General features: G+C 71.5%; 53 protein-coding genes, 4 tRNA genes and 3 pseudogenes (2 of these 60 running past the window's edge). 31 read left to right on the top strand and 29 right to left on the bottom strand.

The annotated features are described in order from the left end of the window. Positions 1-100, top strand: the end of a protein-coding gene (locus tag ACXJMZ_RS07605) for a GlxA family transcriptional regulator (protein WP_457029181.1). It extends 893 nt beyond the left edge of the window; 100 of the gene's 993 nt are visible here — the last part of the coding sequence; the start codon falls outside the window, past its left edge; it ends in the stop codon at positions 98-100. A gap of 82 nt (positions 101-182) precedes the next feature. Beyond that, positions 183-806 (top strand): isochorismatase family protein, encoded by a 624-nt coding sequence (locus ACXJMZ_RS07600; RefSeq protein WP_457029180.1) that lies wholly within the window; start codon positions 183-185, stop codon positions 804-806. A 61-nt stretch (positions 807-867) separates the two neighbouring features. On the opposite strand, the gene dacB is transcribed toward ACXJMZ_RS07600, so the two are convergent. The 6 genes from dacB to ACXJMZ_RS07570 form a co-directional block, all read right to left on the bottom strand. Further along, the gene (gene dacB, locus ACXJMZ_RS07595; protein WP_457029179.1) at positions 868-2,454 is read right to left on the bottom strand and encodes a D-alanyl-D-alanine carboxypeptidase/D-alanyl-D-alanine endopeptidase; all 1,587 of its coding nucleotides are present in this window, start codon (positions 2,452-2,454) and stop codon (positions 868-870) included. A gap of 160 nt (positions 2,455-2,614) precedes the next feature. Continuing rightward, positions 2,615-3,970 carry a carotenoid oxygenase family protein gene (locus ACXJMZ_RS07590; RefSeq protein WP_457029178.1) on the bottom strand — a complete coding sequence of 452 codons (1,356 nt, stop codon included), beginning with the start codon at positions 3,968-3,970 and terminating at the stop codon, positions 2,615-2,617. 48 nt (positions 3,971-4,018) lie between these two features. After that, positions 4,019-5,473 carry an MFS transporter gene (locus tag ACXJMZ_RS07585; protein ID WP_457029177.1) on the bottom strand — a complete coding sequence of 485 codons (1,455 nt, stop codon included), beginning with the start codon at positions 5,471-5,473 and terminating at the stop codon, positions 4,019-4,021. 57 nt (positions 5,474-5,530) lie between these two features. Beyond that, the gene (locus ACXJMZ_RS07580; protein ID WP_457029176.1) at positions 5,531-6,001 is read right to left on the bottom strand and encodes an SRPBCC family protein; all 471 of its coding nucleotides are present in this window, start codon (positions 5,999-6,001) and stop codon (positions 5,531-5,533) included. Positions 6,002-6,075: 74 nt separating this feature from the next. Then, positions 6,076-6,639, bottom strand: coding sequence for a TetR/AcrR family transcriptional regulator (locus tag ACXJMZ_RS07575; protein ID WP_457029175.1), 564 nt, complete (start codon positions 6,637-6,639; stop codon positions 6,076-6,078). 59 nt (positions 6,640-6,698) lie between these two features. Next, a complete protein-coding gene (locus tag ACXJMZ_RS07570) occupies positions 6,699-7,184 on the bottom strand; it encodes a MarR family winged helix-turn-helix transcriptional regulator (protein ID WP_457029174.1) in 486 nt (161 codons plus the stop codon). Between the two features lie 108 nt (positions 7,185-7,292). Between ACXJMZ_RS07570 and ACXJMZ_RS07565 the strand changes: the two genes are divergently transcribed. Together ACXJMZ_RS07565 and ACXJMZ_RS07560 are read left to right on the top strand one after the other, a co-directional pair. Then, positions 7,293-8,138: an NAD(P)H-binding protein gene (locus ACXJMZ_RS07565; protein WP_457029173.1), complete on the top strand. Its 846-nt coding sequence runs from the start codon at positions 7,293-7,295 to the stop codon at positions 8,136-8,138. 73 nt (positions 8,139-8,211) lie between these two features. Continuing rightward, positions 8,212-8,973 (top strand): globin domain-containing protein, encoded by a 762-nt coding sequence (locus tag ACXJMZ_RS07560; protein WP_457029172.1) that lies wholly within the window; start codon positions 8,212-8,214, stop codon positions 8,971-8,973. A 60-nt stretch (positions 8,974-9,033) separates the two neighbouring features. On the opposite strand, the gene ACXJMZ_RS07555 is transcribed toward ACXJMZ_RS07560, so the two are convergent. After that, positions 9,034-9,582, bottom strand: a complete 549-nt coding sequence (locus ACXJMZ_RS07555; RefSeq protein WP_457029171.1) for a GNAT family N-acetyltransferase — start codon at positions 9,580-9,582, stop codon at positions 9,034-9,036. 30 nt (positions 9,583-9,612) lie between these two features. After that, positions 9,613-10,260, bottom strand: coding sequence for a DUF998 domain-containing protein (locus tag ACXJMZ_RS07550; RefSeq protein ID WP_457029170.1), 648 nt, complete (start codon positions 10,258-10,260; stop codon positions 9,613-9,615). Between the two features lie 141 nt (positions 10,261-10,401). On the opposite strand from ACXJMZ_RS07550, the gene ACXJMZ_RS07545 reads away from it, so the two are divergent. The 4 genes and pseudogenes from ACXJMZ_RS07545 to ACXJMZ_RS07530 all read left to right on the top strand — a co-directional run bounded on the left by ACXJMZ_RS07545 (position 10,402) and on the right by ACXJMZ_RS07530 (position 13,809). Then, positions 10,402-10,725, top strand: coding sequence for a YciI family protein (locus ACXJMZ_RS07545; protein WP_457029169.1), 324 nt, complete (start codon positions 10,402-10,404; stop codon positions 10,723-10,725). A gap of 57 nt (positions 10,726-10,782) precedes the next feature. Then, a pseudogene (locus ACXJMZ_RS07540) lies at positions 10,783-12,000 on the top strand (RNA polymerase sigma factor); the annotation flags it as partial. Beyond that, the gene (locus ACXJMZ_RS07535; RefSeq protein ID WP_457029286.1) at positions 11,980-12,711 is read left to right on the top strand and encodes a site-specific integrase; all 732 of its coding nucleotides are present in this window, start codon (positions 11,980-11,982) and stop codon (positions 12,709-12,711) included. The pseudogene ACXJMZ_RS07540 and the gene ACXJMZ_RS07535, both read left to right, overlap by 21 nt. Before the next feature lie 96 nt (positions 12,712-12,807). After that, positions 12,808-13,809, top strand: a complete 1,002-nt coding sequence (locus ACXJMZ_RS07530) for a DUF4190 domain-containing protein (RefSeq protein WP_457029168.1) — start codon at positions 12,808-12,810, stop codon at positions 13,807-13,809. Positions 13,810-13,833: 24 nt separating this feature from the next. Here the strand turns inward: ACXJMZ_RS07530 and ACXJMZ_RS07525 are convergent, their stop codons facing one another. Further along, complete coding sequence (locus tag ACXJMZ_RS07525; protein WP_457029167.1) at positions 13,834-14,184, bottom strand: DoxX family protein; 351 nt, start codon at positions 14,182-14,184, stop codon at positions 13,834-13,836. 113 nt (positions 14,185-14,297) lie between these two features. Here ACXJMZ_RS07525 and ACXJMZ_RS07520 point away from each other — a divergent pair, with 113 nt between their 5' ends. Next, positions 14,298-14,741 (top strand): MarR family winged helix-turn-helix transcriptional regulator, encoded by a 444-nt coding sequence (locus ACXJMZ_RS07520; RefSeq protein ID WP_457029285.1) that lies wholly within the window; start codon positions 14,298-14,300, stop codon positions 14,739-14,741. Between the two features lie 7 nt (positions 14,742-14,748). On the opposite strand, the gene ACXJMZ_RS07515 is transcribed toward ACXJMZ_RS07520, so the two are convergent. Beyond that, entirely contained in the window at positions 14,749-15,528 is a 780-nt protein-coding gene (locus ACXJMZ_RS07515) for a TetR/AcrR family transcriptional regulator (protein ID WP_457029166.1), read from the bottom strand. A 103-nt stretch (positions 15,529-15,631) separates the two neighbouring features. Here ACXJMZ_RS07515 and ACXJMZ_RS07510 point away from each other — a divergent pair, with 103 nt between their 5' ends. Both ACXJMZ_RS07510 and ACXJMZ_RS07505 read left to right on the top strand, forming a co-directional pair. Beyond that, positions 15,632-16,012, top strand: a complete 381-nt coding sequence (locus ACXJMZ_RS07510; RefSeq protein WP_457029165.1) for a VOC family protein — start codon at positions 15,632-15,634, stop codon at positions 16,010-16,012. Between the two features lie 55 nt (positions 16,013-16,067). Continuing rightward, a complete protein-coding gene (locus tag ACXJMZ_RS07505) occupies positions 16,068-16,673 on the top strand; it encodes an HhH-GPD-type base excision DNA repair protein (RefSeq protein ID WP_457029164.1) in 606 nt (201 codons plus the stop codon). On the opposite strand, the gene ACXJMZ_RS07500 is transcribed toward ACXJMZ_RS07505, so the two are convergent. Next, complete coding sequence (locus tag ACXJMZ_RS07500) at positions 16,666-16,872, bottom strand: KTSC domain-containing protein (protein ID WP_457029163.1); 207 nt, start codon at positions 16,870-16,872, stop codon at positions 16,666-16,668. The genes ACXJMZ_RS07505 and ACXJMZ_RS07500 overlap by 8 nt on opposite strands. Before the next feature lie 42 nt (positions 16,873-16,914). On the opposite strand from ACXJMZ_RS07500, the gene ACXJMZ_RS07495 reads away from it, so the two are divergent. Then, complete coding sequence (locus ACXJMZ_RS07495) at positions 16,915-17,619, top strand: hypothetical protein (RefSeq protein ID WP_457029162.1); 705 nt, start codon at positions 16,915-16,917, stop codon at positions 17,617-17,619. Between the two features lie 18 nt (positions 17,620-17,637). Here the strand turns inward: ACXJMZ_RS07495 and pyrB are convergent, their stop codons facing one another. Continuing rightward, entirely contained in the window at positions 17,638-18,672 is a 1,035-nt protein-coding gene (pyrB, locus tag ACXJMZ_RS07490; protein ID WP_457029161.1) for an aspartate carbamoyltransferase, read from the bottom strand. Between the two features lie 196 nt (positions 18,673-18,868). Further along, positions 18,869-19,387 (bottom strand): YbhB/YbcL family Raf kinase inhibitor-like protein, encoded by a 519-nt coding sequence (locus ACXJMZ_RS07485; RefSeq protein ID WP_457029160.1) that lies wholly within the window; start codon positions 19,385-19,387, stop codon positions 18,869-18,871. 71 nt (positions 19,388-19,458) lie between these two features. On the opposite strand from ACXJMZ_RS07485, the gene ACXJMZ_RS07480 reads away from it, so the two are divergent. After that, positions 19,459-20,160 (top strand): rhomboid family intramembrane serine protease, encoded by a 702-nt coding sequence (locus ACXJMZ_RS07480; RefSeq protein ID WP_457029159.1) that lies wholly within the window; start codon positions 19,459-19,461, stop codon positions 20,158-20,160. Positions 20,161-20,263: 103 nt separating this feature from the next. Continuing rightward, positions 20,264-21,418 (top strand): hypothetical protein, encoded by a 1,155-nt coding sequence (locus tag ACXJMZ_RS07475; protein ID WP_457029158.1) that lies wholly within the window; start codon positions 20,264-20,266, stop codon positions 21,416-21,418. 3 nt (positions 21,419-21,421) lie between these two features. Here the strand turns inward: ACXJMZ_RS07475 and ACXJMZ_RS07470 are convergent, their stop codons facing one another. Then, on the bottom strand, positions 21,422-22,954 hold the full coding sequence (locus ACXJMZ_RS07470; protein ID WP_457029157.1) for a helicase HerA-like domain-containing protein: 1,533 nt from the start codon (positions 22,952-22,954) through the stop codon (positions 21,422-21,424). A 148-nt stretch (positions 22,955-23,102) separates the two neighbouring features. Between ACXJMZ_RS07470 and ACXJMZ_RS07465 the strand changes: the two genes are divergently transcribed. Beyond that, on the top strand, positions 23,103-23,423 hold the full coding sequence (locus tag ACXJMZ_RS07465; protein WP_057234178.1) for a type II toxin-antitoxin system VapB family antitoxin: 321 nt from the start codon (positions 23,103-23,105) through the stop codon (positions 23,421-23,423). 208 nt (positions 23,424-23,631) lie between these two features. After that, positions 23,632-24,150, top strand: a pseudogene (locus tag ACXJMZ_RS07460) (LytR C-terminal domain-containing protein); the annotation flags it as partial. A gap of 132 nt (positions 24,151-24,282) precedes the next feature. Here ACXJMZ_RS07460 and upp read toward each other — a convergent pair. Then, positions 24,283-24,918, bottom strand: coding sequence for a uracil phosphoribosyltransferase (upp, locus tag ACXJMZ_RS07455; protein ID WP_457029156.1), 636 nt, complete (start codon positions 24,916-24,918; stop codon positions 24,283-24,285). Positions 24,919-25,091: 173 nt separating this feature from the next. Here upp and ACXJMZ_RS07450 point away from each other — a divergent pair, with 173 nt between their 5' ends. The 4 genes from ACXJMZ_RS07450 (at position 25,092) to ACXJMZ_RS07435 (ending at position 26,717) form a co-directional block, all read left to right on the top strand. After that, entirely contained in the window at positions 25,092-25,295 is a 204-nt protein-coding gene (locus ACXJMZ_RS07450) for a hypothetical protein (RefSeq protein ID WP_057234184.1), read from the top strand. A gap of 245 nt (positions 25,296-25,540) precedes the next feature. Beyond that, a complete protein-coding gene (locus ACXJMZ_RS07445) occupies positions 25,541-26,056 on the top strand; it encodes a tRNA adenosine deaminase-associated protein (RefSeq protein WP_457029155.1) in 516 nt (171 codons plus the stop codon). A gap of 29 nt (positions 26,057-26,085) precedes the next feature. Continuing rightward, a complete protein-coding gene (gene tadA / locus ACXJMZ_RS07440) occupies positions 26,086-26,583 on the top strand; it encodes a tRNA adenosine(34) deaminase TadA (protein ID WP_457029154.1) in 498 nt (165 codons plus the stop codon). Positions 26,584-26,627: 44 nt separating this feature from the next. Continuing rightward, positions 26,628-26,717 (top strand) — tRNA-Ser (locus ACXJMZ_RS07435). Positions 26,718-26,770: 53 nt separating this feature from the next. Here the strand turns inward: ACXJMZ_RS07435 and ACXJMZ_RS07430 are convergent. Further along, on the bottom strand, positions 26,771-27,679 hold the full coding sequence (locus ACXJMZ_RS07430) for an NgoMIV family type II restriction endonuclease (RefSeq protein WP_457029153.1): 909 nt from the start codon (positions 27,677-27,679) through the stop codon (positions 26,771-26,773). Positions 27,680-27,809: 130 nt separating this feature from the next. On the opposite strand from ACXJMZ_RS07430, the gene ACXJMZ_RS07425 reads away from it, so the two are divergent. From ACXJMZ_RS07425 to ACXJMZ_RS07415, 3 genes are all read left to right on the top strand, one after another. Continuing rightward, complete coding sequence (locus tag ACXJMZ_RS07425; protein WP_457029152.1) at positions 27,810-28,289, top strand: very short patch repair endonuclease; 480 nt, start codon at positions 27,810-27,812, stop codon at positions 28,287-28,289. A gap of 110 nt (positions 28,290-28,399) precedes the next feature. After that, on the top strand, positions 28,400-29,362 hold the full coding sequence (locus ACXJMZ_RS07420) for an HNH endonuclease (RefSeq protein ID WP_457029151.1): 963 nt from the start codon (positions 28,400-28,402) through the stop codon (positions 29,360-29,362). Between the two features lie 195 nt (positions 29,363-29,557). Continuing rightward, the gene (locus ACXJMZ_RS07415) at positions 29,558-30,661 is read left to right on the top strand and encodes a DNA cytosine methyltransferase (RefSeq protein WP_457029150.1); all 1,104 of its coding nucleotides are present in this window, start codon (positions 29,558-29,560) and stop codon (positions 30,659-30,661) included. 8 nt (positions 30,662-30,669) lie between these two features. Here the strand turns inward: ACXJMZ_RS07415 and ACXJMZ_RS07410 are convergent, their stop codons facing one another. Continuing rightward, entirely contained in the window at positions 30,670-31,641 is a 972-nt protein-coding gene (locus tag ACXJMZ_RS07410; protein ID WP_457029149.1) for a NaeI family type II restriction endonuclease, read from the bottom strand. 456 nt (positions 31,642-32,097) lie between these two features. Between ACXJMZ_RS07410 and ACXJMZ_RS07405 the strand changes: the two genes are divergently transcribed. The 4 genes from ACXJMZ_RS07405 to ACXJMZ_RS07390 all read left to right on the top strand — a co-directional run bounded on the left by ACXJMZ_RS07405 (position 32,098) and on the right by ACXJMZ_RS07390 (position 34,788). Then, on the top strand, positions 32,098-32,238 hold the full coding sequence (locus ACXJMZ_RS07405) for a hypothetical protein (protein ID WP_162257901.1): 141 nt from the start codon (positions 32,098-32,100) through the stop codon (positions 32,236-32,238). Between the two features lie 69 nt (positions 32,239-32,307). Continuing rightward, a complete protein-coding gene (locus tag ACXJMZ_RS07400) occupies positions 32,308-32,601 on the top strand; it encodes a Dabb family protein (RefSeq protein ID WP_457029148.1) in 294 nt (97 codons plus the stop codon). A gap of 132 nt (positions 32,602-32,733) precedes the next feature. Further along, on the top strand, positions 32,734-33,732 hold the full coding sequence (locus ACXJMZ_RS07395) for an RNA polymerase sigma factor SigF (protein WP_457029284.1): 999 nt from the start codon (positions 32,734-32,736) through the stop codon (positions 33,730-33,732). A gap of 189 nt (positions 33,733-33,921) precedes the next feature. After that, a complete protein-coding gene (locus tag ACXJMZ_RS07390) occupies positions 33,922-34,788 on the top strand; it encodes an RNA polymerase sigma factor SigF (protein ID WP_457029283.1) in 867 nt (288 codons plus the stop codon). A gap of 6 nt (positions 34,789-34,794) precedes the next feature. Here the strand turns inward: ACXJMZ_RS07390 and ACXJMZ_RS07385 are convergent, their stop codons facing one another. Next, on the bottom strand, positions 34,795-35,685 hold the full coding sequence (locus ACXJMZ_RS07385) for a tyrosine-protein phosphatase (protein ID WP_457029147.1): 891 nt from the start codon (positions 35,683-35,685) through the stop codon (positions 34,795-34,797). Positions 35,686-35,828: 143 nt separating this feature from the next. Beyond that, complete coding sequence (locus tag ACXJMZ_RS07380; protein WP_457029146.1) at positions 35,829-36,032, bottom strand: hypothetical protein; 204 nt, start codon at positions 36,030-36,032, stop codon at positions 35,829-35,831. A gap of 164 nt (positions 36,033-36,196) precedes the next feature. Here ACXJMZ_RS07380 and ACXJMZ_RS07375 point away from each other — a divergent pair. After that, positions 36,197-37,144, top strand: a pseudogene (locus ACXJMZ_RS07375) (aldo/keto reductase); the annotation flags it as partial. A 61-nt stretch (positions 37,145-37,205) separates the two neighbouring features. Here ACXJMZ_RS07375 and ACXJMZ_RS07370 read toward each other — a convergent pair. From ACXJMZ_RS07370 to ACXJMZ_RS07360, 3 genes are all read right to left on the bottom strand, one after another. Continuing rightward, positions 37,206-38,138 carry a C40 family peptidase gene (locus tag ACXJMZ_RS07370; protein WP_457029145.1) on the bottom strand — a complete coding sequence of 311 codons (933 nt, stop codon included), beginning with the start codon at positions 38,136-38,138 and terminating at the stop codon, positions 37,206-37,208. Then, positions 38,135-39,334, bottom strand: a complete 1,200-nt coding sequence (locus ACXJMZ_RS07365; RefSeq protein ID WP_457029144.1) for an SPFH domain-containing protein — start codon at positions 39,332-39,334, stop codon at positions 38,135-38,137. Before ACXJMZ_RS07365 ends, ACXJMZ_RS07370 begins: the two co-directional genes overlap by 4 nt. Before the next feature lie 165 nt (positions 39,335-39,499). Beyond that, positions 39,500-42,523, bottom strand: a complete 3,024-nt coding sequence (locus ACXJMZ_RS07360; protein WP_457029143.1) for an Ig-like domain-containing protein — start codon at positions 42,521-42,523, stop codon at positions 39,500-39,502. A 371-nt stretch (positions 42,524-42,894) separates the two neighbouring features. Between ACXJMZ_RS07360 and ACXJMZ_RS07355 the strand changes: the two genes are divergently transcribed. Beyond that, on the top strand, positions 42,895-44,076 hold the full coding sequence (locus ACXJMZ_RS07355; RefSeq protein ID WP_457029142.1) for a globin domain-containing protein: 1,182 nt from the start codon (positions 42,895-42,897) through the stop codon (positions 44,074-44,076). Between the two features lie 81 nt (positions 44,077-44,157). On the opposite strand, the gene ACXJMZ_RS07350 is transcribed toward ACXJMZ_RS07355, so the two are convergent. From ACXJMZ_RS07350 to ACXJMZ_RS07340, 3 genes are all read right to left on the bottom strand, one after another. Then, a tRNA-Arg gene (locus ACXJMZ_RS07350) sits at positions 44,158-44,230 on the bottom strand. 39 nt (positions 44,231-44,269) lie between these two features. Next, a tRNA-Arg gene (locus ACXJMZ_RS07345) sits at positions 44,270-44,345 on the bottom strand. 28 nt (positions 44,346-44,373) lie between these two features. After that, positions 44,374-44,467, bottom strand: a tRNA-Ser gene (locus ACXJMZ_RS07340). A 202-nt stretch (positions 44,468-44,669) separates the two neighbouring features. Here ACXJMZ_RS07340 and ACXJMZ_RS07335 point away from each other — a divergent pair. Then, on the top strand, positions 44,670-47,843 hold the full coding sequence (locus ACXJMZ_RS07335; protein WP_457029141.1) for a PAS domain-containing protein: 3,174 nt from the start codon (positions 44,670-44,672) through the stop codon (positions 47,841-47,843). 144 nt (positions 47,844-47,987) lie between these two features. On the opposite strand, the gene ACXJMZ_RS07330 is transcribed toward ACXJMZ_RS07335, so the two are convergent. Both ACXJMZ_RS07330 and ACXJMZ_RS07325 read right to left on the bottom strand, forming a co-directional pair. Then, the gene (locus ACXJMZ_RS07330; RefSeq protein WP_457029140.1) at positions 47,988-49,649 is read right to left on the bottom strand and encodes a long-chain fatty acid--CoA ligase; all 1,662 of its coding nucleotides are present in this window, start codon (positions 49,647-49,649) and stop codon (positions 47,988-47,990) included. 156 nt (positions 49,650-49,805) lie between these two features. Continuing rightward, positions 49,806-50,723, bottom strand: a complete 918-nt coding sequence (locus tag ACXJMZ_RS07325; protein ID WP_457029282.1) for a DUF1906 domain-containing protein — start codon at positions 50,721-50,723, stop codon at positions 49,806-49,808. A 120-nt stretch (positions 50,724-50,843) separates the two neighbouring features. On the opposite strand from ACXJMZ_RS07325, the gene ACXJMZ_RS07320 reads away from it, so the two are divergent. Then, the gene (locus ACXJMZ_RS07320; RefSeq protein ID WP_457029139.1) at positions 50,844-52,376 is read left to right on the top strand and encodes an EamA family transporter; all 1,533 of its coding nucleotides are present in this window, start codon (positions 50,844-50,846) and stop codon (positions 52,374-52,376) included. Between the two features lie 320 nt (positions 52,377-52,696). On the opposite strand, the gene ACXJMZ_RS07315 is transcribed toward ACXJMZ_RS07320, so the two are convergent. Both ACXJMZ_RS07315 and ACXJMZ_RS07310 read right to left on the bottom strand, forming a co-directional pair. Beyond that, positions 52,697-53,923 carry a 3-hydroxybenzoate 6-monooxygenase gene (locus tag ACXJMZ_RS07315; RefSeq protein WP_457029138.1) on the bottom strand — a complete coding sequence of 409 codons (1,227 nt, stop codon included), beginning with the start codon at positions 53,921-53,923 and terminating at the stop codon, positions 52,697-52,699. Positions 53,924-53,996: 73 nt separating this feature from the next. After that, positions 53,997-54,773, bottom strand: the 3' portion of a protein-coding gene (locus tag ACXJMZ_RS07310) for a transaldolase family protein (protein WP_457029137.1). 321 nt of this gene lie beyond the right edge of the window; 777 of the gene's 1,098 nt are visible here — the last part of the coding sequence; its start codon lies beyond the right edge, outside the window; its stop codon occupies positions 53,997-53,999.

Here is a 54,773-nt window from a genome sequence, read left to right as displayed (position 1 = left end):
GGGTTTCGGCTCGGCCGAGACGCTGCACCGCGCGTTCCGGCGGCAGCTCGCCACCACTCCGGCCGCCTACCGCCGCCGCTTCCGCACCCAGTCCGCCTGACCCCTCCCCGAGACCCCCAACCCCCTCACCCGCGAGCCGTGCGGCTTCGCCATGCCCGAACGACTACCGAGAGGCCCAGAAGATGAGCACCGTCAGCCCGTCCACCACCCTGCGCGACCTGAGCGGCCTGGACAACCGGCCGGCCCGCCTGAGCGACTCCGTCCTGATCATGATCGACTTTCAGAACACCTACCGCACCGGCGTCATGGCCCTCGACGGCGCCGAGGAGGCCCTCGCGGCGGGGGCCCGCCTGCTGGCCCGCGCCCGGGCCGCCGGTACGCCGGTCGTCCACGTCCTGAACGACGGCGGCGCGGGCACCCCGTACGACATCCGCGCCCACATCGGCGCGATCAGCGACGAGGTCGCCCCGGTCGAGGGTGAAGCGGTCGTGGTCAAGCAGGTCCCCAACGCCTTCCACGCCACCGAGCTGGAGAAGACCCTGACCGACCTGGGTGCAGCCCCGGGCATCGGGAAGGATCTGGTGCTGGCCGGGTTCATGACCCACATGTGCATCAGCTACACCGCCCAGGGTGCCTTCAACCTCGGCTACCGGTCGACCGTCGTCGCCGAGACCACCGCCACCCGGGCCCTCCCCGGCCCCGACGGCACCGTCCTGCCGGCCGCTGCGCTCCAGTCCGCTGCCCTGACCACCATCGCCGACCTGTTCGGGGTCGTCGTCGCCACCGTGGACGACATCCCCGCCTGAACGGGAACAGCGTGAAGGCCCCGACCGCGCGGCGATCGGGGCCTTCGACATGTGCAACCGGTCAGGAAGCCCGCTCCGCCTGCTCCTGGAGCAGACCGGCGATCCGGGACTGGTCGTTGATGATGTCGAAGAAGCTGTTGATGTCCGGCGTGGAGGCACCGTTCACGGCCAGGTAGAAGGTGTGCAGCCGCCCGTGCCCCGCGTCGAGGTAGCCCCCGAGGGTCTCGCCGCCGACGGCGAGCCGCTCGTTGACCGCGTCGTACCCGATGACGGAGCCGGGCTTGGCCCACACCTTGCCCTTGCCGGGGCAGGTCGGGCAGCCCTCGCACGCGGTGGCCAACGAGCCGTCCACGCCGAGGATCGGCAGCGCCTCGCGGAAGCGGTCCGCCTCCGGGGTGCCCTGCCAGTAGTGCAGGATCTCGTTCTCCACCCGCGGGGTGACCCGGTCGACGGGGTTGCCGCCGCGGCCGTCGAGCAGCTGCACCTGGGTCGGGTCGATGCCCGCCTGGCGCAGGAAGCCGTTCAGCACCGGGAAGCCGCCGGCGCACTCGTGGCTGCCCGCCGTGACGGCCATCAGGCAGATCGTGAGGTTCGCCCCGAGGTTGTGACTGACCTTCAGAATCAGCTTGCCGTACTCGGCGAAGACCGGGGAGACGTACGCGGCGACGCGCTGCGTGCCGTCGTACGTGGCGGGCAGCACACCGACCGGGTTCGGTCCGGTCGGCGGTGCGGTGACGGTGACGCCCGCCCTGGCCAGGGCCTCGATCAGGGCCGTCCGCCCGAACGCGTTCGGGTCCTTGACGTGGGAGATCCGCAGGGTCGGCGGGGCGTCGGCGGCGATCGTGCCCGACAGGGTGATGTGGGTGCCGTCCGGCGAGGCCGCGACCTGGATGTCGGTGGCTCCCCCTGCGGCGACCGTCCGGACGGCCGACTCCACCTGGTACGGCGCGACCTGGGGCCGCCAGCTGAGCTGCGCGGGCGCGCCGGGGGCGGCCGGGGTGGTCAGCAGGTCGATGACGTTGTCGTTGACGATGAGCGGGTCCGGGCCCGGGTCGAGCCCCTCGGAGGTGGTGAAGAGCCGCGGGTCGACGGCGACGTCGCCGCGGATCTCGGTGAGGCCGGAGGCGCGTACCTGACCGGCGATCTCGTCCAGTCCGGCGAGCGGGTTCTCGGGGGTGAGGGTGGCGCCCGGGACGTCGTTCGCGTAGGTGTGGTCGATCGTGGTGAAGTCGACGCTGCCGTCCGGCTCGGTCCGGCCGCCCATCGTGAGGTCGCCCTGCGCGACCAGGACCAGCGAACCGTTCAGGGCCGTACCGTCGCGGTCGCCGACGGCCTGCACCGGCGTGGTGAACCGGTGCTCGCCGCCGAGGGTGTGCCAGGCCCCCGAGACGCTGACCAGCTTGGTCGTCGAGCCGGGGATGAAGAACTGGTCGGCGTACCGCGAGTGGATCACCCGCCCGGTGGCCTCGTCGATCTCCAACAGGCCCCACTGGGCGTGTTGGTAGGCCGGTTTGCTCATGATCGCCGCGATCTCCGGGCCGAATTCGTCGTACTGGTCGGGCGCCGGGCCCGCCGCACCGACGGTCATGGCCGTGGCCACCGCCGTGGTGAGGGCGGTGGCCATCGTGCGCCAGCTTCGAGGGATCATGAACCCACCTGTTCCGGGCCGCGCGCCCGGGCCCTGACGGTTACTCAGTCCTGGCAGGCATACCGTGGCGAGGCCGGTGACCGAACGTCCTGGCGAGCCGTTCACCCGCTTGCGCCGGATACTGCGGCCGACCGAGCGGGGCCGGCAGGGCCGGACGGGTTCAGCCGTTCAGGGCGGAGTCCGGGATCCAGGAGCCGTGGATCATCGCGGGCACCCGGCGCGGCAGGTGGACGGTGGCGACCGGCGGGAGGGACAGGTCGGAGGCGTCCAGGACCAGCAGCCGGGAGGCGTCGGCGTTCAGGTCACTGACCACGGTGAGCAGGTAGCCGGCGTCCTCCTCGGTGGCTCCGGCGGCCGGGACGAACAGCGCCTCGCTGGGCAGTTGGCCCACTCCGACCGGACGCAGCTGTCGGGCCCCGGTCGAGCGGTCGTACTTGACCAGCGCGTGGTTGCCAATGCCCTGGTCGTCCGGGAAGGAGAGCGCGTACTGGTAGCGGTGCTCCCGGCCGAGGTACTCCTCGTTGATGGTCGGGAACTCCACCGTCAGGTCGTCGGTGTACTCCTCCCGGACCGTACCGGCCACCAGGTCGACGGTCCACCGCACGCTGCGGGAACCGGAGTTGGGCTCGACCCCGCGATCCGGCGCACCCACCCACCAGTTCCAGGAGCGCTGCCAGCCGGTCCGCCCCACGGACGGGCCTTCGACCACGATCCGGCCCTGCCGGTCCTCGTAGGCGTTGGCGAGGTGCATCGCGTAACCCTGACCGATATCGAACCAACGGACCTTGCCCGCACCGCCGTTGCCCTGCGGCATGATGCCGATCCGGGACGGCTGGGTGTCGCTCCAGCCGTACGGGATGCCCGAGTGCTCGGTGTGGTCGAAGGTGACCGAGCCCTCCAGGAACACCACATGGTGCTCGGTGATGGCGAAGTCGTGCTTCAACGCGGCGGTGGCGCCCGGGACTTCCTGGCTGTGCAGCAGTTCGCCGGTCGGTGCGGCCACGTGGTGGATCAGGTAGGGCGGGAACGGCGAGGAGGCGAAGAAGTGCAGTTCGCCGGTGACCGGGTCCTCCTTGGGGTGTGCGGTCATCGCCGAGGTGAGCTTCCCACCGAAGTCGTACGCACCGACCGTCTCCAGATCGGCCGTCAGCTCGAACGGGAGGTTCGCCTCGCAGAGCGCCAGCAGGCGTCCGCCGTGCTCGATGACGTGCGTACCGGCGGTGCTGGCGGTCAGGTCCGGGCCCTGCTCGGTCAGGTACGGCGCACCGTCCAGCGCGGGGGTGTGCACCCAGCGGTTGCGGTACCACTCGGCGCGGCCGTCGCGGAGCCGGATGCCGTGCACCATACCGCTGCCCTTGAACCAGTGGGTCGGGGTGATGCCGGGCTTGGGGTTGTGGCTGTTGCGGATCAGCCGGCCGGTCAGCTCGGGCGGCAGGCTGCCCTCGACGGTGAGGCCGGTGGCGGAGATCTCGTCGGTGACGGGGGTGTAGTGGCCGGTCAGGTAGGGCTTGTTCATGGGTGAATCCAGTTCTCTGAGAAGGGAGTTGGGTGATGCAGCGGGGGTCTATCGGCCTGCTTCGGCGCGGGCCTCGATGCGGAGCAGCGAGTGGTCGAGCGCACCCCGGGCCAGCAGCGGACTCAGCGCGGCGGCGACGGCGGCCACCCCGGCCGAGAGCAGGAAGACGGTCCGGTAGCCCTCGGTGAGTGCCACGGTGTACGGGTGGCCGAGGCCGTACCCGGCCGTGCGGGAGGCGGCGAGGGTGGCGAGCACGGCCAGTCCGACCGCGCCGCCGATCTGCCGGGTGGTGTTGACCAGGCCGCCGGCGAGCCCGGCGTCCGCTCCCGGTACGCCGGCCACCGCGGCTGCGGTGAGCTGCACGAAGGCGATGCCGAGGCCCAGCCCGATCACGAGGGTGGGGCCGAGCACGTCGGCGGCGAAGCTGCCGTGCGCGGAGATACCGGACAGCCAGGCGAACCCGCCGGCCAGCAGCGCCAGACCCCCGGCCAGCGTCGGGGTGGGACCGAGCCGGCGAGCGATCCTCGGAGCCAGCGAGGATCCGATGATGTTCGCTGCCGCGAGCGGGAGTTGGGACAGTCCGGCCTGCAACGGGCCGTCGCCGAGAACCTGTTGCTGATAGAGCGGCAGGAAGAAGAAGAGTCCGATCCAGACCGCGCCCAGCATGGCCATCAGCAGGTTGGCGGACCCGACCGAGCCGGTGCGCAGCAGGCGTGGCGGGAGCAGCGGCGCGGGGTGCCGGCGCTCGGTGCGGGCGAAGACCACCAGCAGGGCTGCCGCCACCGCACCGCTGGCCGTCACCCACGGATCGGTCCAGCCGGAGCGGCCGGCCCGGGTCAGCCCGTAGACCAGCGCGACCAGGGCCGCCGTGATCGTGACCGCGCCGACCAGGTCGATCCTCCGCAGGCCGTCCCCGGACGGGGCCAGGGCGGGCACCAGGCGCACACCTGCCACCAGCACCAGCGCAGCGCTCAGAGCACTCGCGTAGAACACCGACTGCCAGCCCAGGCTCGCGGTCAGGATCCCGCTCAGCAGCACCCCGGCGGCGCCACCGCCGCCGGAGACCGCGCCCCACACACCGAGTGCCCTGCCACGCCCCGGCCCCGGCGGGAACACCTGCATCACCAGGGACAGCGCAGCGGGAGCGATGGCCGCGGCGCCCACGCCCTGGACCGCACGGGCCGCCACCAGGTGCCCCGAGCTGCCGGCCAAGGCGGCGGCCAGCGAGGCGGCGGCGAAGACCGCCAGCCCGACGAGCAGGACGCGCCGCCGTCCCAGCAGGTCGGCGGTCCGCCCGCCGAGCAGCAGCAGCGCGCCGAAGGCCAGGCCGTACGCGTTGATCACCCAGGTCATCCCGCCGGACGAGAGCCCGACCCCGTCGCGGATGGCCGGCAGGGCGACGTTGACGACGGAGGTACTGAGCACCACGACGAACTGCGCGGCGGCCAGGACGGCGAGGACGGTGGCGGGTCGGGCGGTTCTTCCGCCCAGCGGCTCGGACACGACAGCACTCCTTGTGTGGTCACTCACTCATTCACTGGCCAAAAAGAAGGACGCAGGTCACGCGCCCCGCTCGGCCCGTTCCTTGAGGTTGCGCAGCCAGTGGTCCAGCGAGCTGTCCAGCGCCTGCTGGAGCATCTCGACGTTGGCGCTGACCGGCTCACCGGCCCAGGACTCCTCGGTGTGCACGCGGACTCCGTCCCGGGTCGGCGTGAAGGTCCACACGTGCACGGCGGTGATGCCCTGGGCCGGGCCGCCCCAGACGATGCGCCGGTTGGGCTCTACCTGCTCGACCGTCGAAGTGATCCCCTCCAGACCCTCGACGGACCACACCCACGACGAGCCCGGGCGGAGCCGACCCGGAGTCTGCTTGGCCACCGAGGTGACATCGGGCTGCCAGGACGGCCAGTTCTCCACATCGGTCTGGATGCGCCAGACGCGGTCCAGCGGCGCATGGATGACGATGTCGTCGCGGGTGATCACCGGAGCGTTCAGGTCGATCCCGACCGGTGCGGTGGTGACGGCGTACATGGCGACTCTCCTAGGTGTGGTTGATTACTCACTCGGCGATCAAAAGAAATAGCCGGGCCGAGACCCCGACCGCTCTAGAAGTGCCGGATGCCCGCGCCGAGCGTGCGCGCCCACGGGGCGTCCACCGTTTCGACGTCCATCGACACCAGCAGGTGGCACAGCGCACCGACCGCGAAGAACTCCTGCACCTGCCGGTCGTCGCCGCCCGAGGCCCCGCGGACGTACTCCACCATCCGGGCGTACCCGGCCCGGACCGCATCGCGGATGGCCGGCTCGGAGACCGCCGCCGCCTGGGCGTGCAGCTGGACCAGCATCAGGTCGTTGTCGCTGATCAGACGGGCGTACGCCTCCCCCATCGCGTCGAGCACCGCCTCGGGTGAGGCACTCGTGGCATTGGCGGCACCGACCTCGAGACTCCCCCGGACCCGGACGAAGCAGTGCCCGACGACGGCGACGAACAGGTCCTCCTTGCTGGGGAAGAGCCGGTAGACGTACGCCTGCGAGATCCCGGCCGCCTTGGCCACCTCCATCGTGCTGGTACCGAAGTACCCCCGCGTGGCGAAGGCCCCGATCGCGGTGCGCAGCACCGTCTCGCGGCGCTCCTCGGCGGTGGAGAGTTGGCGTGGTTGCGTTGGCATGTGAGTACTCAACCACTCACATGCACTTGCGTCAACACCTGACGGCGGATCAGCCGCCCTCAGCGGTTCCGCAGGGCGTCCTGGCTGGCGACGTACTTCAGCATCAGGCGGGCGAACTCCAACCGCTCCTCCGTCGGCCAGTCGGCGGTGATCGACTCGAAGGCGGCGCGCTGGTGGCGGCGGAAACGGGCCATCAGTTCCCGGCCCTCGGGGCTGAGCTGAAGGACCGTACGGCGGCCGTCCTGCTGGGAGGCGGCGCGGATCAGGTACCCGGCGGCGATGCTGTCGGACACCATCCGGCTGGCCACCGACGGATCCACCCCCAGGTAGGCACCGACGGCCCCGACGGTGACCTCGCGGGCCTCGCCGCCCTGCTCCGCGGCCTGCTCGGCCTCCAGAACGATGTTGAGGACCAAGGTCCGGCTCAGGTCCTTCTGGGAGACCGGGTTCTCGACCTCCAGCAGGGCGGACCGCCGGAGCTTCCCGAAGGCCGGGCCCACGGTGTCCAGCAGCCGCTCGGAGGTGCTCGGCTCGCGCTTCGTCATGGCCCCATCGTATCTGGATGACCCCATGAATACATGTGTTGACATGAAAACGTGTGCATGCAAGCATGCATATGTCTTCACCAACGAACCAGCGAACGGGGACACTCCATGACCATCCTCATCACCGGTGCCCGCGGCAAGGTCGGCCAGTCCGTCCTCGGCACCCTGCACGCCGCCGGTCACTCCGTCCGGGCCGCCAGCGCCAAGCCCGCCGAACTGGCCGTCCCGGCGGGTGTCGAGGTCGCCGAGCTGGACCTCGGCCGGCCCGAGACCTTCGCCGCCGCGCTCCGTGGCGTCCGCCAGGTCTTCCTCTACCCCGAGCCCGCCGGCATCCACGAGCTGATCGCCACCGCCGAGGCCGCCGGTGTCGAGCACGTCGTGCTGCTCTCCTCCTCCTCGGTGCTCGGCCCCGACGCGGAGCAGGACGCCCTCGCGAGCCAGAGCCTCCAGGTCGAGCGCGCCCTGACCGCCTCGACGCTCACCAGCACCTTCCTGCGCCCGGACGCCTTCGCCAGCAACGCGCTGGGCTGGGCCTACTTCGTCGGCCGGGCGATGCCGGTCCAACTCGCCTACCCGGACGCCGACATCGCGCCGATCCACCCCGAGGACATCGCCGACGTGGCGGTCGCCGCGCTCACCGGCACTGCGCTCACCGGCCGCCAGGTCACGCTGACCGGCGCCGAGACCCTCACCTTCCGCGCGCAGCTCGCCGTCCTGGCGGACGCCGTCGGCCGGGAGATCCCGGTCGAGCGGATCACCCGCGCCGAGGCCGAGCAGCAGCTCGGCGGCTTCATGCCCGCGGTGATGGCCGGCGCGCTGCTCGACCTCTGGCAGGCCGCCGAACAGCACCCCGCAGTCGTCGCCGACACCACCGAGACCCTGCTCGGCCGCCCCGCCCGCACCTTCCGCCAGTGGGCCGCCGAGAACGCCCACGCCTTCACCCCGCGGCACTGACCGCGGGCCTCGGCCCACCGGCTCTCCGCATCAAATCCTTGTCCGCGCAAGGAAAGTGATGTTGAGTCAGAACATGATTGTCGAGTACATCCGGTACCGGATCGCCGAACCGCAGCGCGCCGCCTTCGAGGCCGCGTACCTCCGAGCCGCCGGCCCGCTCGCCGCGGCCGAGCAGTGTGTCGACTACGAGCTGGCCCGCTGTACGGAGGAGCCGGCCGCCTACGTCCTGCGGATCCGCTGGACCTCGGCCGAGGACCACCTCGGCGGCTTCCGCAAGGGCGAGCACTTCGCCGCCTTCTTCGCCGAGATCAAGCCGTACGTCGAGTCGATCGAGGAGATGCGCCACTACGAGGTGACCGCCGTCGAGGGCAAGGGCGGATCGACTCCGACCCTGTACGAGTGGGCCGGTGGCGCCGACGCCTTCGACCGGCTGTTCACCCGCTTCTACGAGCGTGTCCCCGAGGACGAGATCCTCGCCCCGGTGTTCGCCGGGATGGACCCGCAGCACGCCCAGCACGTGGCGGCCTGGCTCGGCGAGGTCTTCGGCGGCCCGGCTCGCTACAGCACCGAGCTCGGCGGCCACCGGCACATGGCCTCCCGGCACCTCGGCCGGGGCGTCACCGAGCAGCAGCGCAGCCGCTGGGTCGCCCTGCTGCTGGACACCGCCGACCAGGTCGGCCTGCCCGCCGACCCGGAGTTCCGGGGCGTCCTCGCGTACTACCTGGAATGGGGCACCCGAATGGCGCTGATCTACTCGGGCCCCAACCCGCCGCCGCTCCCCGAGACCCCGATGCCGCGCTGGGACTGGGGCATCACGCCGCCGTACCGGGGCTGACCGACCGGGCCTGGCTGGACGCGGGCACCGTCGGGGCCCCCGACCCCGGCTCGGAACAGCTCAGGCGCGCCCCGCCCACTCCTCGCGGAGCAGTCCGAACAGCACCCGGTCGTACCGCTCCCCCGCCACCAGCACGGCGGACCTGCGGCGCCCCTCCTTCTGGAAGCCGAGCCGGGTGAAGGCACGGACGGCGCGCTCGTTGCCGCTCCAGGTGTCCAGCTCCAGGCGGTGCAGCCCGTACGCGCCGAACAGGTGGTCGACCACCAGGCCGAGCGCCTCGGACCCGTGGCCTCGGCCCCAGTACTCCCGCTCGCCGATGGTCACGCCCAGGGTGGCGACCCCGCCGTACGGGTCCAGGTCGCGGTAGTCGGCCATGCCGATCACCCGACCGTTCGTCAGGTCCTCGACGGTGAACACCGCCGACTCACGCGGCGTCAGCCGCAGCATGGTCTCGAAGCCGAGCCCGATCGCCTCCGCCGTGACCGGCCCGAAGCACGGGTCCCCGGCGGCGGCCAGCCGTAGTACCTCGGGGTCGTTGCGCCAGCGGAGGTGGTGCTCCGCGTCCTCGGCGCGCAGCGCCCGCAGCCTGACCAGCTTGCCTTCGAACATGTCCGCTCCCCGAGTCCCGCTGTCGGTGCTTCAGCGGGCCTGACGGTACCGGGCGGCGATCACCGAGATCCACAGCATTGCGGCCATCACGCCGACCGCCAGGGTCAGCGAGCCGGCCGGGCCGCCGCCCATCGCCCAGCCGTTGCCCAGCAGCAGCGCCGTCCCGGCGATCCGGGAGCCGACCGCCAGGCCCCGGTTGCCGGCCCGACGGAAGTGCCCACCGAGCAGGTAGCAGGCCGCGATCATGGCGATGAAGGTGATCGAACCGACCGCCATGTGGGCATAGCTGTGCCAGCTCATGGTGGCCGGAACTCCGGCCGGTGTCCCCACCGGGAAGCCGTCGGCCGGGTCCATCACGAACACTCCGGCGGCGATCATGCCGAAACCGGCCACCCGGACCAGCCGGGCCACCCACCTGCTGTCGACGACCCGGCGCAGACCGGCCGCGCCGGCCACGAGGAGTGCTCCGACCAGCAGGAAGTTGGTGATCTGCACCCACCCGAGCGAGCCGGTGCTCAGCACGCTCAGCGGGTGCCTGGTGATGTCGAAGCCCTCCCGGGTGGCCGCCTGGGTCAGGGCGACGACCGCCCAGACGGGGGTGGTCAGGACGGCGCAGGTGAGCAGCGAGCGGGTGCCGACGGCGGTGCTGCGGGCGGCGGGGAGCTGGACGGTGGTCATCAGGTGGTCCTTCCGGGGTTCGGTCTCTCGCTGTCACGTCGTCCGGGCGATGTGACAGGGAACGCTTGCTGTTCCCTGTCACATCGCCCCGTTCGACGTACCGGCAGAAGCACCGATACGACACCCCACCGGAGGCACCCCATGCGCTACCTGATGACCAGCAACGCCGGCAGTTCCACCCCCGACGAGAAGCTGTTCGCCGAGATGGGCCGGTTCATCGAGGAGCTGACCGCCTCCGGTGTCCTGCTGGCCACCGGCGGTCTCGGCCCGGACACCATCCGGGTGAGCTCCGCGGGCGACGAGATCACGGTGACCGACGGGCCGTTCGCCGAGGCCAAGGAGGCGGTGGCCGGCTTCGCGCTGGTCGAGGTCCGCTCGCAGGAGGAGGCGGTCGAGCTGGCCCGCCGGTTCCGCCGGATCGTCGGCGACGGCGAGAGCCGGATCCAGGAGGTCTTCGCCCCCTGATCCTCCGTCAGCACAGCTGCCCCGGCTCGGAGACCGAGCCGGGGCGGGTGTGTTGTCATGGTGCCCGTGCTGGATACCCGCCGCACCGTCGATGCGGTCTGGAAACTGGAGTCGGCGAAGATCGTCGCCGGCCTCGCCCGGATGGTCCGCGACGTCGGCCTGGCCGAGGAGCTGGCCCAGGACGCCCTGGTCGCGGCGCTCGAACAGTGGCCCCGTACGGGCGTCCCGGACAACCCGGGCGCCTGGCTGACCGCGATCGCCAGACGCCGTGCCGTCGACCACATCCGGCGCTCCCAGCTGCTGACGCGCAAGCAGGAGCAGCTCGCCCACGAGCTGGACCGACAGTCGGACCCCGAGCCCGACGACATGCTGCGGCTGATGCTGATCTCCTGTCACCCCGTGCTGCCGACCGAGGCCAGGGCCGCCCTGACGCTCCGACTGCTCGGCGGCCTGACGGCGGAGGAGATCGCCCGCGCCTTCCTGGTCACCGGACCGACCGTCACCCAGCGGATCGCCGCCGCCAAGCGGACGCTGGCCGAGCAACAGGTCCCGTTCGAGCTGCCGGGCGAGGAGGAGCTCGGCGAACGCCTCGCCTCCGTCCTCGAAGTCATCTACCTGATCTTCAACGAGGGCTACTCGGCGACCTCGGGCGACGACCTGATGCGGCCCGGCCTGTGCCAGGAGGCACTCCGGCTCGGCCGCCTGCTGGCCGTGCTCGCCCCGCGCGAGCCCGAGGTGCACGGCCTGGTCGCGCTGATGGAGGTCCAGGCCTCCCGCTCCGCCGCCCGCACCGGCCCGTCCGGCGAACCGGTCCTGCTGCACGAACAGAACCGGGGCCGCTGGGACCAGTTGCTGATCCGGCGCGGCTTCACCGCGATGCTCCGGGCCCGCGAGCTCGGCGGGCCGCCGGGCCCGTACGTGCTGCAGGCCGCGATCGCGGTCTGTCACGCCCAGGCCCGCACCGCCGAGGACACCGACTGGGCGCAGATCGCCGCCCTGTACGGGGCGCTGGCCCGGCTGCTGCCGACGCCGGTGGTGCAACTGAACCGCGCCGTGGCGGTCGGCATGGCCAGCGGTCCGCAGGCCGGGCTCGACCTGACCGGCCCGCTGACCGGCGACCCCGCACTGCGGGACTACCACCTGCTGCCGAGCGTCCGGGGCGACCTGCTGGCCCGGCTGGGCCGGCCCGCCGAGGCCCGGCTGGAGTTCCAGCGGGCCGCCGCGCTCACCAGGAACGCCGCCGAACGCACCTTCCTGCTCGGCCGCGCCGAGGCCCTCGCCGCGGACGTCCCGGCCGGGCCCACCCTCGGTTCGGCCACCCGCTCGTTCCTGGCCGACGCCGGGCTGGACACCGCGACGGTCCGTTCGTACGGGCAGACCCTGCGGCGGCTCGGCCTGGCGCTCGGGGAAGGACTGCCACTGCCGGAGCTGACGGCCGGTCAGGTGGCCGAGGTGTTCGCGACGGCCTGGGGCGGGGCGGCGGCCCGGACCTGGAACCGGCACCGGGCGGCCGTCCGCTCGTTCGCGGCCTGGGCCGAACTGGCCGGTCCCGCCGACCTGCTGGAGCGCCGGGCCGAACCCCGCAGCTCCGTTCCGCCGCTCTCCCCGGGCGGGCTGGACGCGCTCTGCGACCGACCCGGCCTGGCGCTGCGCGAGCAGACCCTGTGGCGCCTGCTGCACGAGTCGGGCGCCGGGGTGAAGGCCGTGCTGGCCCTGAACGTCGAGGATCTCGACCTGGACGACCGCACCGCCGGGCCCGGCATCGGCTGGCGGTCCGGTACCGCCCGGCTGCTCCCCCGGCTGCTGGACGGCCGCACCCGGGGCCCGCTCTTCCTCACCGACCGCCGCCCGGGACCGGCCCGCGCCCCGGCCGCCGACCTCTGCCCGGAGACCGGCCGGGCCAGGCTCTCGTACGAGCGCGCCGAGTACCTCTTCAAGCAGGCCAGCGACGGCCTCACCCTGCGGCGGCTCAAGCCCCGGCGCTGAGCGGACGCACCGTCAGGGCGCCCATCCGGGCCCCTGTATGTTCGGCGTCGAGGTCGAACAGCCGCTCATCGTCTCAACGTGTTCGAAGGATTTCGGATGACCACTCCCGCCCCGCCCGAGAGCCCGCAGTCCGCCGACGAACCGGGCGACGGCAACCCCTGGGCCTCACCGAACCCGGGCCAGGTTCCGGGTCCGGCTCCGGACGCTGCCGCACCCGCCTTCCCCCCTGCTCCGCCTGAGGGCCCGGGCGTGCCGTACTGGCAGCCGTACCCGGCACCGGTGCAGCAGCCCCGCAACGGTCTGGGGATCGCCGCGATGGTGCTCGGGATCGTCGGCGCGCTCTTCGGTCTGGCCCTCATCCTGTTCTGGCTGTCCTGGCTGCCGTCCCTGCTCGCCGTGATCTTCGGTGGCATCGGGCTGAGCCTCGCGCGCAAGGGCCTGGCGACCAACCGGGCGATGGCACTCGCGGGCGTGATCCTGGGCGTCACCGGTCTGCTGATATCGGCCGGCACCGGGGCGTTCTTCGCGGTCCGGGTGCACCAGGTCAACGAGGACCGGCGGACGTACGAGAACGAGGCGCGTGCTCGCGCCGAGGTCGCCGCCAAAGCCGCCGAGGAGCGGGCGGCGAAGGAGCGGGAGCGGGTCGAGGCGGAGCTCGCGCGGATCGAGGCCGAGAAGGCGAAGAAGGCGGCGGACGAGAAGGCCCGGCACCTTTCGTTCGGTGAGTCCTACACGTACGCGGACGGGCTGAAGGTCACGATGGCCAAGCCGGAGCCGTACGTCCCGGACGGCTTCTTTGGCGACATCCCCAAGAACTCCAAGATCATCGAGGTCCGGATCACCGTCGTCAACACCGGGTCCGAGGAGCTCTCGCTCTACGGGTCGGGGTCACCGTTCGTCAAGAACACCAAGGGCAACCTGATGTACCACGTGATCGACGGAAGCGGACGGATGCAGTTCCTCGCCAACGCCGTCGCTCCCGGCCAGGATTCCACCGCCCTGTCCGCGTACGCCCTTCCGAACGGCGGGGCCGACCCGTTCTACGTCGAGTTCCACTACGGCAGCAAGACCGTCACCTGGACCGGCTCGGCCGGCTGACCGCGAAGGGCCCGCCGGACGTCCTCAGGACGCCGCGACCGCCAGCGTCAGCACGGCCGCCGAGACCACCAGCAGCACCGCGGCCGGGGGCGTGCCCTTGTAGTCCGCGGTGCGCAGGTGCGCGCTGGCCGCCCCGGCGAAGTAGAGGACGAGACCGATGGCGGCCGCCACTCCGAGCGGCCCGATCCATATCCCGGCCAGCAGGCCGAGCGCACCCGCCGCCTCGCAGGCGGCCAGCGGCTGCAGCCAGCCGAGCGGCACTCCGATCCCGGTGAAGCTCGCCACCACCCTCTCGTCACGCTTCAGCTTGGCCGAGGCGGAGGCCAGAAGGACCAGGGCGAACAGGGCTGCGGTGACTGCATAGGCGACGAACACGACGGACCTCCGGGCGGATCGCGGGCGAATACCGTGGAGGCTAGCAGATAGTTGATGACTATCAACTATCTGCAGACGCCGACAATCTACCCCCAGGTAGGGTTGTCGGCGTGATGGACGAGCTTCCCGTACTGAGCCTGGCCTTCCAGGGCCACTTCGCCGGCGCCCGGGTCAGGAAGGCGATGGCGGAGCACGGGCTGAAGCCCGGGCACGGGCACGTCCTGATGGTGCTGCAGGACCAGGGCTCGGTCGGCCAGCACTGCCTGACCGAGACCCTCGGCGTCGACAAGAGCGTGACCGTCGCCCTGCTCAACGACCTCGAACGCGACGGCCTCGCCGGACGCCGCCGCGACCCGGCCGACCGCCGCCGCCACATCGTGGAGATCTCCCCCCGCGGCACCGCCCTGGTCGCCGAGGTCCACACCACCCTCGCCGCCGTCCAGGCCGACCTCTTCCGCGACCTCACCCCCACCGAGATCGCCACCCTCAAGTCCGTCCTCGCCCGCCTCCACACCGCCCCGGACGACGCCACCACCCCCTGCGACGGCCAGGACTGACCCGGGGTCACTTCCCGGCGGCCCGCTCCGCGATCAGGGCGGCGAAGCCGTCGAGGACGCGGCGGAGGCCGAACTCGTAGGCGTGGTCGGCGCTGTAGGCACCCTGGTGGGCCTCGCCCGCGGCGGAGCCGATCCGGGTGGCCAGCGGGAAGCGCTCGGGGTCGAAGACCTTGACCAGGAGCGGGGCATTCGCCTCCCACCAGTCGGCGTCGGACATCGCACTGTCGGCGGCGGCGGCCTGCGTCTCCAGGGCGGTGCGGGCGGTGGAGCGGACGAAGCCGAGCAGGTGGGTGAGCGCGGCGTCGATGTCCAGGTCGGGGAGGCCGAGGCCGTCGAAGGCGCTCAGCTCGTGTTCGTACTTGGCGATCAGGCCGGGGCCGAGTGGCGGCCGGGTCGCGGGCAGGGCGGCCACCCAGGGGTGGGCGAGGTAGAGCGCCCGATTGGCCTCGGCGACGGCGGTCACCCGCTCGCGCCAGGGCGCGTCGGTGTGCACCGGCCGGGGCATCCGCTGGAACAACGCGTCCAGCATCAGGTCGAGCAGCTCGGCCTTGCCGGGCACGTACGTGTAGAGCGTCATCGGGGTCACGCCGAGCTGCTGCGCGACCCGCCGCATCGAGACCGCCTCCAGGCCGTCGGTGTCGGCGAGTTCGAGGGCGGCCTGCACCACCGCGTCCACGCTGAGCCCCTGGCGGGGACCGCGCCCGCCGGCCGGCGCCCGGCCCGGCTCGCGCCAGAGCAGCGCGAGGGTGCGGGAGGGGTCGCCTGCGCTGCTTCGGTCCTTGGCCATGAGTCCATCCTCTCCTGCTCGGGCAGCCGGGAATAAACCGCGGGCGCTATCGTTGTACGCCGTATAACGTACGCCGTACAGAGTTAACCGACCGAGGAGTACCGTGCAGATCACCGCTACCGCCATCTCGCTCACCGTCGACCGGGTCGAGCCCTCCGCCACCTTCCTGACCAGCCATTTCGGCTTCCAGGAGGCGATGGCCGCCGACGGCTTCGCCTCGCTCGCCCGGGAGGGCGCACCCAATGTGATCTTCCTGCGGCGCGGCCTCGAGGTGCTGCCGGAGGGCTTCCGGGACCAGCACGCCGCCGGGGTGATCCTGGCCTTCGTGGTGACCGACCTCGCCGCCGAGTACGCCCGCCTCCGGGCCGCGGGGGTGCCGATCACCATGGAGCTGCGCGAGGAGCCGTGGGGCGAGCGCCTGTTCCAGGTCACCGACCCGAACGGCGTGATCGTCCAGCTCGTCGAGTGGGCCACCGCCGAGTAACACCGACCGCGTGCCGTCCGGCCCCCGGCCCGGCAGCGCCCCTAGGCTGCATCGCATGGCTACCGAAATCCACCTGGCACAGCAGGACGAGGCCGACGAGCTGCTCGGGCGCAGCCCGTTGGCGGCGCTGGTCGGGATGCTGCTCGACCAGCAGATCCCGATGGAGTGGGCGTTCACCGGGCCGAGGACGATCCTGGACCGGATCGGCGGCGACGACCTCGACGCCCACCGGATCGCCGCGTACGACCCCGAGGAGTTCGCCGCGCTGGTGTCCGAGAAGCCGGCCGTGCACCGCTACCCCGGTTCGATGGCGAAGCGGGTGCAGCAGCTGTGCCAGTTCCTGGTGGCGGGGTACGACGGGGACGCGGCGAAGGTCTGGGAGGGTGCGGCGACCGGGGCGGAGCTGTTGAAGCGGCTGGAGGCACTGCCGGGGTTCGGGAAGCAGAAGTCGCAGATCTTCCTGGCGCTGCTGGGCAAGCAGTACGGGGTGCAGCCGAAGGGCTGGCGGGAGGCCGCCGGGGCGTACGGGGAGCAGGGCGGCTTCCGGTCGGTGGCGGACATCACCGGGCCCGAGTCACTGGTGAAGGTGCGGGCGCACAAGCAGGAGATGAAGCAGGCGGCCAAGGTGGAGAAGGCCGAAAAGGCCGCGAAGCTCAAGTGAGCCGCTCGTACGGGTAGTGGTCGCGGATGTGCTGGTGGAAGTAGCGGCCGAGACTCGGGGCGGTCAGCAAGGAGCGGTGGACCTCCGGCGGCACGCCCGGATAGCGGTAGACCGAGCCGCTGTGGAACTCGAGCTCGAGCGTCGTGCCCTGATGGCCGACGGAGCGTAGGCAGCTGGATTCCACCTGTTGACGGTTCATGGCGACTCCGTACCTTCATGGTACGTACGTAATACTGACGATATGTCACCTCTGACCGACACCGGCCACCGTCTGCTCGCCGATCTGCTCGTGGTGGGCCGGCCGTACCCGCTGGTGCTCGGCGGGGACTGTGCCGCTCGGGCGCACGGCCTGGTGGAGCGGCCGGTGCGCACGGTGGAGCTGGCCACCGAGAGCCCGGTGCCGTTGGCGGAGCTGACCCGGACGGTGGCCGACGGGCTGGCGCGGCGCGGCTGGTCGGTCCAGGTGCTGGTGGGTGACCCGCTGGTGTCGGCGCTGGCGGCGACCGATCCGGGGACGGCCGAGGTGTACGGGGTGGAGCTCCGGAAGGAGACCTTCTGGCAGCGGCCGGTGCAGGGGCCGGACGGTCCGGTGCTGGCGCTGGAGGACCTGGCCGGGACGGAGGTCCGGGCGCTGGCGGACCGGGGGCTGCCCCGGGACCTGGTGGATCTGCACGCCCTCTCGGACCGCTGGTCCTACCCGGAGCTGGAGACTCTCGGCCGGCACCACACCGGCCCGGACGGGCTGGACCTGACGGAGCTGCAGTCCCGGCTGAGCGGCGCGGACTGGATCGACGACGCGAGTTTCACCGCGCTGGGCCTGGCCCCTGAGCAGGTGTCAGCCCTGCGCGGCTGGGCGCAGGGCTGGGTCGACGACCTCGCCGAGCGGCTGATGGAGGCGACGGAGCCGACCGATCCCGAGGACCGGCCGGCGCTCGACGGCGGCTGACGGCTGGCCGGCTGACGACTACTTGTAGAACGGCGCGTCGTCCGGCCCGACGTACTCGGGCCGGTACCAGCGGGCCGGGCGGAGCGAGTCGCGGATCTCGTCGGCCACCCCGAGCACCGAGGCGAACAGCGCCATCCGGGTCGGGATGCCCGCGTCGGTCTGCCGGAAGATGGCCAGCCGGGGGTCGCGGTTGAGGTCGGGGCTGAGGTCGTTGGAGCCGGGGCGGCCGTCGCGGGGCAGCGGGTGCATGATCACCGCGTCCGCCCGGAACACCCGGTCGGCCAGCGCGGCGTCCACCCGGAAGTCGTCGCTGTAGGGCAGCGGCCGGTCCTTGAAGCGCTCGGTCTGCAGGCGGGTGGTGTAGACGACGTCCGCGTCCTTGAGCCCCAGGCTCGGCTGGTCGCTCTCCTCCACCGTGTGGCCCCGCTCGGCGGCCAGCTCCAGCAGGTGGGCGGGCATGTTCAGCTCGTCCGGAGCGACGCAGACGATGGTCAGGTTGTCGTACCGAGAGAGCAGCTTGACCAGCGAGTGCACGGTACGGCCGTGCCGCAGGTCGCCGACCAGGGCGATCCGGCTGCCGTCCACGGTCTTGCCGAGGCGGCCGAACTCGCGGTGGATGGCGAACATGTCGAGCAGCGCCTGGGTGGGGTGCTCACCCGCGCCGTTGCCCGCGTTGATCACCGGCACGTTGGTGGCGGCGGCGAACTCGTGGATCGAGCTGACCTCGGGGTGCCGCATCACCACCAGGTCGCAGTAGCCGCTGACCACCCGGCTGGTGTCGGCCAGCGACTCGCCCTTGGCGATCGAGGTGACCTCCGTGCCGGTGGTGGAGGTGACGCCGCCGCCGAGGCGGAGGAAGGCGGTCTCGCAGCTGAGCCTGGTCCGGGTGCTGGCCTCGAAGAACAGGCTGGCCATCACGGCGCCTTCGAGCACCCGGGTGACCTGCTGCCCCCGGGCCACCGGCACCAGCAGGTCGGCCAGCTCGAAGAGCCGTTCCAACTCGTCACGGTCGAAGAGATCGCTGGAGAGAATGTGCTTCCCGGTCAGTGACATGGCGGCTCGGTTCTCCCTGTGGCTGCGCGGTGGATGCCGCCAGTTTACTGGCCCGGCGGCACCCGTCCGGCCTCCCCCACCCGCCCCCGTGGCACCTGCGGACCGGCCGTCACCAGGACTTTCGTCCCCGTACGGACGGCCGGGGAGGGGCGCCGAGGATCGCCCCGGATCCATCAGGTCCGCCGCAGAACGCGGGTCAGGGCCTGGCGTGCTCCACCGTGAGCAGCGCCCGGCCGAGCGTGTGGAAGGTCAGGTTGAACCCGACCACGGCGGCCGGGGTGTCCGGGCCGAGGTCCAGCGCCGGGACGTCGAGGGCGTGCACCGCGAAGACGTACCGGTGGGCCGGCCCCGGCGGCGGGGCGGCGCCGTCGTAGCGGTGGCCGGAGGTGTCGTTGCGGACGTGGAAGGCCGCGCCCGGCAGACTCGCGTCGGACGCGCCCGCGCCGCGCGGCAGTTCGGTGGTGTCGGCGGGGAGGTTGACCGCGAGCCAGTGCCACCAGCCGCTGGCGGTGGGCGCGTCGGGGTCGAAGCAGGTGACCGCGAAGCCCCTGGTCCCGGCCGGGAATCCGGACCAGGACAGCTGCGGGGACTCGTTGCCGCCGCTGTGCACGTGGGCGTCCGGTGTCCGCCCGCCTTCGGTCAGGTCGGCACTGGTGAGCTCGAACGACGGTACGGGCGGCAGGAATTCGTACGGGAGCGGCGCGCGCTGGCTCATCGCGGAGGCATCCTCACTCGTGGTTGGCAGGAGTCTCCCGCAGTCTAGGAGCGCCCCGTAGAGTCGCGGTCATGGCAGCCGACAACACGCCCAGCAGCATTCCCGACCCCGCCCGGATGGTGGCCGACGCCCGGCGCGCCTTCTTCGTGATGTTCGGCGTGCTCTGTCTGGTCTGGGCGGTGCAGCTGGCCAACTGGCTGACCGACTACCGGCTCACCGTCGAGGGCGGCATCCTGGCCCGCCGCCCCGACCAGCTCGCCGACCTGGTGACCGCGCCGTTCCTTCATGTCAACTGGCAGCACCTGGAAGGCAATTCGGGGCCGCTCTTCGTGTTCGGCTTCCTGGCGGCGTACCGGGGCATCAAGCGCTTCCTCGGTCTGACCGCACTGCTGGTGCTGACCAGCGGGGCGGCGGTCTGGCTGTTCTCGGACGACCGGTCGGTGACGGTCGGGGCCAGCGGCGTGATCTACGGGTACTTCGGCTACGTGGTGCTGCGCGGCCTGATCGACCGGAATCTGATCGACAGTCTGATCGGCGTGGTGATGGGCGCGTCCTTCGCCTACATCCTCACCACGGCGGTGCCCGGCACACCCGGTGTGAGCTGGCAGGGCCACCTCGGCGGGCTGGTCGGCGGGCTGGCGGGCGCCTGGATCTTCCGCACCCGGCAGGGCTCCGGCCCGGCCACCGCCCCCGCCCCCGTGCCCGGTCAGGCCGAGGCCCCGCCGAGCGAGCGGGCGCAGCTGCTCAAGGAGCTGGACGACCTCGGCCTGTGAGCCGTCCGAGCAGTCCGAGCAGTCCACCCAATCAGGTATAGACCAATACGGGCATCCCCGGTTAGCGTGGGCTCCCCCGCACCACCTGCCCCGGAGCCGCCCCGTGGAGTCGTCCGTCCTCGCCTTCGCCACCGACCTGATCGACGAGGGCGCCGACACCTTCTTCGGCAACCTGACCGACCGGGCCGGCGTCGGCGGCGTCACCCTCGCGTCCGTCTACCACGAGGCGCGTGACGTCTTCCCGCACAACCCCCGCCGGGTGATCCGCTACCTGGAGCCCGGGGCCGCCTACTTCCGCCCCGACCCGGCCCGCTGGGCCGGCCGGCGGTTGACCCCGCTGCCGTCCACCGCGATCGGCGACCGCGACCCGTTCGCCGAGGCGGCCGAGGAGGCACAGCGGCGCGGGCTCAAGCTGCACGCCTGGACGGTCTTCTGCCACAACGACCGGCTCGGCTTCCGGCACCCCGACGTCTCCCCCGAGAACGCCTTCGGCGACCGCCACCTGACCGAGCTCTGCCCGGCCAACCCGGAGGTCCGCGAGTACGCCACCACCCTGGTCGGCGAGTTCGCCCGGTACGGGGTGGACGCGATCCGGGCCGAGTCGCTGCACTTCCACGGCCTCCGGCACGGCTACCACCACGAGCGCTACTTCGAGGAGCTCGGGCCGGTCGCCGAGGCCCTGCTCGGGGTCTGCTTCTGCCCCCACTGCCGGGCCAACGCGGGCCCCGACGCCGAGCGGGTGCGCACCGTGGTCCGGGACGAGCTGCGCGCCCGGCTGGCCGACGAACGCCGGGCCGCCGAGCCCGTCGCCCTGGACGAACTCGCCGACGGCGCGGTGGCCGCCTACATCGACGCCTCCGCCCGCACCGTCACCTCACTGGCGGCGGAGGTCGCCGAGGCCGCGAGCGCCGGCGGCATGCGGCTCACCTTCATGGACGGCGGCGGCCCCGGCACCGGCTGGCTCTCCGGCATCGACCTGCCCGCCCTCACCAAGGCCGCCCACCAGATCGAGACCCTCGGCTACGCCACCACTCCCGAGGCCGTCCGGGAGAAGCTCGCCGCGTTTGCTCTGCACGGCGTACGCCCCGAGGAGATGGCGGTCATCCTGCGCCCGATGGCCTCCGACTGCGACAGCCCGGAGAACCTCGCCGCCAAGATCGCCGTCCTGCGCGACCTGGGCGTCCCCGAGGTCGAGTTCTACAACTACGGCCTGATGCGCCTCTCCTCCATGGACCGGATCGGCCGGGCCCTGGCCTGACGCCTACCGTCGCCGCCGAGACGTCCCGAACAGGTTCCGCGAGATCTCCCGGCCCAGCTGGGTCCCGGCCGAGCGCGCAAACGACTTGAGCATCGGGTTGCTCAGCAACGACCCGAGCAGCCCACCACCCTCCTCGGCGGGCTTCGGCGCGGGGACAGGCTCCGGCTCTGCGACCGCAGGCTCAGGCCGCGCCGCAAGCTTCTCGTACGCCGACTCCCGGTCGACCGCGTCCCGGTAACGCGCCGTCAGCGCCGATCCGTCCACCGCCGCCCGCAGCGCCGCCTCCCCCACCGGCCCCATCAGCGACTGCGGCGCCCGCAGCCGGGTCGCGGCGACCGGCGTCGGCGCCCCCTTCTCCGACAGCACAGTCACCACCGCCTCCCCCGTCCCCAGCTGGGTGAGCACCTCGGTCAGGTCGTAGGTGGACTTCGGGAAGGTGGAGACGGTCGCCTTCAGCGCCTTGGCGTCGTCCGGGGTGAAGGCCCGCAGCGCGTGCTGCACCCGGTTGCCGAGCTGCGCCAGCACGTCCGCCGGGACGTCCTTCGGGGTCTGGGTGACGAAGAAGATCCCGACCGCCTTGCTGCGGATCAGCCGGACGGTCTGGGTGATCGCCTCCAGGAAGCCCTTCGAGGCGCCCTTGAAGAGCAGGTGCGCCTCGTCGAAGAAGAACACCAGCTTCGGCCGGTCCAGGTCCCCGACCTCGGGCAGCTCCTGGTAGAGATCGGCCAGCAGCCACATCAGGAAGGTGGAGAACAGCCGGGGCCGGTCCTGCACCGCAGGCAGTTCCAGCACCGAGACCACCCCACGGCCGTCCGGCGCGGTCCGCAGCAGTTCCGCCGTGTCGAACTCCGGTTCGCCGAAGAACGCCCCGGCCCCCTCGTTCTCCAGCACCGTCAGCGAACGCAGGATCACCCCGGCGGTCGCCGACGACAGCCCGCCGACGCCCTTGAGCTGCTCCTTCCCCTCCGGCGAGGTGAGGAAGGAGATCACCGCCGAGAGGTCCTTGAGGTCGTACAGCTCCAGGCCGTTCTTGTCGGCGAAGTGGAAGATCAGGCCGAGCGAGGCCTCCTGAGTCTCGTTCAGCTCCAGCACCTTGGCCAGCAGCAGCGGGCCGAAACTGGTCACGGTGGCCCGCAGCGGGATGCCGTCGCCGAGACCGCCGAGCGCGTAGAACTCGGTCGGGAAGCCCTGGCCCTGCCACTGCTGCCCGACCTCCCCGGCCCGGGCCCGCACCTTGTCGTTGGCGGTGCCCGGGGCGGAGATGCCGGAGACGTCGCCCTTGATGTCGGCCAGGAAGACCGGCACGCCCTGGGCCGAGAGCTGTTCGGCCATCAACTGCAGGGTCTTGGTCTTCCCGGTGCCGGTCGCCCCGGCCACCAGCCCGTGCCGGTTGAGCACACCGAGCGGAATCCGGACCTGCGCGCCGGGGTACGCGGCGCCGTCCAGCAGTACCGCGCCGAGCTCCAGCGCGGGGCCGGTGAAGGCGTACCCGGCCGCGATGTCCCGGACGGCGATGGGCATTTCCTGGGTGGTCATCTGGGCGGACTCCCGCTCGGGTCGGAGGGATCGTCAGAACTGGTACCCCACAAACAGGGACACTTCCTATGTAATCCCTACGAATCTCCGAACGCAGGCCACGCCGCGCTTGCTGTGCCTCGGGGCGGCGTGACGGTAGGCTTTCCGTGTGATCTTCAAGCGCATCGGCAACGGACGGCCGTACCCGGATCACGGCCGGACCAGCACCCGCCAGTGGGCGGACGTAGCGCCGCGCCCGGTGCGGCTGGACCAGCTGGTGACCACCAAGGGGCAGTTGGACCTGGAGACCTTGTTGGCCGAGGACTCCACCTTCTACGGGGACCTCTTCGCCCACGTGGTGAAGTGGCACGGCGATCTCTACCTGGAGGACGGCCTGCACCGCGCGGTGCGTGCCGCGCTCCAACAGCGCCAGGTGCTGCACGCCCGGGTGCTGGAGATGGACTACCCACCGGCCCCACCCACCTCCTGACCTGTCATCACCCTTCCGTGCAGCCGTTCGGGTGCCGGTACATCCTTTCGAGTGCGCAGGTACTCCAGATGATGATCATTTAGTACCTTCGCACCCGGAGTGGCACTAATCTGCTGAGTACGGCCGAAAAGTATCCGGCGTTCCGCCCTCCCGGCCGCACCCGTCACCGAGCCTTGCCCTGGCACGAGGGGGAGACCGACCCGTGAGCATGTTGACTCCCCAGGGACTGAAGGGGAAGCAGTACCGGATCACCGGTAACTCCTACCCCCGCCTTGGACGCCCGCCCCGCAGGAGCCGCAAGGTCCTCGCCCTGATCGGCTCGCTGCTCGCCCTCGCCCTGATCGGCCTCGGCGGAGTGCAGTTGGTGGACATCTTCTCCGGCAAGAACCGGAGCGGTACCGCCCAGGCCTGCGCCTCCCCCGCCGCGACCGTCTCCGGCAAACCGCTGGCCGCGCCGGACGCCGCACCCGGTGCGCCGTCGGCGCCGCCGAGCAGCACCGCCGTACCGCAGCCGGCCGCCGTCACGGTGAACATCTACAACGCCACGGCCAAGTCCGGCCTGGCCGCGCGGACCGCCGAGGAGTTCAAGAAACGCGGCTTCACCATCGGCAAGGTCGGCAACGCGCCCGCCAACGTCGAGAAGCTGCCCACCACCACCGTCCAGGTGATCAGCGGCCCGGCCGGCCTCGGCGGCGCCACCCTGCTCGCCGCCCAGGTCACCGGCGCCACCAAGACCGCCGACACCCGGGTCGACCCCTCGGTCGACGTGGTGGTCGGCGACGCCTTCACCACGCTGCTCGAACCGGCCGCGGCGGCCCCCCCCCCCGCGGRGGKGGGGCCCTTCTTGCTGTCCGCTCGCTCAGCCGGCCGTGCCGTAGAGGCGGTCGCCCGCGTCGCCGAGGCCCGGCACGATGTAGCCGTTCTCGTTCAGCCGCTCGTCCACGGCGGCGGTGACCACGGTGACCGGCAGCCCGGCCAGCTCACGCTCCATCACCGCGACACCCTCCGGCGCGGCCAGCAGCACCACGGCCATCACGTCGGTGGCGCCCCGCTCGATCAGCATCCGGATCGCCGCGACCAGCGTGCCGCCGGTGGCCAGCATCGGGTCCAGCACGTACACCTGACGGCCCGAGAGGTCCTCCGGCATCCGGGTGGCGTAGGTGGACGCCTCCAGGGTCTCCTCGTTGCGCACCATGCCCAGGAAGCCGACCTCGGCGGTCGGCAGCAGCCGGGTCATCCCGTCCAGCATGCCGAGCCCGGCGCGCAGGATCGGCACCACCAGCGGACGCGGGTAGCTCAGTCGGGTGCCGGTGGTGACCGCGACCGGGGTGGTGATCTCCACCCGCTCGGTCCGGACGTCCCGGGTGGCCTCGTACGCGAGGAGGGTGACCAGCTCGTCGGTCAGCCGACGGAAGGTCGGTGAGTCGGTGCGCTCGTCGCGCAGGGTCGAGAGCTTGTGGGCCACCAGCGGGTGGTCGACGACATGGAGACGCATGCTCCGACCATAACGGGCAACGACACACATGTACGACCTGCCAGGCCCTCTCCAGGCGCTCTGCGACGCCCTGCACGCCTTCACCACCCCTCCTCCCCGGCGCGCGGCGGCAATCCCGATACCTCCGCATCTCCTGTGGTATTTACCGGACAGTTCTGGGAAAGTCGGACGGTATGAAGAGCACCCCGCACGCCGGGCCCGGCTCGACAGAGCAGCCCGAGGCCCCACCCGAGACCGAAGCGGAACGCCGCCGACGGCGCGCCCGCTTCCTCCGTGAGCTGGCCGAGGCCCGGGAGTTGCGGGCCAGGGTGCAGCCCCGGCGCACCAAGGAGCGCCGGATGCGTGAGGCGCTCCGGATGCGAACCTTCCGAATCTGACGGCGCGTCGGCCATCCAGCATCCTCTTCCGACACGACCTGCGAAGACGCGCTGCCGAACACTCCCCGCAGGGCCCGGGTTTCTGTCACGATGCCGGAGGGACGGTCCGAACAGCGGGCCGCCTCTGGCGCGGGGGCGGCCAGACCGCGTTCGCCCGAGATCGCCTACAGCCGAGACCAATCTTGGGAGAGTCCCTGGTGGCGTACTTCGCTGCAGTGCTTGCTCGCACCGACGGCGCGTGGGATGTGAGCGAGACAGAGCTGGACAACGTCGAGACCGTTGCCGACCTGGCCGACCTGGCCCGGGCGGCGGCCCAGGACGACGAGAGCGTCCTGGTCTTCATCGAGCAGGAGGACGCCTGGTTCGCCGTCCTCCGGGTGGACGGCGAGGAGGATCCGCGGATCTTCGTCTCCGACGGAGCCGCTGCCGCGCGCAGCTCCTACGGCTCCATCCTCACCGACGAACTGATCGACCGGGTCGGCGACGCCGACTTCGACGACCTGGACAGCCTGGTCACCGACCTCGACGACGAGGAAGCGGGCCAGAGCTCCGAGGACGACGACGAGGACGAGTCCGCCGGGGCCACCGGTCCGGGCGGCGTGCCGGTCGGGCCGCTCGGCGACCCGGAGCTGCTGATCGAGTTCGGCCTGACCTCCGAGGGGCTGCTCGACCTCAGCGGCGAAGGGGCGATGCCCGGCGACGCCCTGTCCGAGATCGCCGACGCGATCGGCTGCGGCGAGGTGCTGGAGGCGGTGCGGTAGCCGGTCCTGCGGTGCCCGACACTGGTCCCATGCAGATCGCCCCGCTCCCGGCCCCCGTACGCCCCGACCCGGTACGCGACCGCTGGACGGACGCGATGCGCCTCGCCATCGACGAGGCCGCACTCGCCACCGCCACCGGTGACGTACCGGTCGGGGCGCTCGTCCTGGGCCCGGACGGGGCGGTCATCGGCCGCGGCCACAACGAGCGCGAGGCCGTCGGCGATCCCACCGCACACGCCGAGGTGGTCGCCATCCGCCAGGCCGCCACCGCCCTCGGCGAGTGGCGACTGGCCGGCTGCACCCTGGTCGTCACCCTCGAACCCTGCACCATGTGCGCGGGCGCCATCGTGCTCGCCCGGGTCGGCCGCGTCGTCTACGGCGCCTACGACGACAAGGCCGGCGCGGCGGGCTCCCTGCTCGACGTCCTCCGCGACCCGCGCCTCAACCACCGCCCCGAGGTCGTCCACGGCGTCCTGGCCGAGCCCTGCGCCGACCAGCTCCGCGCCTTCTTCGACTCCCACCGGTGAACTGATTTCGTCCCCGCCCACCCCGTCCGGTAGAGTCTCGTCTCGGTAGCGTGTCCGAGCGGCCAAAGGAGCACGCCTCGAAAGCGTGTGTGGGGGCAACTTCACCGTGGGTTCGAATCCCACCGCTACCGCCAGCTCGACGAAGGGCCCCGATCCACTGGATCGGGGCCCTTCGCGTTGATGCCGTTCAGCTCCGGACCTGGCCCGTATCGGGCGGGGACCACACCGTGGCCAGGTACGCCACCAGATCGTCGTAGTCACGCAACCGGCCTTGGTCGACCATTCGCCGGAAGGTGTCCCGCTGCTTGCGGCGTGCGGGGTTGTCGGAATAGACGTCGTCGACCGCTGCCGTCAAGCCGGGCAGGTGCAGGTGGTAGACACAGTCCAGGTCGCCGGTGCCGCCCCCGAGGCGACCGAGCATGTAGGGCCTCGGCTCCATGGTGACCGCCGCGAAGTGAGGCATCCGCCCCCGACGCAGAGATGCCATCTTGGAGCCTTGGATCCGCGGATCCTGCAGACGATCGGTGCGCAAGGTCCACTTCAGGGAGAAACCCGCCACCAGGTGGGGTGCCGCGCGTGAATCCCGGTCCGGCCTGCCCTGTCTGTGTACGGCGATGTCCAGCCTCAGCAGCGACTCGTCGCCCAACAGATCGAGCAGCGGCCTGCGGCGAGCCGCCGCCGTCTCGATGGCGCCACCGAGGGTACCGAGCAGCGCAGCGGCGCGTTCCAACCCCGGACCGTGCCCGAGCGACCGAATGTGCAGGGCCAAATCCTCCAGGGCCCGTTCGACGTCGGAGGACTCGTCACCGGCCAGCTCCTGCAGGGCCCGTAGATGGGCGTACTGCTCGAACCTATGAGGCCAGCACTCTTCATCGACCGTCAGCTGCGGCGCAGGGCCCGCGAGCCGGGCCGAAAGGTCCGCAACCATCGACCGGCTCCAGATCTTGTCGACTTTGCCGACCTCTTGATCCACCGCCACGCCGATGTGCTCGAAAAACGCCCTCCCGATCTCAACCGACAGACGTTGGCTCGCGTCACTGGTATTGGGAAGCCCGTTGCGATAGCCGCACAGGTCAACTGCGAACGGTGCGGGCACGGCATCTCCTTATCGAAGGCTGTCGAAAGCGTAGCGAACATCAGTACGATCCAAGTATCCGTGATTCGTCGGCGGGGACGGACCGATCGTCAGGCCCCGGCCTCCGACCGACAGGCGCCACAATTGAGGAGTGCACCCCCTGGAGACGACTCCCGCCACCAGCGCCAGAATGAGCCGCCAACGACGCCACGACACGGGCATCGAAGTCGGCCTGCGCAAGGAGCTGCATCGCCTGGGTCTGCGTTTCCGAGTCCACAAGCGGCTACTGAAGGGGCTTCGCCGTGAGACCGACGTGGTCTTCGGCCCGGTCAAGGTCGCCGTCTTCGTAGATGGCTGTTTCTGGCACGGCTGCCCCGAGCATGGGACGTACCCCCGGAACAATGCGGAGTTCTGGCGAGAGAAGATCGACGGCAACCGTCGGAGGGACCACGAAACGGATGCCCTCCTCACCGAGGCGGGTTGGAGCGTGATCCGGGTCTGGGAGCACGAAGATCCGCGCGAGGCCGCGCTCAGGACGGCGAGGGAAATCCAGACCCGGCGCCACGATCGACACCAGCCTTGCCGTCTCCAACGCCTGGGCTGTTCGATCTGCACGGAATCATCGTCATGACCGGTGCACGTTTCGTGTGTCCAGGAAGCTGAAGTGCGCCGGGATCCGGGCAGCGATGGTCGCTGCCGCCCGAGCAACGACACCAACCCACCGTAGACGAGGAGCACCTTGTGTCCCTGAGCCGGAACGATGGACGGAGCGAAGCATTTTTGGAGGTGAGAGCCGCAGCGGAGAAGCACCTGGAGATCGTCGATCAGATCCCAGCCGGGACGATCGGCCAGGACTCCTGGCTGGAGCTCGCGGCCCGGATCGGGCTTGCATCAGCCGAATTGCGGAACGCAATGGCCCAGGCCAACCGTGCTCTGGGTTTCGGCTCCGGCCGTGACGCCATCCTCCGCCATCTGAAGAACCACATCGGGGAAGCCGTTCCCGCCGATGCCCTTGCCGGCGTCGCCGGTATCTCGGAGTGGCCCAGGCGGGTCAGGGAGCTCAGGGTCGAGTTCGGCTGGCCGATCGAGTCGGGCGTGCACTGCACCGACATGCCTCACGACCACTACAGGCTCACCTCGCCCGAACCTGATCAGGAATTGGCCGAGGGGTGGCGCACGGCCAAGACGTCACGGCAGTTGAAGAAGGCCGACGGGAAGTCGGCAGCCGGCAAGGACCGGCTCCTCCACTATCTCCGGGCGCTCTCACCTCGCGCCGCCGACAAGGAACAGCTGTTCTATGTCGCCGGAATCCAGGAGTGGCCGCGCCGCCTACGCGAGTTGGAGGAGGAAGGGTGGCAGATCGTTTCGAACATCGACGACCCGTCCCTCCCGCCCGGCTCGTACCGGCTCGCCACCTCGGAAAAGCGTCCGCCACGGGTCCGCAAGGCCATCAAGCTTCGCTACCAGATCCTGGAGCGGGACCAGAGGACGTGCCAGGACTGTCGCCGGGTGCCGGAGCAGGGCGTTTCACTGCAGATCCACCACCTCCTCCCCGTGCACCGAGGTGGTGACAACTCGGAGGACAACCTCGTGACCCTTTGCTCGCACTGTCATGGCGGGCGCCATTCGCTCATGGGTGAGAGCTCCACCTGGGACGAGCTACTGGACCCGCAACAAGAACCGGATTTGTTATCGGAACCCTGATCCTGTCCACCTGATCTCCTGCGCCTGCCCGTTCAGGTGGCCGAAGGGGCAAGGTCTCCGCCCTACGACGAGTCGAGCCGGAGTCGGTGGCCCAAGGTACGCTGTGTGGCTGCTGTCGGACTCGTGGGTGAACCGTCGCCGGAGCCCCCGGGAGCACGCCAGCGCTGGCCACGAAGCGTAACCCTTGGAGATCACGTGCACCCCACCAAGATCGTGGACTTGTTCGCAGGTCCCGGCGGGATCGACGTGGCTGCGGACAAACTCGGCGTCCAGACGGTAGGCCTCGAGTGGGATGCCGGTGCGTGCGAAACCCGCAGGGCCGCAGGTCTGGCGACCATCCAGGGCGACGTGCGCTCGCACAACTCCACGGATGCAGGCCTCTGCGACGCGGATGTCCTGGCAGGAGGGCCTCCGTGCCAGACCTTCACGGTCGCGGGTGGAGGTGCCGGTCGCAGGGCCTTGGATGACGTCCTGGAGTTCGTGAAGCGAATCGTTGCCAGGGAGAGCCACGAGGACATCGCACGGGACCTTGCCAAGATGGAGGACGAGCGGACCGGTCTCGTCCTGGAGCCTCTGCGATGGATCCTGGAAGCGATCGACAGCAAGAAGCGCGACCCCTACAGGGTGATCGTGCTCGAGCAGGTCCCCGCCGTCCTACCGGTCTGGAAGGCATACCGGGAGGTTCTGGAGGGCGAGGGCTACAAGGCTGACCACGGGATCCTGCACACCGAGGCGTTCGGGGTCCCCCAGACCCGTCGGCGGGCCGTGCTGATCGCCCGACTCGGTGACTCCCCCGTGTCCCTGCCGAGCCCCACACATCGGGGATACCGCAAGGGGGTCCCGCGCGACGCCGGGGACACGAGTTTGCTGCCCTGGCGGAGCATGGCCGAGGTGGTGGACCGTGGAGTCCCCTTCGAAGTGGTCTCCAATTACGGCACCGGTGGTGATCCCAAGGCCCGGGGGCGCCGGACGTCGTCCGAACCCTCTGCGACCGTCACCGGGAAGATCTTCCGGAACCGCATCTACTCGGGCGGGGTGGAGCAGGAACGCTTCGACCGGTTCGAGGCGGGCCGTCTGCAGACGTTCCCGGGCAACTACCCGTGGTCCGGGCGTGACATCGGTCAGCAGATCGGCAATGCCGTCCCACCGCGACTCGCCATGCACATCCTCTCGGCGGCGTTCGGTCTGCCCAGCCCCACCGATGACCAGTTGCAGAGCCTGAAGGCCTGGGAGAAGCAGGCCGTACCGGAGCCCCGGGCGGAGGTCCACGCGGCCGCCTTGACGCCCGTCCTGGTCTGACGGTTCGTCTACCCCTCGCCGGTCAGGATCGGGGCCGCTGCACTGCTCTCATCCGAGAGTGCGACCGAATAGCGCGTACCACCGATGACGGTGCCGGCCCGGCCCGGATCCTCGCTCATGACGAGTCTCACGGCCGTCCACTGGCCCTTGCTCGGGACCGTGAGGTCCAGTTCCCGGGCGATCCGCGGATGCTCGCCCTGGTGACCGAGGACCACGATGCCCTCCGGGCGCAGGTGTATGCGGGCATCCCTGACCCGCTTCGGTCCGTCGTCCTGTCGGGCAACGGTCAGGATCGTGCTGCGGCCGACCACTCTGCCCTGCACCCACTCCCGTCGGAAGAGTTCGTTGACCCGCTGCTGCCCTCCGCGACGGCTACTTCCGCTGGTTCCTCCTGCTTTGACCACAAGGTCAAGGTCGATCTCCGGCATCTTAAGAAGCAGGTTCTCCGGCAAGCTGCCGTCCTTGACCAACCAGCGGATCGCGGTCTTACCCTCCTTGGAGAGCGACCTCTTGCTGTCCTTGTTCCCACCCTTTGTCAGAGCCGCTTCCATCGCCCTGACCAGACCGACGGAAAACGTTCCCCGGACGTCGTCAGCGGTCGACACGAGACAGATCTCACCGACAGCTTCGGTCGGAATCATCCAGCCGGAGCTCAACGAGAACTTCGAATCGACGTCGTGCCCTGCCACCGAGTAGTCCATGGAGGAGCCGGGGACGAGGTCGAACTCGTTTCGGAGCAGGATCTCGACCTTGGTGCCGAGATAGGTCTTCTCCGTCTTCTCCAGCTGCCGAATGTCGTAGCGGCCAGTCCGTTGCCCGTCGAGCACCTCGTCGATCGACTGGCGCATCACCTGCCCGACCCGAAGCTCCAGGTTCGGGCGCCCGTGGAACCACGACTCCACCGCGTCCAATCCCGGCGCGCAGGAAACCTGGAAGGCCGGCTCTGGGAAGTAGTCGAAGAGTGCCGGTGTGGACGTCATCCCAGGACCGTATGCGCCTGCAGATGAGCGATCAAGGTACCGGTGTCCTCAGATACGGAAGAAGGCCCCGCACTCGGGGCGTTGACCACCAATGCCCGGGGAGTGCGGAGCCTGCTTCTGGTTGGAGGGGGCAACCGTCCCGGGGGGACGGACGGTTGCCCCGGCGGAGTCCCACAACCGGGGTCGTGTCGGGGGGAAGCCACGACGCCCGGTCCCACAGCGGGGAGCTCCGGTCCACGTACCGGTGATTCCTGCCAGATCCCTCGGTACGTGTTCCATCCTGCTGGACGGGGTGCGGGCGGGCATCCGGAGAAGGGCCCGTCCTGCGGGGACCTTCGTCCCGGGGAGTGAACGGGGCCCTCACCTGATGGGCCGTCTGGTGGATAAGCTGCGGGGGCACGTGGTGCGGCGATCGGGAGGCGGGCGGTTCGGGTGGCACAGGCGAAGAGGATCGGCATGTGGATGCTGCTGATCTTCGTGATCTACACGATCATCAGTTCTCCGACCAGGGCGGCCGAGTTGGTCCAGTCGGGGTTCGTCGGGATCTCGGACGCGGCCAAGGCGGTCGGGACGTTCATGACCGGGCTAGTGAGCTGACCGGGGTCGTCCCGGGCTACCGTGGGCGGGTTCGAGCAGTACACCCTCACCCCCGCTAGGAGCGGCAGCGTGATCCGGCACCTGGTCCTGTTCAAGCTCAACGACGGCGTAGCGAAGGACGACCCGAGGGCGCTCGCGGGCGCCAAGGCGTTCGACGAGCTCGGCGGTCTGATCCCCGAGCTGCGCGAGTGGGAGTGCGGCTGGAACACCACCGAGCGGGACATCGCGTACGACTACGCGATCAACAGCAAGGTGGAGGACCGCGAGGCGCTGGCCGCCTACATCGGCCACCCGGCCCATCAGGCTGCCGCCGGACAGTGGCGTGAGTTCGCCACCTGGGTGATCGCCGACATCGAGGTCTGATCGTCCAAAACTGAACGATCGTACCCGGAGCACCGTTGGGCCCCCTGGCATGCAGGACGCCAGGGGGCCTTTCCGTGCCCGGCAACTCTCCCGACAATCGGCCAACACGCCTACCGCCGGTACTTGCCCGCGATGTGCGCGACTTGTGATGCTATGACCGGTTTTGCCGGAACCTGGCGAGGTGATGAGCGAGCGCGGACCACAGCCGGTGGGTCGGATTCGCAGGGACTTGGGAGGGGTGACGTGTCCGTGCAGACACAGGGCAGCAGCGCGCCGGAGACCGGCGAGGAGGCCGTACCGAAGGAGCCGGACGAGGCTCAGCAGGTCGACCCGCTGGTCGAGTTGAGGGAGCGTCCGCCGGGCGCCCGGAGTTCGGTGGACGTCCGGACGCTGACCAGGGTGCTGTTCGAGCGGCTGTCCGAGCTGCCGCCGGGTGCGCCGGAGCGCGAGCGGGTGCGGGCGGCGCTGATCGAGGCGAACATCCCGCTGGTGCGCTACGCCGCGACCCGGTTCCGCAGCCGGAACGAGCCGATGGAGGACATCGTCCAGGTCGGCACGATCGGCCTGATCAACGCGATCGACCGGTTCGACCCGACCCGGGGCGTGCAGTTCCCCACCTATGCGCTGCCGACCATCCTCGGCGAGATCAAGCGGTACTTCCGGGACAACGTCCGCACCATGCACGTCCCGCGCCGGCTGCAGGAGCTCTGGGTCCAGGTCAGCGGTGCCATGGAGGAGCTGACGATCACTCACGGCCGCTCGCCCAAGGTGCCGGAGATCGCGGCCAACCTGCGCATCCCGGAGGAGGACGTCCTGGCCTGCCTGGCGGCCGGCCGGGCGTACAACGCGGCCTCGCTGGAGGCCGCCCAGGAGCACGAGGGCGGGCTCGCCCTGCTGGACCGGCTCGGCTACGAGGACTCGGCGCTCGCCGACGTGGAGCACCGGGACATGGTCAGGCACCTGCTGGTGCAACTACCGGAGCGGGAGCGGCGGATCATCATGCTGCGCTTCTTCGCGAACCTGACACAGTCCCAGATCAGCACCGAGCTGGGCATGTCGCAGATGCACGTGTCCCGGCTACTCTCCAGGATCCTGACCCGACTACGGACCGGGAACTCCTGGGAGGAGTAGGGTCCTCGCTGCGCGTTACCGCTGAGTGACATCTTGCGACGTTCGGGTTTGCCGGGGCGCGTGGTCCGGTATTGAGCTGGAGGGGTCGTTCGGCTCCGGGAACTGTCGCTGGGTGATACCCGTTGAACAGTCAGTCACGAGGGGGTGGGGAGCATGTCCGGAGAGCTGGGCAGTGCGGAGGGCCACGGTATGACGGCGGCTCTCGTGTCGGTGGTCGAGCAGGTGACGGAGCAGCAGCTTCCGACCCAGCAGATCCCGGCACAGCAGACGGCTTCGCCCGTCCTCACCGTGGACCGCACGCTGGACACCCGGACGCTGTCGCGTTCGCTGTTCCAGCGGCTGGCCGTGCTGGAGCCGGGCACCGTCGAGCACACGTACGTCCGCGACACCCTGATCGAGCTCAACCTGCCCCTGGTCCGGTACGCCTCCGCCCGCTTCCGCAGCCGGAACGAGCCGATGGAGGACATCGTCCAGGTCGGCACGATCGGCCTGATCAAGGCGATCGACCGGTTCGACCCGGAGCGCGGGGTGGAGTTCCCGACCTTCGCGATGCCCACCGTGGTCGGCGAGATCAAGCGCTTCTTCCGGGACACCAGCTGGTCGGTCCGGGTCCCCCGGCGACTGCAGGAGCTGCGGCTGGCGCTGACCAAGGCCGGCGACGAGCTGTCCCAGAAGCTCGACCGCTCCCCCACCGTCGCCGAGTTGGCGGTCTTCCTCGGCGTCAGCGAGGAGGACGTGGTGGAGGGGCTCGCGGTCGGCAACGCGTACACCGCCAGCTCGCTGGACTCCACCCCCGGCGAGGAGGACGGCGACGGCCCGCTGGCCGACCGGCTCGGCTACGAGGACCTGGCGCTGGAGGGCGTCGAGTACCGCGAGTCGCTCAAGCCGCTGCTGGCCAAGCTGCCGCCGCGCGAGCGGCGGATCATCATGCTGCGCTTCTTCGGGAATCTGACGCAGTCCCAGATCGGCGAGGAGATCGGCATCTCGCAGATGCACGTCTCCCGGCTGCTGACCAAGACGCTGACCCAGCTGCGGGCCGGGCTGATCAGCGAGTAGCAGCACTCACGCCAGGAGGTTGGCGCGCAGGCCGGCCAGCACGGTGTCGTCCAGGCCGAGACCGTGCTGCCAGAAGTGCTCGAAGGAGGTCCAGCCGGTCGCGACCTCCTCGAAGGCCGCCTCCAGGTACTCCCGCTCGGCCCGGAAGACCGGCAGCAGCAGGGTCGGGTCCTTCATCAGGCCCTGGGTGCCGAAGCTCTCCATGATGTGCCCGATCAGCGCGGCCGAGCGGGTGTTGGTGAGCAGGTAGTCCTCGAACACGGTGTCCCGGTCGACGCCGAGCGCGGTCAGCGTGAGCGCGGCCACCCAGCCGGTCCGGTCCTTGCCCGCCGAGCAGTGGAACAGCACCGGCGGGCCGTCCGGCGCGGCCAGCAGCCGCAGCACGGTGGCGAACCGGTCCCGGGCCACCGGGTCGGTGACGAACCAGCGGTACAGGCCGGTCATCATCCCGGCCGCCTTGCCGTTGCCGAGCAGCGCGAACTGCTTGTCCGCGTCCCGGTCGGCCAGCGCGTCGCGCAGCGCCACGTAGATGTCGAAGTCGGCGGCGAACACCGGCAGGTGATGCAGGGTCGGACCCTCCGTACCGACCGGCTCGACAGTGACCGGCTCGGTGGAACGCGTGAGCTCGACCAGGTCGGCCGTGGGCAGACCGGGGATCAGGTCGGGGCCCGCCTCCCGGACCTCGTCCGTGCTGCGCAGGTCGACCACCCGGCGGACGCCGGCCGCGACCAGCAGGGCGCCGTCCTCGACGGTGAGCCGGTTCAGCGCGTCCGCCCGCAGGGCGACACCGTGCCGCAGCACCGCACCGTCCGTGGTCCGGTAGCCGCCGAGGTCGCGGGCGTTGGCCGCTCCCGACAGCCCGAGGCTGCGGGCGATCTCGGTGGACTGCTGGGTCACGGGGGCCTCCGGTGGCACTGGTGTACGGGTCGCTCGGGCCCGGCCAGTCTAGGTTCTGTCCGATCGGGCCCGTCGCGTCCGCGCGCAGCACCGGGCACCCGGCCGGAGCCGGGGTGCCGCGGAGTGGCTAGGTGGCGGAGTGGTTACTTGACGGCCAGCCAGATCACGGCGCCGAGCACCAGCAGAGCGACGACCGCGATGCCGGCGACCAGGCCGGTGCGGTTGCTGTTGCCACTGGCGCTGCCGTAGGTGGTGACCGAACCGGGCGCCTGGGCGGCCGGGGTCTCTTCGACGAACGCCCGGAACATCTGGGTGTTGCCGGCGGGGTCGTAGTCGTTGTCAGCCATGGCAGGACTCTAGCCAACCCTGCCGGTCGGGGAACACCCCGGACCCCTCGTAGGAGTGACCGGCCGCCGGCCCGCGACCGGCGACTGCAACGGGCATGCGACAGCCTCGTGAAGAGTGGCCCCGGACCGGAATGGCGATCCGCGTGATCCGGTTGACTCCGGTCATGACCGACAACCTCAGCGACGCTCCCCACAAGGTGACCCTCGGCGGTTCGGATCTCGCCGTGTCCATCCTCTCGCTCGGCGGCAACGTGTTCGGCTGGACCGCCGACCGGGCGGAGTCCTTCGCCGTACTCGACGCGTACGCGGCCGGCGGCGGCAACTTCGTCGACACCGCCGACGTGTACTCGTCCTGGGTGCCGGGCAACACCGGCGGCGAGTCCGAGACGATCATCGGCGACTGGCTGCGCAGCCGGGCCAACCGCGCCGACATCGTGGTGGCGACCAAGGTCGGCGCCCACCCGGAGGCCAGCGGGCTGGCCGCCGTGACCGTCAAGTCCGCCGTCGAGGAGTCCCTGCGCCGGCTCGGGGTCGACCACATCGACTTGCTCTACACCCACCGGGACGACACCGGGACGCCGGTCGAGGAGTTCGTCCCCGCCCTCGACCAGCTGGTGCGGGAGGGCAAGGTCCGGGCGGTGGCCGCCTCCAACATCAGCGCGGAGCGGCTCACCGAGGCGCTGGAGTTCTCGGCCCGGGAGGGCCTGGCGGCGTACGTCGCCGTGCAGCCGCACTACAACCTGGTCTCCCGCGGCACGTACGAGGGACCGCTCGCCGACGTGGTCGCGGCGCACGGGCTGTCCGCCGTGCCGTACTACGCACTCGCCTCCGGCTTCCTGACCGGCAAGTACCGGCCGGGCGGCGCCACGGTGCAGAGCGCCCGGGCGCTCGGCGCCGCGCGCTACCTGGAGGACCCGCGCGGGCCGAAGGTGCTGGACGCCCTCGACCAGGTCGCCGCCGCACACGGCGTGGCGCAGGCCACCGTCGCACTGGCCTGGCTGGCCGCGCAGCCGACCGTCGCGGCGCCGATCGCCAGCGCACGGACGGTGGAGCAGCTGCCGCCCCTGCTGGCGGCGGGCCGGCTGGAGCTCCGGCCGGCGGAGCTGGCGCTGAGCTGCCGGGTTGGCAGCTCGCGCGGACTCCCGGTGCGCCGGGAAGTCGTACCGGCCCGAGCTACGGGCGGCCGAAGTGGGTCGGGAAATAGCCCTTGCTCAGGGTCGAGATGCGGATGGTGGTGCCTGGGCGGGCGGCTTCCAGGTACTTGTTGTTGCCGAGGTAGATGGCGACATGGTGGATGCCCGAGGCCCGGCTGCTGCTGGACCAGAAGATCAGGTCACCCCGGCGGAGTTCGCCCGACCCGATGTGGCTGATGGCCGCGTACTGGTCGTCCGCGACCCGCGGCAGGTTGATCCCGGCCCGGCGGTACGCCTGCTGCACCAGGCCGGAGCAGTCGAAGCCGGACGGGCCGTTGCCGCCCCAGACGTACGGCTTGCCGAGCTGGGCCGAGGCGAAGGCGATCGCCGACTCGATGCTGCCGTCGGCAGGCGTCGAGGGCGCCGTCGGAGGGGTTGGCGTGGGGGCCGGAGTGGTGCTGCCACCACCGGACTGACCGGTGCGGGCCTGGTACACCGAGAGATGGCTGGTGTATCGCCACTCGCCACTGCTGTTCTTGAACCAGTACTTCGAGCCGTCCCAACCCTGCTGGATACCAGCGGAGTTAGTGGACGAGGGGGACGAACCCGAGCCCTGGCCGGTGCGGGACTGGTAGACCGAGAGGTAGCTGGTGTAGCGCCACTCGCCGCCGGCGTTCTTGAACCAGTACTTCGAACCGTCCCAACCCTGCTTGCTGGGCGCCGGCATGGCGTTCGCGGTGGTCGCCCCCAGCCCGAGCCCGACCACTCCCGCGCCGGCCAGCACGGTGGTGGCGACACAGGTGGCACGGACCGCCCGATGTATTCGGCCGCCGTCGGCACCGCCGGGTCCGGCGGCACTCCGGTCCCTGAGCAGTTGGCGGGCAGCGGCCAGGCAGTGGGCGCAGGTGCACGGTCCGGCGGTCGGGGAGATGTCGGAGAAACCGATCAGGGAGCGGTCGGTGGCTATCTTCACGCGGGCTTTCCTTCCTTCCTCCCGGCCCGGGCGGCCGGCGAGGGTACCGAGGCGGCCACCCCGGCGGGGGCAACGAACGCGACCAGCAGGTGCTCCATCAGCGCGCTGCGAGCGGCCTCGTCCAACTCGTGGGCGGTGGCCCGCTCCAGGCGGCGGACCGCGAGGGCGGCGGCCTCGACCGCGTCGTCCACCAGGACGGTCCGCAGACCGGCGTCCAGGTCCGCGAGGCGGCGGCGGCGCATGCTCTCGGCCACCTCCGGCGCGTAGTCGAGGGCGAGCGGCTGGACCGAGTAGACCTCGATCCCGGCCGGAGCCGCCTCGGCGGCCAGCGACCTGGTCAGCTCGTCGGCGAACCACTGGCCGTCCCGCAGGGCGGGGCCGGGCACGGAGTTGCTGTCGCAGGGCAGGGCACTCGCGGTACGGGTGAGCACCGCGTGCACCTGCTCGCGCAGGTAGTCCTCGTGTTCGGCGATGGCGAGCGTCGCCCTGGCCGTGTCCCGGACCCGCCAGACGATCAGCAGCCGGACCACGATCGGGGTGCCGGTGCGGTCGGCGACCTGGACCGGCTCGCTGCGCCAGTGGCGCAGCCGGATGTCCACCCGACGGCGGCGCAGCAGCGGGTTGACCCAGAGCAGGCCGGTACGGCGGACAGTTCCCCGGTAGCGGCCCCAGCGGGTGAGCACCCGGGTCTCGCCACCGGCGTTGACCAGCAGTCCGGCCAGCGTCACCAGCACCACCAGTCCGGCCGCCGAGACGGCGGCGATCGAGGGGGCGGTGATCTCGGCCCCACCACTGGCCTTGGCGGCACTGCTGCGGAGGTCGGGCAGTGCGTCGAGATGCGGGATCACCCCCGCCCGGGCGAGTACCAGGACCACGCCGGCCAGCGCGGCCAGTAGGACCAGCAGGGCGAGCCAGCCGGGCAGCGAACGGGCCGACTGCTCACGGAGGGTGGAATCGGTCCGGGGCGGACGGCGGCTCGCCCGGGACTCACTGCTCGACGCGCCGACCGGCGCGGTGACCGGACCGCAGTCCAGCTCGTCCTGGACGGTCACCGGCCGGGCCTTGATCAACGGCTTGGCGACCGCGTCCGCGACCGCCTTGCTGAGCTGGGTGGCACCGCCGCCACGCTGGGGGAGCTCGGGCGGGGCGGGAGGCCAGGAGTTGGGTCGCGGCGAAGATTCGCGGGTGACGTCCATGCACGGTTCCTTGGGGGTCGGTGTGTCGCGCAACGGGCGGCCCGGATCTGACGGGCGGTGCCAGATTCAGGCTAAGTTGATAAGTCATCAAATGCGACATTTAGTGCGCGGCGTGTCGCAGCCTATCTGACGGCGCGTCGGGCGACGCGCCGTCAGATCCCCAGCTCAGCGGCGTCGCCGCCCACCCGGACCGCGACCGAACACCCGACGGGTGAGCAGTCCGACCGCCGCCAGCATCAGCAGCACACCGCAGGCCGCCGTACGCCACGTCTCGGAGCTAGGACGCTCGGCGCCGGCCGGCGGCGCGGCGAGGTTGCGCGCCTCCGGACCCGTCGGATCGGCCGAAGCCGAAGCAGCCGGACTGCCGGAGTCGGACCCCTCGGGCTCCCCTGGAGCGGCGGGAGCAGCAGGCGCGGCGGCCTTCGTGGCGGAGGGGGTGGGGCTCGCGCTCACCGTCGGCGAAGTGCTCGCTGCGGGCGAGGGCGTGGCGCTCATGACGGGCGTGGCGCTCGTTGCGGCCACGGCACTCGCCGCCGCCACCACGCCGACCGCCGGCGAGGCCGACCCGTCGACCGGAACGGCCACCGAGGCCGACGGTGCTGCCGACCCGGCCGGCGGCGCGACCGCAGCCACGGACGGGGATGGGGACGGGGACGGGGACGGGGACGAGGACGGGGTCACAGGCGAGGACGGGGACGGCACAGGCACGACCGAGGGGGCCGGTGACGGAAGCACCGCAGGCTGCTCGGCCATCACCGGCGGAACCACGATCGGCAGAATCGCCGCAGCCTGGTCGGGCGTCAACACCGGCTCGCCGAACGGAGGTTCGACACCGGCCACCGACCCCGAGGGCGACGGCACCGACGGAACGGGTACGGGTGTGACCGCAGGCGAAGCCAGCACCGGCGACGGCGACGGTACGACTGACGGCACCACAGAGGCCGAGGCAGCGACAGACGCCGAAGCGGAAGCCGAGGGCGAGGGCGAGGGCGAGGGCGACCCGGGCACCGACGGCGACGCCGAAGCCGACGGCACCGCCACCGGCCGCGCCGTGACCGTGACCGCGTCCGCCGAGGTGGCGTTGCCGGCCCGGTCGGTGGCGGTGACCACCAGGGTCTGCTCACCCGCCGTCAGATCCCGGGCGGGCGTGCAGCTCCAGGCTCCGTCCACCCCGGTCACGGCGGTGCACAGGACCACCCGCTCCCCAGCCGTACCGCCCCGGGTGGTGACGGTGACGGTGGAGCCGGGTTCGGCCCGGCCGGTCAGCCGGGGGCGGGCGGAGGTGAGTTCGGTGCCTGCGGCGGGCGAGCCGAGCACCGGCCGGGGCGGCGCCACGGTGTCGACCGTGAGCGGCACCGGCTGGCCGGCCGTCCGGTTGCCCGCGCCGTCGGTGGCCGCTGCGGTCAGCTGGTGCTTGCCGTCGGCGAGGTTCTCGACCGGCAGGCAGGACCAGCTGTGGTCGGCCGCCACGGCGGTGCTGCACAGCTCGCCGGCGATCCGCCCCGCGCCGGGGGCGTTGGCGGCGTCCACCACCGAGACGGCGCTGCCGGGGTCGCCGGTGCCGGTGAGCAGCAGGCCCGGGTCGTTGGTGTACTCGGGCAGGGTGAGGACCGGCGCGGCCGGCGGTTCGGTCTTGACGGTGATCTTGATCTCCTCGCCGCGCAGCACCACACCACCCTTGGTGGTCTCCACCGGGGTGAGGGCGTGGCTGCCCGCCGGGAGCGGCGTGTCGGGTCGGCAGCTCCACCGGCCGTCCTTGCCCACGGTGGCCCGGCAGAGCGTGGTGTCACCGGCCATGATCGCGACGGTGGCGCCCTGCACCCCGGCTTCGCCCCGGATCTCCGGGCGGGGATCGGCCACCACGGCTCCGCTGACCGGGCCGGTGATCTCCGGCCGGGCGGCTCCGACCGCGAGCTTGATCTGCTGGTCGGTCACCTCGCCGGAGTCTGCGAAGCCGCCGGGGGTGACGAGTTGGGCGGAGTTGCGGGCGATCCGCAGCCGGGCCCAGGTCTCACCGGCGGCGGCGTTTCCGGGGACGGTCCACTCCAGCTGCGCGCTCTTCGCGCCGACCACCACCTCGCTCTGCACCCGTTCGGTGGCGTCGAATCTCCCGTTGTGGTCGAAGTCGATCCAGCCGGCCAGGATGGCCGGGCCCGGGCCGGGGCTGACCGGCACGGTGAGGCCGTAGTACCGCCCGATCGCCGCCTCGGCGGGGAACTGGACGGTCGGGTCGGCACCCTGGTACTCCCCGCGCCCGGGCTGGAGTTCCGGCGGGGCCGGGTTGGCCCACGGGCTTCGGCGGCTCGCTCCGCCGTCCAGCTCGACCATCGGCTGTTCCCGCTCGCGCAGTTCGGCCGGCTCCTGCGGGGCCGAGCTGCCGGCGGGCACCAGCCGCTGCGCGGAGGCGCCGGCGACGGTCGGCCGCACCGCGGCGGTACCGGTGGCGGTCCGCCCGAGGAAGACGTCGGAGACCAGGTGCGAGACGTTCCCGTACCCCTGCGGGGCGGTGCCGACGCCTTCGTCGAGCGTGACGGTGTACGCCTGTGCCAGCGGCTCGGGGGCGGTGCTGGAACCGTCCCGTGGAGTGCTGCGCTGTTCGACCCGGAAGGTCACCGTGCTGACGGTGCCGGAGAGTTCGAGCGTGCCGCTACCGGGGGTGGTTCCGTCGGTGGCGCCCTCGCCGGTCGGGGTCAGGGCGTTGTCGCCGACCGTCCAGCCGGCCCAGTCGGTGCGGGCGACCAGGCTGGGGGCGCTCGGGGAGCCGCCCGTGACGGTCAGTCGGCTCGCGGTCCCGGTGGTGCCGCCCTTGCCGGTAGCAAGTGCGGCCAGGCCGCTGAGGTGCAGCCGGGGATTGCGGACGGCGCGGCCGAAGGAGAGCTGAAGGGTGCCGAGGGTGCGCCAGGAGCCGTCAGCCGTCGGGCGTTCCACGCCGAGTTCGAAGCGGGTGGCCGGGTCTCCACCGCGCAGCCCGTCCGCGTATCCGGGGCCGCCGGTGGCGAGTTTTCCGGGGGCGGTCCGGACCGCGATTCCGGGGAGGGGGGCGAAGTCGAACTGGATGCCGAGACCGGACGGCAGGACGGCCCGGCGCTCGGCGGTCCAGGATTCCGGGGTCTGTTGGGCTTCGGCAGCCGGGCCGAGCAGGGTCAGATTCCCGCCGACCAGAAGCCCGGTGGCCGTGATCGCGGCCATTTTCCGGGTGATTCCGTTCCGTCTCGGCGGTCTCGTGGCCCACCTGCCCGAGCTGGTGGCTGACGACTCGGCGGCATGGGAGGACTGTCGGCTCATCCGGCTCTCCTTCGGTGTCGGCCGCCAACCGGTGCGGCAGGCATAAGTTCTGACAAAACGGAATCACGATCTGGAGTCCGTCATACCGTGACACCGCGAGGAATGCCCCAGTGCTACCCGATTGGCGGTCACTCGTCCGGCAGCCTAGGAAACTGACGGGTTATCCGTTTTCAGCCACTCGGGGTTGGTGGCCAACCGGTCGTTACTGTCCGGTGCTTGACCGTTCATTACTGATACCTGTTCGAATAATTCGCAGCTTGCGTAGAATCTGCGCAGTGTCCTTCGACCCCGCGCTCATCCGCGCCAGCTTCGCCGTCGTCGAGCGCCGGGCCGACCAGCTGGTCAAGTACTTCTACGTGCACCTGTTCGCACACAGCCCGGAGCTTCGCCGACTGTTCCCCGCAGAGCTGACCGAGCAACGCGACCGTCTGTTCCACGCACTCACCCAGGTGGTGCTCCAGCTCGAACAGTCGGACCAGTTCACCGAGTACCTGCGCGCGCTCGGCCGGGACCACCGGAAGTTCCGGGCCGCCGCCGAGCACTACCCCGCCGTCGGAGCCAGCCTGCTCGCCGCGCTGCGGCACTTCTCCGGCCACTCCTGGACCCAGGAGATCGAGAAGGCCTGGTCCGAGGCGTACACGGTGATCTCGCAGGCCATGCTCGAGGGCGCCCGGGCCGATGCCCAGGCCCCGGCCTGGTGGGAGGCCGAGGTGACGGACCGTCGGCGGGCGGCCGCCGACCTGGTGGTGCTCACCCTCCGGCCCGACCGCCCGTACCCCTACACGGCCGGCCAGTACCTCTCGCTCAGCTCGCCCCGGCTCCCCCGGCTCTGGCGCTCGTACACGATCGCGGGCGCGCCCCGCACCGACGGCACCCTGGAGCTGCACGTCCGCCGGGTGTTCGGCGGGCAGCTGAGCAGCCTGCTGGTGAACGACGTACTGCCGGGCGAGACGCTGCTGCTCGGCCCGCCGATCGGGGACACCGTGGTCGACCAGCGCTCCGACCGGCCGCTGCTGGCCGTGGCCGGCGGCACCGGCTGGGCCACCGTCAAGGCGCTGATCGAGCAGCTGGCCCGCGGCCGGCAGCGCTCGGCCACCGTCTTCCTGGCCGCCCGGCAGGACGCCGACCAGTACGACCTGTCGGCCGTCCGGGCCCTGGTCGCCGAACACGCCTGGCTGGAGGTGGTGCTGGCGGCTCCCGAGGACGGCGCCGAGCGGGAGGCGGCGGTGGACCTGCTGCGGACCGGCCTGCGGCACGTCTCCGACTGGTCCGGCCACGACATCTACCTCAGCGGCCCGCCGGACCTCGCGCCCGAACTCGCCGAGCTGCTGGTCGAGCTGCACGCCGAACCCGAACTGATCCGGTACGACCCCGCGCCGCTGACCGCGCGCAGCGGCCGGCCGCTCTCCTCGTCCGAGTGGTTCCTCACCCCGCGGTCCGCACCGTGGGTCCGGTGACCGGGCGGGCCAGGTGGCTGTGCGGGCAGGCTGCCGGGAACGGCGAAGGCCCCGGGCGATGAACCCGGGGCCTTCGATCTGTGCGCTCAGCAGGATTCGAACCTGCAACCTCTTGATCCGTAGTCAAGTGCTCTATCCGTTGAGCTATGAGCGCTCGGGCGACCCAACTGACAGGCCGCAGAGCGATGGTGCGTGGTGCGCTCAGCAGGATTCGAACCTGCAACCTCTTGATCCGTAGTCAAGTGCTCTATCCGTTGAGCTATGACCCCCGCCGGTCTCTGACCGGCGGGGCTCCAGTGGCGGAGGCTGAGGGATTTGAACCCTCGATGGGCTTGAAGGCCCAAACCGCATTAGCAGTGCGGCGCCATAGACCGGACTAGGCGAAGCCTCCTCCACGACGGACCGCACCGACCAGCGGTGCACTCCGTGCGACTGAGATGATGCCACAACCCCAAGGCCTGACACCAACCACCGACAACGTTACCGGCCGGGTCGTCCACGGCGCAAAGAAGAATGAGATACTCCAGTCTTCCGAGGAGAGCGCGAGCCGCCGGTCGCACGCCGTGACACAAGCCGTGAGGAGACCTGTCGACGTGAGCAGCAGGCCGATCCGAGGCGCTGCTCGCCTCGCCGCCATACTCGATGCCCTGCCCGACGCCCTGTTGCTGGTGAACAGCAACGGAACAGTCGTGGACGCCAACTCCGCCGCCGTCCAGGCCATGCAGACCCCCGGCACCTCGCTGGTCGGGATGGGCGTGCTGGCCCTGCTGCCCGAGTTCGACCCGAGCCGGATTCCCGGCTCGATGCGGCCCGCCCCGCGCGAGCCCGAGGGGCTGGACCGGCCGGTCCGGATGACCGCCTGCCGGACGGACGGCTCGACCTTCCCGGTCGAGGTCTCCGGCAACGACTTCACGGACGACGGCGAGGCCCGCGGCAGCTCCGGCTACACCTCGCTCTACCCCCAGGACGGCGGCTCCGCCGGTGAGCTGCTGCTCCTGCTGGTCCGCGACCTGAGCAGCCGGCTCGGCGTCGAGGCCGAGCTGCGCAGGCAGCACAAGCAGACCGAGATGATCCTGCGGGCCGCCGCCGAAGGCGTGCTCGGGGTGGACCTCGAAGGCCGCGTGGTGCTGGTCAACCCGGCCGCCGCGCACATCCTCGACTACCGGGCCAGCGAGCTGGGCGGCCGCGAGCTGCACCCGCTGATCCAGCACTCGCAGGCGGACGGCAGCCCGCTGGCCCTGGAGGGCTCGGCGCTGCTGGACACCCTGACCTCGGGCCGCAAGCACCGGGTCAGGGGCGCGGTGCTCTGGCGCAAGGACGGGCGGCCGGTGACGGTCGACCTGACCACCGCCCCGGTCCGGGACGGCGACCAGCTGGTCGGCGCCGTGATGACCTTCACCGACCGGACCAGGGAGTTGGCACTGGTCGCGCGGAACGAACATCTGACGGCCGTTCTGGAGAGCGAGCTGGGCGGGGCGCTGGACACACTGCACCGGCGGATCGACGCACTGGCCGCCGACCCGGCCGGGCAGCTCTGGCCGGAGGCCAACTGGACCCTGCGGCGGCTGGCCGACGAGTGCCGCCGGTTCGGCACGCTGATCGACGGGGTGCTCTCCCACCAACGGTTCGAGAGCGAGGCCGAGACCGGCCAGCAGGAGCTGGACCGTCGCCCGGTCGGGCTGGACAAGGTGGTCCAGCGCGCCGTCGAGCAGGCGGGCGAGCTGGTCGGCGCGGGCCGGGTCAGGTACTCGGTGCACGCGGCGGGCGTCGTGGTGGTCGCCGACCACGAACGGCTCGCCCGGGCCCTGGCCCACCTGGTGGCGGACGTCAGCGGCGTGGCGCTCTCCCTGGACACGCCCGGCGCGACCGCCAACCCCGACGGCGTGGCCGAGGCACCGATGGTGGTGCTGGCCGCCGCCCAGCGCGGCGAGGTCGCCCGGATCGAGGTGCGCGGTCCTTCCCGTACGGTCAACCCGGTCCACCTGCCGATCGCCCGGAGCACGGTCGAGCGACACGGCGGAGTGCTCCAGCGGCACGAGCTCCCGTCCCGGGCCGGCACCACGTACGTGGTGGAACTCCCGCTCGACCCGGCCACGGTGACCGGGGCCGGCGTGACGGTGCACCACCATGTGCCCAAGGAGACCGACACCGCGATGCTGCCGGACCTCCCCGAGGTCCCCCCGGCAGACGTCCCGGACGTCAAGGAACAGGCGGCCGAGGAGCCGGCGGACCGCACCGACGAGCAGCGGCCCGAGGCGGAGCCGAGCGGGCCGACAGATCGTCAGGCCGAGCCCACCAGGGGCCCGATCGCCCTCGGCCCCGGCCCGACGACCTCGCCGGTGTCCCAGCCGATGCCCGAGCCGGCCGCAGTGCCGGTGCCCGCACCGGTGCTCGCGCCGACGTCGGAGCCGGTGGCTGCCGAGCCGGTCGCGGCCGAGGAGGAGAACGCCCGCAGCGGGCGCCGTCGTCGGGGGCTGCCCGAGTCGCTGTCGATCCCCGGGGTGCCCGACCCCGGCACGCCGGTCTACCCCGGCCTCGAACTGGCGCTGCCCGAGGTGCCGCCCGCTCCGACCGAGCAGCCGGCCGTCCAGCCGACCGGCCGCCGCCGTCGGCTGGCGCTGCCCGCCCAGTCGGAGCCCAGCCCGGTGCCCGAGCCTCGCAGGGCACTCGAACTCCCTTCCGGCGCAAGCCGGTCCGAACCGCCGGCCGAGCAGCCGCGGACCGAACCGGAGGCCGCGCCCGAGCCGCCCCGGCCGGTCGGCAGCGGGCTCGGCGAGCTGGCCCCGCCCCGCCCCTCGGGTGGCTTCGCGGGGGCGTTCCCGAACGCCTTCCCGCAGCAGTCCGCGCCGGTCGAGCGTCCCGCGCTGCCCGCCCTGCCCGCCCTGGCCAGTGCGCCGGAGCAGAGCAGCGAGCCCCCGGCGCCCGTCGAGCCTCGTACGCCCCCGCGGCCGACCGCCGAACTCGCCCTGGCCGGGCGGGAGTCGGCACCGGTCATGGCCGAGGACCCGCCGACCATGGTGGTGCCGACCGTCGACGGCGGCCCACGCCGGCTGCTGGTCTGGCCCGAGCCCGACCCGTCCACCAAACAGGCGCTCCAGGACCGCGGCTACCGGCCGGTGATCGTCCGCTCCCGCGAGGAGGTGGACGCCCAGGTGTCCTCGTACCCCGCCGCGCTCTTCGTCGACCCGCTGACCGGGCCGATCACCCGCACCGCCCTGCAGTCGCTGCGGACCGCCGCGCTCAACAGCCGGGTGCCGGTCCTGGTCACCGCCGGTCTGGGGCAGGCCACCCGGGACGCCGCGTACGGGGCCGATCCGGCCGTCCTGCTCCGGGCATTGGCGCCCAAGGACAGTGAGAACCACTCCTCCCGGGTGCTGCTGGTCGAGTCCGACCCGGACATCGCGGCCGCGCTGATCGCCAGCCTGGAGCGGCGCGGCATGCACGTCGAGCACGCCACCGACGAGAACGACGCGGTCTCCCGGGCCAGCAGCGTGCAGCCGAATCTGGTGGTGATGGACCTGCTGCAGATCAGGCGCCGCCGGGTCGGCCTGCTGGACTGGCTGCGCGCCAACGACCGACTGCACCGCACCCCGCTGGTCGTCTACACCTCGGTCGACCTCGACCCGCAGGAACTGCCCCGACTGCGGACCGGCGAGACCGTGCTCTTCCTCGCCGAACGCTCCACCTCCGAGGACGTCCAGTCCCGCATCGTCGACCTGCTCGGCCGGATCGGCAGCCTCGGCGAGGTGAGCGCAGCGCGCAGCTAGGCCCTCTGGGCATCAGCCACCAGGGGCTCGGGGAACTGCGAGGAGGTCTGGCGTGCGGGTCAAAGGCGAAAGTGCCTGACCGTTTACGCACGTTGAACGCTCCTGAGGTCGGCGTCGCAGTTCCCCGAGCCCCTGGTGGTGCGACTAGTTCTTGCCGAGTGTCGTCACGTCGAGGTCGTCGGCTGCGTACTGGGCGCGGATGACCTTCTTGTCGAACTTGCCGACCGAGGTCTTCGGGACGGACTCGACGATCGACCAGCGCTCGGGCAGCTGCCAGGAGGCGATCCGCTCGGCGAGGAAGGCCCGCAGTTCGGGGAGGCCGACGGTCGCGCCGGGCCGCAGGACCACGGTGGCCAGCGGCCGTTCGCCCCACCGCTCGTCGGGCACCGCCACCACTGCGGCCTCGGCCACCTCGGGATGGGCCATCAGCTGGTTCTCCAGCTCGACCGAGGAGATCCACTCGCCGCCGGACTTGATCACGTCCTTGGCCCGGTCGGTCAGCGTCAGGTAACCGTCGGGGGTGATGGTGCCGACGTCACCGGTGCGCAGCCAGCCGTCCGGGCTGAACTTGTCCTCGGGCCGCTCGGGCTCCTGGCCCGCACCGGCGAAGTAGGCACCGGCGATCCACGGCCCGCGCACCTCCAACTCGCCTGCCGCGACGCCGTCGTGCGGCATCCGCTCGCCGCCGGGCCCGATCAGCCGGGCCTCCACCGAGGCGGGGAACAGGCCCTGGCTGACCCGGTAGGGCCACTCCTGCTCCGGCGTCAGACCGGCCGGGGGCTGAGCAAAGGATCCGAGCGGCGAGGTCTCGGTCATGCCCCAGGCGTGCACCACCCGGATGCCGTGCCGCTCCTCGAAGCCACGCATCAGGGCGGGCGGACAGGCCGAACCCCCGATCACCACCATCCGGAGCGAGGAGGTGTCGTAGGAGCCCGCGTCCAGCTCGTCCAGCAGGCCGTTCCAGATGGTCGGCACGGCGGCGCCCACGGTGGGCTTCACCCGGTCGATCATCTCGGCCAGCGGCTTGGGCTGGAGGAAGCGGTCCGGCATCAGCAGGTCGGCGCCCGACATGAAGGCGGCGTACGGCATGCCCCAGGCGTTCACGTGGAACATCGGGACCACCGGCAGCGCGATGTCACGGACCGTCAGGGCGAAGCTGTCGGCCGAGTTGACCTGCATGCAGTGCAGGTAGACCGAACGGTGGCTGTACGCAACGCCCTTGGGGTCGCCGGTGGTGCCGGAGGTGTAGCAGAGCGCGGCGGCCCGGCGCTCGTCGATGTCGGTCAGCCACGGGTAGTCGGTGGGCCGGTCCGCGATCAGTGCCTCGTAGTCGTGCACCCGGCCGGCGAAGCCGTCCAGCAGCGAGCGGTCGCCGGGACCGTTCACCACGATGTGCTTGAGCGTCGGGTTGAGCTGCGGCAGCACCGCGGCGAGCAGCGGCAGCACGCTGCCGTCGACCAGGATCACGTGGTCGGCGGCGTGGTTGATGATGAACGCCAACTGGTGCCCGGGCAGCCGCAGGTTGAGGGTGTGCAGCACCGCGCCCATGGACGGGACGGCGAGGTACGCCTCCAGGTGCTGGGAGTTGTTCCACATCAAGGTCGCCGTCGTGGTCCCCTCGGTCACCCCGAGCTCGTCCCGCAGCGCGTGCGCCAACTGCCCGGCCCGCGCCCCGATCTCGGCGTACGTGCGGACCACCGGCCCGGTGCCGTCCCAGGTGGTGACGGTGGAGTTGCCGTGCAGGGTCGAGCCATGCGTCAGAATCCGGGCGACGGTGAGCGGTACGTCCTGCATCGTGCTGAACACGCGGGTCCTCCTTGACCGGGCGGGCAGGGCAGCGCGCCACTACTTCTACTGGCGAGTAAGGCGATGCTGCTCGGCCCCGATTCTGTCGTCAAGGCACCGGACTGTCAGCGGCGAAAGTCACGCCGCCCCCGCAGATCGGGCACAGTCGGCCCGGCCTCAGCTCGCGACCGGTCCGTCCACCTGGTTCCGGTCGATGCTGAGGGTGGCGCCGCCCCAGGTCTCCTGGACGTTGCCCTGGTACTGGTGGATGCGCTGGCGGGCGGACCACTGGTCCGGGTCGAGACTGCCGGCCCCCGCGGTGTCCGCCCGGCCGTCCCAGCGGGCGTACCAGACCGCGTCGGGGAGCGGGGCGCTGCCCGCGCGGGCGGCGGCGGCCAGGTCGGAGACGCCGGAGTCCGCGCTGGAGTAGAAGCCCGAGCGGAAGCCCTCCTGATGAAGCTTCCGGGTCCAGCCGACGGTGAAGTCGATCACGCTCTGGGCGCAGGACCGGTCGCCGCGCGGGTAGGACTCGATGTCCAGGTAGACCGGGCTGCCCTGGCCCAGGCCCAGGGAGCGCAGCGCGGCGGCGGCCTCGGCCGCCTCGGCCTGGCCCTGCTGGACGGCGGTGGCCGGGTCGATCCGCTTCGGCTTGTTGCCGAGCGTGCTGCACGGTGCCTGCAGGCCGACGTGAGTGGGCATCAGCTGCCAGCCCATCGCCCGGACCTTTCGGACCCAGTCCGCGGTCAGCCGGGGCTGTGAGCAGCCGCGCTGGCCACCGCTGACGTAGATGCCGACCGCACCGTAGGGGGAGCTCTGCTTCCAGGCCGTCATGGCCTCCAGCGACGGGGCGGTGCAGACGTCGAAGCCGGGTCCGGCGAACAGCCGCCGGGCCGGCTGCGCCCTGGTCCCGGGACGGTCGGCGAGCACGGTGGCCCGGAGGACGACCGGGGGCGGGGCAGCTGCACCAGCCGACTGGGGAGTGGCGGCCGCCACCGGCTCCGCCGCCGACGCGGTGCTGCCGTCCGGCAGCCCGTCGGTGGCGAGCAGCAGGACGAGGGAGGCCGCAGTGAGGGCAGCGGGGCCCAGAAAGCGCATCACCTCTCGATACTGACCAATCGTCAGACAAATGCGAGGTCCGGCCGGTGAATTCACCCGTCCGCACCTGCATAGTCATGTGCTTGCCGGGATTACGGTCCTTACGCGAGACTGATCCGCATGTCCAGCCTCGACCTGTCCACCGACCACCGCACCGACCGCCGCGCCGACCACCCCACCGGCCCCCGATGGTCCGCCCGGGTCCCGGCGCCGGTGCTCTGTGTGGTGGCGATGTTCGCCGTGCAGCTCGGCATCGCGCTGTCCAAGCCGCTGTTCGGACAGCTCGGGGTCGGCGGCGCGACCTTCCTCCGGCTGACCTTCGCGGCGGCCGTCCTGCTGGCGCTGACCAGGCCCCGGCTGCGCGGACGCGGCGCGCGGGAGCTCGGCTCGACCGCGCTGCTCGGGCTGGCCTCGGCCGGGATGACCCTGCTGTTCGCCGGGGCGGTGGACCGGCTGCCGATGGGCACCGCCGCGACCATCGAGTTCCTCGGCCCGCTCGGCGTGGCGCTGGCACTGTCCCGCCGGCTGACCCATCTGCTCTGGGCGCTGCTCGCGGGCGGCGGGGTCGCGCTGCTCACGCTGCTGGGCGAGGGCGGCCACGGGAGCGGCGGCGGCCTGGACCCGGTCGGGCTGGCCTGCGCCTTCGGGTCGGCCGCCTGCTACGCCGGGTACATCCTGCTGACCGACAAGGTCGGCGCCACCTTCCAGGGCTTTCAGGGACTCGCGGTCTCACTGTCCGTCAGCGCGGTGCTGGTCGCGCCGTTCGGGGCGGTCGAGGCCTGGCACGGGCTGGCCGCCACCGAGTCGCCGGTCACGCTGCTGCTCGGGGTGGCCGGGGTGGCGCTGCTGCTGCCGGTGATCCCGTACGTGCTGGAGATGACCGCGCTGCGGCGGCTGCCGCAGCGGGTGTTCAGCGTGCTGGTCAGCCTGGAGCCCGCGGTGAGCGCGCTGCCCCCCCCGGCCCCGCCCCCGCCCGGGCCCCGCACCTCCCCGGGGGCGGGGCCGACCACCGCCACCGCCCACAGAGGTGTACGCGCTGTACCGGGAGTGAGTGACCCTCTCCACCCCGTACGGCTCGGTCGGTCGTGCGGCCGGGTGCTCAGCTCACCCTGGCCCGCTCCCGCTGTCCGGCGCCCCCGCCGGACGGTGCGGGACCACTCAGTGGAAGACCGGCGCGAAGACGAAGTTGAAGTCCCGGTTGCCCTGGTCGCTGAAGATGAAGCCGGTGTTGTCCTTGACCTGGAAGTTGTTGTTCTGGTTCGACGCGCCGGAGCCGGTGGCCACCTGCTGGGTCTGGTTGTAGTTGCCGGTGACGGTGCCGAAGATGTTCCCGCTGCCGACGTTGGACACCACGCTGCTGTTGGAACCGTCTCCCGCCAGGGCTCCGTTGTCGGCCGAGGCGGCGCCGGCGCCCACGAGCAGCAGAGCGGCTGCGAGCGGGGCGGCGGCCAGCAGGCCGACCAGTCGGGTGGTGCGAGTGCGAGCCATGTAAAGCCTCCAGATAGCTGCTGCGGTACTTCCGGTACTGCGCTTACTGCTTGCAGGAGTTCGCGGCCAGACGAACAGCTGCGGGGCTGCGACGCCGAGGAACAGGTTTCCGCAACAAATCGACAAAGCGCCAGTACCGGCTCCCCTTTTCGCCCATTAGCGTGACGTGACCTGCGATCCGCATAGTCCGGGAACAGCCGGTTCGTAGGCAGACACACCGTCGCTCACCTGCCGCTCCCACCGAATGGCGGCAGCGCGGTGCGGTCATCGACCCGGCGCGTGGGCAGGATTGTCGACCGCCCTCGCGCCACCCCGGCGCACTCACTAGCCACACGCGCCCCACGGCACACGAACCGGCCATTCCGGTCGGCGTGTTCGGCCATTGGCCGAATGCATAGGACAGTGATTTGAATGACAGAAATCCTGTCGGTTCGGAAAAGAATAGCGGGCCAGACCCCAGGGGGCGTGGGGTCCGGCCCGCCGGCTCAGCGGACGGTGATCGTCCGGCGGCCGGTCAACGGCGGGTCGGTGACCCGGCCTTCGCCCACCCGGGCGCCGTGCAGCCACTCGACCTTCCGGTACAGCTCCTCGGGGGAGAGTGCGGCCAGCATCGTGTTGCGGGCCCGGGCCTGCTCGCCGGCCGGGTGGTAGAGGCGGCGGCCCAGCTCCCGGGCGACCAGCTGGGCGGCGGCGGTGCGCTCGCGCCGCTCGCCGGCGAACTTCTCGAAGCGCTGCTCGAACTCCCCGGCCTCGGTGCCGATCAGCTCGCCCAGCACCACCGCGTCCTCCAGCGCCTGGCAGGCGCCCTGGGCCGCGTACTGCAGCATCGGGTGCGCGGCGTCGCCGACCAGCACCACCCTGCCGTCGGTCCACCGGTCCACCGGGTCGCGGTCGCAGAGCACCCAGGACCGCCACTCCTCGCCCAGCTCCAGCAGCCTTCGCGGGATCTCGCCGAGCCCCGGGAACGCGTTCAGCACGAAGTCCCGCCCGGTCGGGACGGCGGTCACCGCGTGCCGGGCACCGTCGTCCCGGGTCGCCGCCAGGTTGAGGTACTCACCGCCGCCGATGGGGTAGTGCACGAAGTGCCACTTCGGCCCCGCCCACAGCGTGACGGTGTTCCAGCGCAGCTCCGCCGGCACCTTCTCCATCGGGATGACGGAGCGGTAGATGGTGTGTCCCGAGACCTGCGGGGCGCCGTCACCGACCAGTTGCCTGCGCACCGCGGAGTTGATCCCGTCGGCGCCGATCAGCGCGTCGCCGCGCACCTGCTCGCCGTCGGCCAGCAGGACGGTGACGCCGTCCCGGGTCTGCCGGTAGCTCCGCACGGCCGCGCCGGTACGGAGCTCGATGCCCGCCGCCGCCCGGGCCGCCGCCAACAGCGGGGCGTACACGTCGATCCGGTGCACCACCGCGTACGGGTTGCCGAACCGCTCCCGGTACCCGCCGGTCAGCGGCATCCGCACCACCAGCTCACCGGTGGTGCCGTCCATGAAGCGCAGCTCGTCGATGTGCACGGCGCGGTCCCGGACCTCGGCGCCGACGCCGAGCCGGTCGAGGGCGTGGAACGCGTTCGGGCCGAGCTGGATACCGGCGCCGAGCTCGGTGAAGGTGTCACGGCTCTCCAGCACCACCACCCGGTGGCCCTTCCGGGCCACACCGAGTGCCGTCGCCAGGCCGCCGATGCCGCCGCCGGCCATCAGGATCTTCGCCATCGGAGCTGTCCTGCCTTTCGTCGGGTCCGAGCGGGTCGGGTGCGGGGCCGGGTCGGGCGGATCGGACGAAATCTCAGGCCGCGGTGCCGAGCTCGGCCAGCCGGGCCAGCACCCGCTCCAGCAGCTCCGCCCTGGCCAGCCGCAGGTCGGCCAGGGCCTCGTGCTCGGCGGCGGCCAGCAGCTTCGGCAGGTCGACGCCGAACCGGTCCAGGTAGCCGAGCACCTGCTCGGCGTCCGCGTACCCGCCGGCGAACCGGTCCGCCGAGGCGGGTCTGCCGTGCTCGGCGAGGGCGGTCAGGGTCTGTTCGGAGAGCAGGGTGACCGAGTTCGGTGCCACCAGCTCCTCGGCGTACCGGGTGTCCCGGTACCGACGGTCCATCACCTCGGTGGCGTCCCAGAGCAGTCGCTGCGGCCGGGCCCCGCGGGCGGCCAGCCCGTTCCAGCGGGCCGAGCCGAGCTCGCGCTCGTACCGCCGGTAGACCAGCCGGGCCAGCGCGATCCCGCCCTGGCCGCGGAACGCCCGGGCCTCCGGGCTGCCGATCAGGTCCAGTTCGTGGTCCAGCACGGTGTCCAGCAGACCGACCGGCAGCCCGGCCACCGAGTTGATCCGGGAGACGTCCAGGCCGTTCGCGACGGCCAGTTCGAGACCGGACAGGAAGGCCTCCAGCACCTGGCGGTAGCGCTCCTCGGTGAGCACCAGTGAGACGTGCACACCGATCCCCTCGCCCAGGCAGCGGGTGATCGCGGGCAGCGCCTCGGGCGTGGCCGGGATCTCCATCAGCAGGTTCTGCCGGTCCACCGCCAGGTGCAGCGAGCGGGCCTCGGCCAGCGTGAGGCAGGTGCTCTCGAC

This window comes from Kitasatospora sp. P5_F3, assembly GCF_054049135.1.
The sequence above is the reverse complement of the archived record's forward strand: the minus strand, read 5'-3'. Positions and strand labels throughout refer to the sequence as shown.

Coding starts and splice junctions, on each gene's coding strand:
- ACXJMZ_RS07600 (WP_457029180.1), top strand. CDS start 183: ATGAGCACCGTCAGCCCGTCCACCACCCTGCGCGACCTGAGCGGCCTG.
- dacB (WP_457029179.1), bottom strand. CDS start 2,454: ATGATCCCTCGAAGCTGGCGCACGATGGCCACCGCCCTCACCACGGCG.
- ACXJMZ_RS07590 (WP_457029178.1), bottom strand. CDS start 3,970: ATGAACAAGCCCTACCTGACCGGCCACTACACCCCCGTCACCGACGAG.
- ACXJMZ_RS07580 (WP_457029176.1), bottom strand. CDS start 6,001: ATGTACGCCGTCACCACCGCACCGGTCGGGATCGACCTGAACGCTCCG.
- ACXJMZ_RS07575 (WP_457029175.1), bottom strand. CDS start 6,639: ATGCCAACGCAACCACGCCAACTCTCCACCGCCGAGGAGCGCCGCGAG.
- ACXJMZ_RS07570 (WP_457029174.1), bottom strand. CDS start 7,184: ATGACGAAGCGCGAGCCGAGCACCTCCGAGCGGCTGCTGGACACCGTG.
- ACXJMZ_RS07565 (WP_457029173.1), top strand. CDS start 7,293: ATGACCATCCTCATCACCGGTGCCCGCGGCAAGGTCGGCCAGTCCGTC.
- ACXJMZ_RS07560 (WP_457029172.1), top strand. CDS start 8,212: ATGATTGTCGAGTACATCCGGTACCGGATCGCCGAACCGCAGCGCGCC.
- ACXJMZ_RS07555 (WP_457029171.1), bottom strand. CDS start 9,582: ATGTTCGAAGGCAAGCTGGTCAGGCTGCGGGCGCTGCGCGCCGAGGAC.
- ACXJMZ_RS07550 (WP_457029170.1), bottom strand. CDS start 10,260: ATGACCACCGTCCAGCTCCCCGCCGCCCGCAGCACCGCCGTCGGCACC.
- ACXJMZ_RS07545 (WP_457029169.1), top strand. CDS start 10,402: ATGCGCTACCTGATGACCAGCAACGCCGGCAGTTCCACCCCCGACGAG.
- ACXJMZ_RS07530 (WP_457029168.1), top strand. CDS start 12,808: ATGACCACTCCCGCCCCGCCCGAGAGCCCGCAGTCCGCCGACGAACCG.
- ACXJMZ_RS07520 (WP_457029285.1), top strand. CDS start 14,298: ATGGACGAGCTTCCCGTACTGAGCCTGGCCTTCCAGGGCCACTTCGCC.
- ACXJMZ_RS07515 (WP_457029166.1), bottom strand. CDS start 15,528: ATGGCCAAGGACCGAAGCAGCGCAGGCGACCCCTCCCGCACCCTCGCG.
- ACXJMZ_RS07505 (WP_457029164.1), top strand. CDS start 16,068: ATGGCTACCGAAATCCACCTGGCACAGCAGGACGAGGCCGACGAGCTG.
- ACXJMZ_RS07500 (WP_457029163.1), bottom strand. CDS start 16,872: ATGAACCGTCAACAGGTGGAATCCAGCTGCCTACGCTCCGTCGGCCAT.
- ACXJMZ_RS07495 (WP_457029162.1), top strand. CDS start 16,915: ATGTCACCTCTGACCGACACCGGCCACCGTCTGCTCGCCGATCTGCTC.
- pyrB (WP_457029161.1), bottom strand. CDS start 18,672: ATGTCACTGACCGGGAAGCACATTCTCTCCAGCGATCTCTTCGACCGT.
- ACXJMZ_RS07485 (WP_457029160.1), bottom strand. CDS start 19,387: ATGAGCCAGCGCGCGCCGCTCCCGTACGAATTCCTGCCGCCCGTACCG.
- ACXJMZ_RS07480 (WP_457029159.1), top strand. CDS start 19,459: ATGGCAGCCGACAACACGCCCAGCAGCATTCCCGACCCCGCCCGGATG.
- ACXJMZ_RS07470 (WP_457029157.1), bottom strand. CDS start 22,954: ATGACCACCCAGGAAATGCCCATCGCCGTCCGGGACATCGCGGCCGGG.
- upp (WP_457029156.1), bottom strand. CDS start 24,918: ATGCGTCTCCATGTCGTCGACCACCCGCTGGTGGCCCACAAGCTCTCG.
- ACXJMZ_RS07450 (WP_057234184.1), top strand. CDS start 25,092: ATGAAGAGCACCCCGCACGCCGGGCCCGGCTCGACAGAGCAGCCCGAG.
- tadA (WP_457029154.1), top strand. CDS start 26,086: ATGCAGATCGCCCCGCTCCCGGCCCCCGTACGCCCCGACCCGGTACGC.
- ACXJMZ_RS07410 (WP_457029149.1), bottom strand. CDS start 31,641: ATGACGTCCACACCGGCACTCTTCGACTACTTCCCAGAGCCGGCCTTC.
- ACXJMZ_RS07405 (WP_162257901.1), top strand. CDS start 32,098: ATGTGGATGCTGCTGATCTTCGTGATCTACACGATCATCAGTTCTCCG.
- ACXJMZ_RS07395 (WP_457029284.1), top strand. CDS start 32,734: ATGTGCGCGACTTGTGATGCTATGACCGGTTTTGCCGGAACCTGGCGA.
- ACXJMZ_RS07390 (WP_457029283.1), top strand. CDS start 33,922: ATGACGGCGGCTCTCGTGTCGGTGGTCGAGCAGGTGACGGAGCAGCAG.
- ACXJMZ_RS07380 (WP_457029146.1), bottom strand. CDS start 36,032: ATGGCTGACAACGACTACGACCCCGCCGGCAACACCCAGATGTTCCGG.
- ACXJMZ_RS07365 (WP_457029144.1), bottom strand. CDS start 39,334: ATGGACGTCACCCGCGAATCTTCGCCGCGACCCAACTCCTGGCCTCCC.
- ACXJMZ_RS07360 (WP_457029143.1), bottom strand. CDS start 42,523: ATGGCCGCGATCACGGCCACCGGGCTTCTGGTCGGCGGGAATCTGACC.
- ACXJMZ_RS07325 (WP_457029282.1), bottom strand. CDS start 50,723: ATGCGCTTTCTGGGCCCCGCTGCCCTCACTGCGGCCTCCCTCGTCCTG.
- ACXJMZ_RS07320 (WP_457029139.1), top strand. CDS start 50,844: ATGTCCAGCCTCGACCTGTCCACCGACCACCGCACCGACCGCCGCGCC.
- ACXJMZ_RS07315 (WP_457029138.1), bottom strand. CDS start 53,923: ATGGCGAAGATCCTGATGGCCGGCGGCGGCATCGGCGGCCTGGCGACG.